The sequence below is a fragment of the Microbacterium panaciterrae genome, assembly GCF_039541635.1.
GTDB classification, from domain to species: domain Bacteria; phylum Actinomycetota; class Actinomycetes; order Actinomycetales; family Microbacteriaceae; genus Microbacterium; species Microbacterium panaciterrae.
On record NZ_BAABGP010000026.1, the window covers coordinates 57,672 to 115,342 of the forward strand.

Here is a 57,671-nt window from a genome sequence, read left to right on the forward strand (position 1 = left end):
GCCGGGGTGACGGGCGCCGTAGTTCTCGGCGTCCATGTGGTTCTCCACGAGGTGGTGCCGCTGCCAGTGGTCGCGGTACGGGCCGCCCGCCTTCGCGTTCGTGAAGGGGTGGCCGGTGACGTCGGTCGCGCAATGCGAGAGCCACCCCACGGCGAACGCGATGCGCGCCTGCGCGTCCTGGCGTTCGTCGTCCGTGGTCGCCGCGGCCAGGGCGTCCTGCGCCTGCTGGAACAGCACGTACGGGAACTGGTAGGTGCGCCGGTAGTGGAAGATGTCGGACCAGTAGAAGGCGTCGTCGCCGTATCCCTGCGGAACGCCAGAGGTGAGCACTCCGAACCAGTCGCCCATCTCGGCGAGCAGTCCCTTGAACGCCGTCATGATCGCCGAGGTGAGCTCGTCGAGCACCTGCGCGAGCTGGGTGGACAGGCCACCGGTCAGCTGCGACGCGAGCTGGGAGTTGTTGGTGGAGATCGGGTCGATCCACTTCTCCCATTTGCCGATGAAGGCGGAATCGACCACCTCCCACACGTCGAGCGCCCACTGCACCACCTGGCGGATCACCTGACCTGTCGTGTTCTTGAAGTCGGGCAGCAGGTAGAAGACGTCGGGGCCGAGGGATCCCAGGGCGAGATAGTTCCGCCACGTGTGGCAGTGCTCGCCGATGACCTGCGCCTGCGCCGCCGACACCGGGAAGCCTCCCGGGACATCGCCGTCGCGGAGCCTCTGGGCGGTGTCGTGCGCCGCCTCCATGTGGACGTACCAACCGGGCATCTTTGCCTCCTTGTTCAGAAATCGGACGGATCAGAAATCGGACTTGATGAAGTTGAACGGGCCGAGGTCGACGTTGTGCGTGCGCACGTACTGCTGGATGTCGTCGAAGAACCCGGCGCCGCCGGCTGCGGTGAGATCGACGATCGCGGTCTGCACGGCGTACATGCCCGCGTAGGGGGCGAACGCCCCGGCGAGGTGAGGCGCCGCGGCGGAGACGAAGCGTCCCGCGGCCTCCGTGCCGAGCTTGCTCGCGACGCCGCTCGCCGTGTTGATCTCCGAGGCGGGCCCGGTGAGGCCGCCGGCGGGCGCGGCGGCACCCGGCGCGCTCGCCGCCGATCCGCCCTGCGCCGGGGTCTGGAACTGCTGCTGCAGATCCTGCTGGAAGCTGGTCTTGGGGGCGACCATGCCGCTCACCGCACCGACCGCGGCGCCGATCACCAGGCCGATCACGGCGCCGACCAGCACCTTCTCCATGATGTCGCCGATGCCCTTGTTCTTGCCGCCCGCGAACCCGGCGGCAAATCCCATCGCGGCGCCGTTGATCGCGCCTGCGACACCGCCGGTGACGGCGCCGCAGAGGATCGTTCCGCTGGTGAGGCCGATTCCGCCCGCGACCGCGACGCCCGCGAAGGCGGCGCCGAACGCGGCCCAGCCGCCCACCGCGCCGCCGACCACGATCCCGAGGAAGACGTCGCCGGCGTCTCCGCCTGCGCGCGCCGCGGCGATCCCGCCGATCACCCCTCCGGCTGCGATCCCGATCATCGTCGCCGCGAACACCGCACCCCAGGTGATGCTGAGCCCGCCGACGGTGAGCGCGGCCGCTCCCGGGGCGGCGATCCCGAATGTGAAGACGCTCACGATCACGGCGACCGCGATGATCGCGATCGTCGCGACGACCGCGGCGAAGATCTTCCAGAAGTTCCGGCCCGAGGGATCCACGAACGACGTCGGGTTGTCGCGGCAGTAGGCGTAGAGGTTCCAAGCGAGCGGATCGTCGACGTCGGCGATCATCGAGTCGGGGGAGAGGAACCGGCCGAGCTGCGGGGCGTACCACCGGGCGCCGAGCAGCACCAGCCCGGGTCCGTCCTCGGTGGCGAGCCCCGTCGCGAACCCCTGCGCGACGGCGCCGCCGCTGCGCGACAGCACGGCGCCGAACGGTCCGTAGGCGACGGATGCCGCGACCGCGCCGGCGGCGTCGGTGGCCAGCACCACCGAGCCCAGATGGTCGGTGTGCAGCCACATCCGCACCCCGGCCTTCTCGGTCGCGACGATCCCCTCGCCGTCGCTGAACTGCAGCACCACGACGCCGTCCTCGACGCGCAGCAGCCGGTCCGGGCTCAGCACCAGGCTCGTCGCGCCCCCCGGGGACGTGCGCCGGCGGACGGCCAGGCGGCCGGCGTGGTCGTAGGTGTAGTCCTCGGTGACGCCGTCGGCGCGCGCGAGGCGGCGCAGCCGGCCCTCGGCATCGGAGGTGTGCACACCCCACGGCGCCGTGGCGAGGTGTCCGCGGTCGTCGTAGCCGTAGGCGTCGGCCCCCACCGAGGTGAGCAGCGTCGCCGCCGCACCCGCGCCGCCGTATCCGTAGGCGCCTCCGCCGGCACCGTCGGAGGCGAGGTTCCCCGCCGCGTCGTAGGCGTACGCGTAGGTGTGCCCGGATCCGGTCGCGCCGGTGAGCCGGTGCAGTCCGTCGTAGGCGTACGTCCACGCGAGAGCCGGATCGGGGGAGGCGATCTGGAGCAGGTCGCCGGCCGGGTCGTGCGTGTACGCGACGTCGCGCAGGGTCCCGCCTGGTGCGTGCACGGCGGACGCGGAGAGCCATCCGGTGTGCGGATCGAACGCGTCCTCGGTGGTGACGCCGTTCGCGTAGGACGTGCGGATCCGGCGGCCGCTGTCGTCGTAGTCGATCGCGGTGATCACGCCGTCGATCGCGGCGAGCCGGCCCGCGACGTCGTAGTGGTAGCCGATCGTCGTGCCGTCCGGATAGGCGATCGAGGTGACGAGGTCGTCCGAGCGGTAGGCGAGCTGGAGCGTGAGCGGCGCGCCCCCGGCGGGGGTGACGGTCTTGCGGGCCAGGTTTCCGCGCAGGTCGTAGTCGAAGACGGTCGTGCCGGTCTCGTCGTCGACGCGCACGAGCCTCCCGCCGTCGGTGTGGGAACCCGCATCCGCGGGCGTCGCCCCATTGTCGTGGTAGACGTACTGCACCACGGGTGCGTCGACGGCGGTGTCGTGGCGCACGGCGACCGTGCGCCCGCCGAGGTCGAATGTGCGGAAGACGCGATGCGCCCCGCTGCGCGACTCGACCGGATTGTTCGCCGCATCCAGGACGGCGATCTGCTCGGATTCGGGGCGACGGATCCGCACCGTGCGCCCGAGCAGATCCCGGGTGAACTCGGTCCGGTTGCCCACTGGGTCGACCTCGGCGGACACCGCCCCCTTGGCGTCGATTTCGAAGGCCGAGGCGATCCAGTCGGCTCCAAGCAGCTGCTCGATCCGCACCACGTGGCCGGCCGGGTCGAGATGGCGGCGGGTCCGGGCGCCGGACGCGTCGGTGTCCTCGACCATCCCGGGGCTGTACGCGACGGTGGCGGTCGAGCCGTCCGGCCGCACCGTGCGGATCGCCCGGCCCAGCGCGTCGTACTGCACCGCGGTGTGCGGCTCGCCGGAGGCGGGTGCCACCCAAGGCCCGGTCACCCGCCGCGGCAGGAACGTGCGCACAGGCAGCCCCCGTGCGCCGAACTGCGTGGCGGCATCGGCCACCTCGCCCTGCGCGTCGGTGCGCCGCCGTTCGACGATGCGTCCGTCGCCGTCGAGGAACTGCCGCTCCACGCTCGGCGCGTCGCCGGCACCGGCCGCCCGATGCGCGGTGACGACGAGCGGGATCGAGGCCGTGCTGTAGTCGAACGCCACGGTCGGAGCGGCCGCGCTGTCGCCTTCCTCGATCGTCGCGACGGTGCGCGCGAGCGCGTCGTACACGGCGGCGCTGCGGGCGCCGGACGGGTGCCGGACCGCCGTCGGACGGTACGTGCGCAGGTCGAACTCGGCGGTCACCACATTGCCGAGCGCATCGACGCTGCGGACGGGGTAGCACCCGCTGGGATCGAACGCGATCGTCGCGACCCCGCCGAGCGGCCCGGTGACGGTGCCCTGCACGACGCCCCCCGCGTCCGTCCGTGCGTACGCGGCGAGCCGCACCCACCAGCCGGAGTCCCCGCTCACCTGGTGATATCCGAGCGCCGCGAAGTCGGGCATCTCCGCGCCGTACACGTCGGCCGCGGTGGCGGCGGTGAACGCGAGCGCCATCCGCTCGGTGACCAGGCCCTGCGCGCCGATCTGCCCCGCAGGCAGCCCGTCGTACCGGATCCGCAGGTCGGAGAGGACCGTGCCGGATCCGTCCTGCTGCAGGATCCGGGAGACCCGCTGGCGATATCTGCCGGTCGGGTCCACCGCGTACTCGGTCTGGGTGTGCAGCTCCCCGGTCTGCGCGGCACCGGCGAACGAGCGCTCCCGCGCCTCGATGACGTTGCCGTCGGCGTCGAAGGCGAGCTGTGCGGTCTGGATCGTCGAGACCGGATCGGCGGCACCCTCGAACACGCTCTTGACGGAGCCGGCCAGCCGGGGCACCACCGTGCCGTCGGGGCCGTCGACGACCTGCCAGGACTGCTCGAACCGGTCGAAGAGGATGCCTGTGGGTGCCGGATCGAGGCCGCGCCGGTCGATCCGGCGGATGCGCCCGCGGATCGCGCGGGCGCGGATCCGCTCGGCGCGGGTCACCGGCTCGGCCCCCGCGTCGGTCAGGCCGACGTGGAAGCGGTGCTCGGTCACCAGGGTCGCGACGTCCGCGTCGCCCCGCTCGGTCGTCGTCACGCGGCCGAACCCGCACACCTCGCGCAGCACGCCGTCGTAGCGCCCGTCGTGGTACGCGTACTGCGTCTGCGCGACCGGTCCGCTCACGGCATCCGTCACCGTCGTTCCGGTGACCACCGGCAGCACCAGCGGAAGCCGGGTGCTCCAGGGCGTGCCGGCGGAACGGTCCCGCTCCGCCTCCAGGGCGGAGGTGGTCCACCGGATCTCGGTGCGGCGCCCCACGCCGTTGTCGATCGACGCCAGGAGCCCGGGATGCACCCCGCCGCAGGGATCGACGGCGAACCAGCGAGCCCGACCCGAAGGCAGGGTCGCCGTCCAGGCGACGGCGGGCGCACCGGTGCCGAGCACATCGGCGATCCGCACGTCGCTCATCCCGCCCGTGGGCAGGTGCGCGATGGTCCGCGGCGGCGCGAAGCCGTCGCCCGCGCGGTTCGGCCACCAGGTGAGGACCCCCGCCGCGAGGTGCAGCACGTCGGCGCAGCCGTCGCCGTCGAGATCGACGACGAGCACGTCGGCGGGGTTCGTGTCGAACGGCAGCACGGGCGCATCGGCCATCGTGACGGCGGGCGCGAACACCCCGTAGCCCAGGTAGGGCCAGTAGCGCACGCCCGCGCCGTCGACGCGCACCAGATCCGGCGTGCCGTCTCCGGTCATGTCAGCGCAGAACACGCGCGGGTCGGCGAGGTCGGTGGGCGGCCCGTCCGGAGTCGAGGGCACGACCAGCGGCTTCTCGCTCCAGCCCGTCTCGGTGCGCGAGGCGATCAGCAGCGCGGTGCCCGTGCTCCACAGCAGATCCGGCAGGCCGTCGCCGTCGAGATCGCCCAGGCGGACGGAGGCCGCCCCCAGCGCGACCGTCGGCGCCTGCGACCACGAGCGCGGAACGCCGAACCCGTCCGCGGTGCGCGGCTGATAGCCCGCGAGCGGCAGATCGGAGCGCACCACATCCGCGAGGCCGTCGCCGTCGATGTCCACGAGCGCGGCCCGAGCGTCCGGTGCCGACAGCGCCGGCACCGTGCCGACCCCGACCGGGCGCCCCCAGCTGCCGCCGCGATTGGGCCACACGCGGGCGGTGCCGCCGGTCCCGAACTCGATGATGTCCGCCAGCCCGTCGCCGGTCCAGTCCACGAGCTCCACGCGGCCGCCGCCCAGCGCGGGAGGCGTGGCACCCGCATCGATCGCCGGCACCGCCTGCAGCCGGGGCGCAGTGGGCGTCGTGTACCCGAAGGTCAGCGGCGGAGCATCCAGTGAGGATCCGTCGGCGGCGAATCCGCTCATCGTCACGGACGCGAGCTGCGACGCCCCGTTCGGCTCACCCTGCCGATAGCCGAGCGTCCAGCGCCGCACGAGCGGGTGCGCGTCGCCGGGCAGGCGCAGCTCGATCCCGGCGCAGCGCTCCGCTGTCTCCAGCAGGAATCCGCCGCGTCCCCAGCGCAGCCGGTCGGGCCGTGGTTCGTACGCGAACGCGACCGTGAACGGGCCGTAGGCGACCGTGTCGAGGTAGCGCTGCGCCCTGTCGGCACGCCAGCCGAACACGCTCGCCTCTCCCACGTTGTCCTCGATGCGCTCCAGCAGCCACGCCCACGGCGCACCTCCTGCCCCCGGGATCCTCGCCTCAGGGGCGGTGCCGAGGGTGAACCGGGTCCCGGCCCGGTCGGTCGCGACGAACCCGTCGCCCGCGACGGTGAGCGTCCAGTCCCCGGTGGCCACCTGCGGGGTGAGCGTGCCATCGGCGCGGCGGACCAGCGGGCCGGATCCTTCCAGCACCAGGGTGTCGCTGTCGTCGTAATGCGGCCGGCCGATCATCGTCGAGCGCACGATGCGCGGCAGGGCCAGCGTCCATCCCGCGCCGAACGGACCGTTGGCGCTGGCCGAGTCGTATCGCAGGGTGAGCTTGGGTCCGCAGTCGTTCGGACCGTTCGGCACCTCGAGGGGCACGGTGAGGGTGCCGGTTCCGGTGCTCAGATCCGGCGAGAACGTCTCGCCCAGGCCGGCGGCGGATCCCCCTCCCGGCAGCGACGGCGTCTGGCTGGCGAACCCGATGTCCACGCTCATGGCGACTCCTCGTTCCGCTCGTGCCCGCTCACGCCCGCGGCGTGAACGAGTAGCTCAGGATCAGGGCGATGTTGTCGATGTCGTCGAGGGCGAGCGCGCCGTTGTGCACGCGTCCCGGGTTGTCGGCCGCGGCGAGTGCGATCCGATAGCCGCCGAACGCGCTCTGTCCGGTGACGGCGGCGGCCAGCGCCGTCGCGTCGACGGATCCGTCGGCCGCGGTGGTGACCTTCACGGGTGCCGCTCCCGGTGCGGTGACGGTCAGCACGAGGCCGCCCGCCCCGGTCGCCGGGGTGGCGCTCGCGACCAGGCTCAGCCCGGTGAGGACCGGGAGCGTCTCCGTCGCGGAGAAGTCGATGCGGTCGAGCGAGACGTCGAGCACCCCGGTGCCGTAGAAGGCGAAGAACGCGTCGGCGAACACCCAGCGCAACGGGAAGGGACGCGTGCGGTCGTTCGCGCCGGGACGGGAGGCGAGCTCCTGCAGCACCGTCGCCTTCAGGTCGGGATCGAACCGCGCCGTGTAGGTGAAGGTCAGCCGCACGTCGATCAGGCTCGCGAACTGCAGTTCGTTGGCGTCCTTCGGGAACTCCAGGGTCCAGGAGGATGCCACACCCGCGCCTTCGAACACCCGCATCCGGCGGGCGTCCGGGTGATCCACCAGGGCGTCGCGCCGGACGTCGAAGTCCGAGAGCACGAGCGTCTCGCCCGTCTGCACCCGGTGCTTGACGCCGGACCCGGCGCTGGCCGGCACCCGGTACTGCGAGATGCCCGCGTTCGTGAGCGTGCCGCTGAGACCCCGGGACGGGACGATCCCGTCGACGGCCACCTCGACCGCCTCGATGCGTCCGGCGTACGTGCCCGGGTAGCGCAGATCGAAGTCGTCGAGGCCGGTCTGGAACTGGATCCGTCCGGTGCGGCGCAGCTGCGTCTCGAACAGGAACGGATACCGCTCGGCGAGCGAGATCGTCTGAGCGATCGGCTGCGGCTTCGGCGCGGTGGAGGTCACGAGGTCGTACGTGAACGACTGGATGTCGGCCATCAGGCTGTCGCTGGCGAGCAGTCCGTGCACCTCGTCCGCCGAGTAGTCGGGCCGGATGACGGTCATCACGACATCGTTCTCGAAGTCGTACGCCCGCTGCATGCGCTTGGCGACGTCGAGCGCCATGGTGAGGTAGCGCCCCGAGATCTGGTTCATCCGGTCACCGAGCGCGTTCCACACATCCGGCGTGAACCGCTGGTCGTCGAACGCGGCGAGCAGCTGCTGGGCATTGGCGACGCGGACGGCGGCGGCGTTCGCCTGGGCCTGCGTGGCGAGGGCCCGGGCCTGCGCGGCCGCGACCTCCTTGTCGGCCTGGGCGGCGGCGGCATCCAGCTCTCCCGCCTGCCGGTTCATGGTGTCGATCTCGTAGTCGCGCTGCTGCCGCGCCGAGGTGAGCCCCTCGGCCGCCGCGAGCGTGCCGCGATCCCCGTCGATCGAGTAGCCGCCCTGCATCATGCGGTCGGCGAGCGCGTTCAGCTGGCCGGCGTCGCCGTCCTCGCCGCCCGAGAGCTGCTGCGACAGTGCCTGGTGCATCGTCCAGTCCCAGGACTTCGACGTGTACTCGGCGGCGTTCGCGCGCGCATCTTGCGCCCGCAGAGAAGCCACTGACTTCGCCGCCTGGTAGGCGCCTACCTCGGCGTTCGCCGCGTCCACGGCGCGCTGGGCCGCCTGCCGCTCCGCCGCGGACTGGCTGACGTTCTGGGTCAGCTGCGTGCGGGTGAGGGTGCCGGAGTCGGCCTTCTCCCAGAACGACATCGAGTCGCGTTCGGCGCCGATCGCGAGCTGGCAGAAGTTCACCGCCACGGACTGCAGGTAGTCGAACGTCCAGATCGGCACCTGCTGCGCCCAGTGGCCCCAGAAGTCGAGTCCGCCGGCGATCTTGGCGAGGCGGGACTGGATGTCGAAGAGCACCGCGGTGATCGCCGGGCTCGCCGTGATCGCGGACGGGTTCGACAGCTGCGAGATCGCCTGGCGCGCCTGATCGGCGGCGGGGGTGAGCGGGGCCAGCGTGTACAGCTGACCGGCGGGAGCCGTGCCGTCGACCGTGAGCACGTTCTCGTAGACGGGCAGGGCGGAGGCGGGATCGTCGGCCCGGAACAGCGAGTCGCCCCAGTCGAGGTACAGCGTCGCGAGGCGGGCCCACACGTAGGGCGCTTCGACGGCGGCGTTCAGGTAGGCGTAGGAGGCGGCCTTCAGATACCACGACTCCGCGGTCGCCCACTGGCCGATCGCGTGATAGCACTCGGCCAGGCCCAGGGTGGTCTCGTAGTACCAGGAGTGCGCGAGGCCCGCGGCCACGTCGGCCGCCTTCTCCGGGGCGATGAGCACATCGGGGAGCACGGCGAGGCCGACGCGCGACGCGTACAGGCCGTCGATGAGCTTCGCGGGATCCGGCGCGGATCCCTCCGACCAGACGATCGACTGTGCGACATCTCCGACGGGGAACGCGTAGGTGCGCTGGGCGACGGTCAGAGCGGGCGGGATGGCGACCGCTACCGGGTCGGCCGGCATGCGCAGGCCGGCGTCGAGCAGGCCGGTCGCGAAGCTGCGGGCGGACAGGAGGGGTCCAGCGGCCGAGAGGCCCTCGGCGAGGTTAAGGGCGGGAGCGATCCGGATCCCGGTGTTCAGTGCATCGGCGACGGGCGAGATTCCGCGCCCCGGGATCGGCGCAGGGCCCGCGGGTGCAGGAGCACCCGGGGCGGGCGCCGCGGGCGTCTCGACGCTCTTGATCTGCGCGATCAGGTCGGGTGCTTCAGCGCTCGCCCGCTGCAGGAAGAACGCCGACGACTTGGCGCTGCCGCCCGCCGCGAGGGTCTGGGACAGACGGTAGTCGGCGACGGCCGCGGTCTGCGCAGCACCGGTGGCGGCACTGAGCAGGCCGTAGACCGGTGCGTCGACGACGACGGTCTCGCGGGGGCGCACCCCGTCCAGGCCCTGCTCCACGGGGAGCACGTTGAGCCACTCCGCCGCGTACGAGAAGAGCGGCTTCGACAGGTCGAGCGCGTCCACGATGCTGTTCTTGTACTGGGTCAGCGGGAACAGCTGCCCCCAGATCAGCTGACGCGCCTGCGTGTATTCGTCGATCGACGACGTGTACCTGCGCGCCCGGTAGTCGTCGGCGGCGGACACGAGGAGGTTCTCGATCGCCGCGAGGGTCGCGACGTCCTGATCGCCGGTGCCGCCGGCGATCGCCGCGGTCAGCACCGCGTGCGAGCGTCGGAACGTGTAGGCGAGATCGAGCGCATATGAAGTGGACACTGGAAGCCTCCCGAAAGTGATCGTCACGGGGGAAGAGGCCGCTGCGGTCGCTCAGATACACGAGGACGGGGTGTGATCGTCGAGGAAATCCGATGTATCAGGCGGGCTCTATCGCCCTCTCCTCGATGTGGACACAATTGACCGTATGGCGCTGGGGACCGACATCCCGGTCGAGTTCACGGAGCCCGCGCGCTGGGAGCGCGCGGGCTCCCTCTTCGTGCGCTGGCGCGACGGCGATGCCCGTGCCATGGACGATCTCGTCCGGCTGATGACGCCCTCGCTCTGGCACGTCGTGCGCGCGTACGGGCTGGATGCCGCGCTCGCGCAGGACGTCGTGCAGACGACGTGGCTGACGCTGGTGCGCCGGCACGAATCGATCCTCGACCCTCAGGCGATCTCGGGGTGGCTGATGGTGTGCGCGCGCCGCGAGGCGTGGCGCGTCGGACGGGGGCACCGCCGCGCCGAGGCGACGGATGCGGACGTGCTCGAGGTCCAGCTCGCCCCGCACGAATCGGCCGAGCAGAGCGCGGCGACGCATGACACCTCCCGCCGCCTCTGGCTCGCGGTCGGCAGGCTCGACGAGCGCTGCCAGAGGCTGCTGCGGGTCGTCGCGTTCGAGGAGCGTCCGGACTATGCCCGCATCGCCGAGGACCTCGGGATGCCGATCGGGTCGATCGGCCCGACGCGTCAGCGCTGTCTGGGCAAGCTGCGCGCCCTGCTCGAGGGCGACGGATGGGGAGAATCATGATCCGGGAGAACGAGGGCCGAGATCCGGATGCCGTGCTTTTCGCGCGGCTCCGGGGGCTGTGGCAGGAGAAGGATCCGATGCCGGCCGATCTCGTCGACCGGATGGTCGCGGCGGTCGCCGTCGCCGACCTCTCCCGGGAATACACCCTGCTCACCCTCGTCGAGGCGTCGACGCTCGCCGTCGTCCGCGGCGAGACCGATACCGCGACGCTGCAGTTCAGCGACGGCGAGACCAGCGTGCTGCTGCACATCACCGCGACCGAAGACGGATCCCGGCGGGTCGACGGATGGGTGGACGCCGAGGCGCTGGCCATCCGCATCGGGCAGGAAGGGCGGGAATGGGCGGCCGAGGCAGGCGAGCACGGACGCTTCGAGTTCGCATCGATCCCCCCGGGCATGTCCCGGCTGCGCATCGTGGTCAGGACCGGCGACGGTGAGCAGCACGAATTCCAGACACCCCAGTTCGAAGTGTGAGTGAGGAGCGGCCATGAGCGATCGAGGCGATGAGCGCGGGGGAAAGCCCGACGAGGGCACGCCCGAGGAGTGGAGGACCGTCCCGCGGTTCGCTCTGCTCGACCCCGCGGGCGAGGAACCGGGAACCGTGTTTCCGACCCTGTACGTCGCCGACGAGCTCCTGATCCACCCCGGCGAGGCGCACGCCGACGCGCTCAAGAATCTGCAGGCGCTGGCCGGCAGCGCGGGTTGGTCGGTCGCCTCCGATGACCGCGACCAGCCGGCCGAGAGCCCGCGCGACGCCGAGGGGCGTGCGGGTGCTGGGCGATCCCGAGGGGTGAGCACCTCCGTACGGATCCGCCTCGGCGTGGCGGCCGATCAGGAGCGCATCGCCGCGACACCCGACGCGTGGGCGGTGCTGCGACAGGCGCGCAGGACCGAGTGGGGGCAGCGCGGGATCAGCCTCAACCACGTCCTGACGACCGATCCGTTCACGGCGAACCCGTTCACGGCGAACCCCTTCACCGCGAACCCCTTCACCGCCAACCCGTTCACGGCCAATCCCTTCACCGCGAACCCGTTCACGGCGAACGCGGGGACGGTGGGCATCGCGAGCTACGGGGCGATCGGATCCGGCGGCCGGCAGCCGGTGACCTTCGTGGGGCCGGCTCCGCGTCGCAGCCATCCCGACGAGACCCCTCCGATCGTCGCGATCCTCGACACGGGCTGCGGGCAGCATCCCTGGCTGACCGACGCCGTGATCGAACCCCGGCTGCGCACCGGCGAGCCCATCGGAATCGAACCGTCGTCGCCGACCGATCCGGAGCGCGAACCCTCGCTCGGCGAACCGCTGGACGGTCTCTTCGACGACGCCGCCGGGCATGGCACCTTCATCGCGGGGATCGTCCGCCAGGAGTGCCCCGACGCGATGATCCTGCCCGTGCGGGTCGCCGACGGCCACGGCGTGATCCTGGAGAACGACCTGATCGGGGCGCTGGGGCGGCTCATCGCGTTCATGGACGACGTCGTCCTCGAAAAGGAGCGCGGCGGTTCCCAGGTCCGGGTGCTGAACCTGTCGTTCAGCTTCTATCACGAGGTCCCGGGTGACACGAGCACCCTCTCCGAGCTGCGCGTGCTCCTCGACGAGATCCGGGCGCGCGGCTGCGTCGTCGTCTGCTCGGCCGGCAACGAGGCGACGTCGAGGCCGACCTACCCGGCGGCCATCCCCGCGGACGACCCCGGTCGTCAGGTGTCGGTCGGGGCGCTCAACCCGTCCGATCGCTCGGTCGCGCTGTTCTCGAACATCGGGGAATGGGTCGAGGTGTACGCCCCCGGCGTCTCCGTGGTCTCGACCGTGCCCGTCGTCTTCGACGGCGGCCTCCAGGCTGGCACCAGGGACGATGCGGGCGGGCACTGCCGCCAGACGCTTGACCTCGATGACTTCCGCGGTGGTTTCGGCGTGTGGAGCGGCACCTCCTTCGCCGCTCCCGTCGCCGCCGGCCGGATCGCGGCGCAGCTCGTGGCGGGCGCGGATCCCGATACGGCGAAGGCGACCGTGGTGAGCGATCTTCACGCCGAGGACCTCTCGCGCCGGGAGTGAGGAGCGGCCATCCTGGTGGCATGACCCTTTCCGCCGCCGAGCTGCACCGTCGTGGTCGCGCCTACCTGAACGCGGGACAGAATGCGGCGGCACGGCGGGTGCTGTCGCTCGCCGCCGAGCGCACCGACGATCCGGATCTGCGCGCCCGCATCGCGGGATCGCTCGCGGCGCTGACGACCCGGCAGGGGGATCCGGAGGCTGCCGAGGGGCTGTGTCGGCAGGCTCTCGCGCTTCCCGGCGTGTCCGAGGGCACGGCCGCGATCGTCTACGGACAGCTCGGGCTGCTCGCGCTGGAGCGGGGAGCGCTCGAGGAGGCCGTCTCGCTGCTGGACCGGGGGATCGCCGGAATCGGGGACGACGCCGAGCACCGGGCCCCGATGCTGGTCAATCGGAGCGTCGCGCACAGCCAGGCCGGGAGGCTCGCCGCGTCGCGGGCCGACGTCGAGCAGGCGGCCCGCGACTATGAGACCGTCGGGGGCGAGGTGGAGCGTGCGATGGCCATGCACAACGCCGGCTACATCGCGCTGCTCGAGGGCGATCTCATCGCCGCGCTCGAGACCATGGGCCAGGCGCGGGGAGCGCTCGCCGCCGCATCCGCGGTGAACGCCGCCATCTGCGACCTCGATCGCGCGGAGGTGCTCCGGGACGCCGGACTCGCGCGGGAGGCGGAGCAGAGCCTGGAGCAGGTGATCGCCGTCTTCGCCGCGAACCGGATGCGCCAGGCGAAAGGCCAGGCGCAGTTCCACCTGGCGCGGTCGCTGCTCACGCACACCCCGTCGCAGGCGGTGGTGGTGGCGACCGCCGCCGCGCGCACCTTCCGTGCGGCCGGCAGCGACGGGTGGGCGCTGCGCGCCGACGCCCTGCGGCTGCGGGCGCGGTTCACGCCGGAGGACGAGTCCGGTGCGCGGCCACGGATCCCTCCCGGGGTGATGTCGGAGGCGGACGCGGTCATCGCGGCGCTGCACGTGAGCGGCCCGCGCGCCGACGCGGCGGCGCTGCGGCTGACGCGGGAGCTCTGGGCTGCGGGCCAGCCGGATCCACCGGTACCGGCCACGGTCATCCGGACGGCACCGGATGCGCCGCTTCCGGTGCGTCTGCTCGCACACGAGGTCCGTTCGGCCCGCGCCGAAGCGCGTGGTGACGAGTACGAGGCGAGGCACCACGCCGCCACCGGGCTGGACGCGCTCGCCGAATGGCAGCGGTCCTTCGGCAGCCTCGATCTCGCGACCTCGCTCGCGATGCACGGAAGCGGGCTGATCTTCGAGGGACTCCGGTCCGCCGTGCGTTCGCGGCGTCCCGATGTCATGTTCGAGTGGTCGGAGCGCTCTCGGCACCTCAGCCAGCAGGCGATTCCCGTGCGCCCTCCGCGGGATGAGGCGCTGGCGGCGGATCTCGCCGAACTGCGGACGCTGCGCGCCGAGGCCGGCAACGGCGACTGGCTCTCGTCGCCGCGGGCGGCGGAGCTGAGCGAGCGTGTCCGTCGCAGGCAGTGGTCATCGACGGCCGCAGCCGGGATGCGCGACCGCCTCTCGCTGGAACAGCTCCGCGCGACCCTCGGATCCGGCACCGCGCTGGTCTCCTACGTGTTCGACGGGGCGGGTCTCACTGCGCTCGCCGTGACCCAGGATCGCGCGCGTGTCGTCGAGATCGGGCCCTGGGCGAGCGTCGGTCCCGTGTACGCCGGGCTGCGGGCCGACCTCGACGTCAGCGCATCGGTCCGGTCGGGGCCGCTGCTGGCGTCGGTGCGGGAGTCGCTCGAGCAGCGACTCGCGGCGCTGGGCGCGGCGCTTGTAGGCCCCGTCCTCGATACGATCGGCGACCGGCGCGCCGCGATCACGGTGCCCGGCATCCTGGGCGGGATCCCGTGGGGCATGCTGCCGGGCATGCGCCACCGGCCGTTCACGATCGCGCTGTCGGCGAGCCAGTGGGCCGCGGATCGGGTCGGGGAGCCCGCGCCCGGCGTCGGCTTCGTCGTAGGCCCTCGGGTCTCGCGCGGCGCGGAGGAGGTGGCGCGGGCGGCGTCGGCGTGGACCGCGGCGACGATCCTGGATCCTGAGGCGGCGACCGTGGACGAGGTCGAGAACCTCGCCGCGCGGGTCGGCACCCTGCACATCGCCGCGCACGGCAGGCATGCGGCCGAGAACCCGCTGTTCTCCGGCCTCGAACTCGCCGACGGTGCGTTGTTCGGCCACGACATCGACCTCATCCCGACGGTCCCGGACACGGTGGTGCTGTCGTCCTGCGAACTCGGCCGCTCGTCGATCCGCTGGGGTCACGAGGCCATCGGGATGACCCGGGCCTGGCTGCACGCAGGAACCCGGTGCGTGATCGCCTCCCCGGTCGTGGTCGCTGACGAGGTCGCCTGCGACCTGCTGGCCGTCATGCACGAGCGACTCGCCGCCGACGTATCCCCGGCGGAAGCGCTCGCCCGAGCCGGCGAGGACACCGGGATCATCGCCCCCTTCCAAGCCCACGGGGCAGGGTTCTGACCGTCCTGCCCGCTCATGCCGGATCGGCTGCACGGGATGCTGCCCAGCGCACGGGTTGTTCGCGCGAACAGACCGTGCACTCGGCGGGATCCCGTGCAGCCGGGCGGTCGGGGGAACGGGGGTCGGCGGTCGGGGGAGCGGGGGTCGGGTGCGCCGGGCCGCTCCGGGAAGACAATGGGGGCGTCGGCCTTCGCCGACGCCCCCACGATGTCACTTGCGGCCGAGGCCGGTCTGCACCTTCACCGTCGTGGGCGCACCCGACACGAAGTGCGCGAGCGTGACCGTGTCGACGTTCGGACCGTATGCTGTGGCGTTACCCAGTGTCAGCGCGCCTGCGTCCGTGGTCAGCGTGAGGGGCACGGTCTTGTCCCAGAAGCTGTTCCACGAGTAGTTGTGCCGGAACGCCGCCCTCGTGCTGGCGCCGCCGGTCTCCGCGACGTCCAGGAAGCGGCTGATCACCTGCGGGTTGTAGTTGATCGCCGCGGACTTGTCGGCGTTGGCGGCGGCGATCACGAGCTGGTAGTCGCCGGCGGCGAAACCGGTGGGACGCGGGATGGTGAGGGTGTTGGCCGCACCGTTGCCGATGTACCCGACGTCACGCACCACGCCCTGCGCGTCGGCCGAGCCGTTGGAGTTCGCCGGCTCGGTCTGGACCACCGCGGCGCCCGACCGGGGCAGCGTCTCGGCCTCGCTGTGGAACACCGCGGCCGGGTCGGAGTCGGCCGCCTTCTGCACGGCGCCGCGGAGGGTGGAGATTCCGCCGATGAGGGCGGTGCCCGCCGAGGCGCGCACCGCGAGCTCGTTCACGCCCTGGGGGAGGAACACCCGCACGGTCGAGTCGAACGTACCCGGTCCGCTCGTGGCGGGCAGGGCGATCGTGCGGCCGTTCACCCCGAGGGAGAGGGTCGCGCCCGTGCCCGTCGTCGCAGAGTGCACGGTGACGTCGTAGTAGCCGGTCTCCGCCGTGGTCGCGAAGAACGTCGCGGAGGCGTTGCCGGTGATCGTCGCGTACCCGCGTGCGGCCGGACTCTGCCAGGACAACGCCGCGTCTCCGGTCAGCCGGGCCTCCGCCGCCGGGTAGACGGCCTGCTCACCCGCGGTGATGTCGTAGAGGTCGAAGCGGTCCAGCGTGATGTCGGCTCCGGGGAGCAGGGTGCTGCCGTCCTTGCTGGCGCGCACGGAGAGCGCATGCGTGCCGGCGGTCAGGTGGAGCGTGACGTCGGTGGTGCCGCGGTACCCCCAGCCGAGGTCAGCCGAGTACTTCACAAGCTGATCGAAGGCCCCATCGACGAACAGCGCATGCATCCCGGGTGCCTGGTTGGCGCCGCCGAGGACGGAGAGCCGATAGTCGCCCGTGGTGGGCGCCGTCACGTTCCAGGTCGCCGATGATGCGGCCTTGTTGAAGGACCCCACATCCTTGCCGCCGGAGGCCATGAACGACCACTCCCGCGACGGGTCCTGGTTGTAGACGGTCGCGCCCGCGATCGTCGCGTTCTCGGCTTCCGTGCTGTTCACCAGTGCCGTGGACACCGGCTGCGGATCGGTCGTCTCGGGCGTGATCTGCAGCTGGTAGGCCGCGTAGCGGTCGCTGTTCGGAACCGTGAGCTGGAGCTCGCCGTTGCGGATCTTCGCTGTGGTCGAGAGGACGACGGGAGGCTGGAGCGAAGCACCCTCCGCGCCGTTCAGCCGGTCCGCGCGCACCTGCACCTGCACGGTCTCGCCGAACGTCGAGACGTCCAGTCCCTTCACGCTCAGCGCGACATCGGCCGAGCCTCCGCCGAACAGCACGGTGGCCTTGCGGTTCGCATCGTCGATCGTTGCGAGCCCCTGGAGCGTGTCCGGCGTGTTCAGGTGCGGCGGCGTGACGGCGGCGGTCTGCGCACCGGCGAGATCGCCGTACCAGTTGAACATCCACCAGCCGCCGTTGGCGCCGTTGTTCCGTGACGAGTTGTCGGAGAGGTTGCCGGCGTAGTTCCAGTACGCGGTCTGGGCGTCGACCTTCTCGTCCTCGAACATCGAGATCCACTGCACGAGCTGGCCCGGCGTGCCCATGTCGCGCAGCATGCCGTACTCCGTGATGTTGACCGGGATCGGATCGATCCCGAGCTGCTTCAGCAGCGCGGTGTACGCGTCGTGGTGGCCGCGGAAGGTCGCCAGGTTGTTCGTGCCGAGCTCATGCCAGATGAAGACGTCGGGCAGCTGGGCGTGCTGCTTCGCATAGCCGAGGAAGTCGGCGCTGCGATCGGCGTGCCAGGTCGAGTCGCCGGGGCCGCCCACGCGCGCGTGCCCGAGACCGTGCTCGGCGTAGACGCTCTGAATGGTGTCGTAGGCGGCTGACCAGTCGGCGAGGAACTGGTCCTTCTGGGTGGACCAGTTGGGGTACCAGTTGCCCGCGTCCGCCTCGTTGAACGGGATGAACACGTACTTCGACGGATCCTGAGATTTCGTCGCGACGTCCTCCACGACCTGCTTGAGGATCGGGAGGTAGTCCCAGACGCCGTCGCCGTTCGCGTCGCCGGGGCGCTTGCCGCCGTTGTAGGCCCAGTCGGGATACATGTCCTGGGCGTACACGTAGAGGTCCTTGCCGCCTCCGGCGAAGAAGCTCTTCTCGACCTGGAGGGCGTCGCCGTTCGGGTGCTGCGCACCCTGCGGCGGTTTCTGCGAGGTGTTGGTGATGCGTGCGCCGTCGAGCACCGCCTGGCTGGGCACGCCGTCGTCGCCGAGACCGTAGAGCGTCCCCGTCGCACCGCCGCGGAACGCTCCGGTGGTCTGCGAGAAGTCGACGGCGAGAGGATCGGCGGGGGCGGCCGAGGCGGAGACCCCGGACAGGCAGGTCGCCGAGAGGGCGATGCCGACGGAGACGGCCATTGCTGGCAGGAGACCACGGCGGCGAGGGCGCCGGGCGGGGGGAATGGTCAAGACGGTACTCCTTCGTACGGGATGGGTGCGCGGCCATGGTCGCAGCGACACGTCATCGAGAGGGCGTCATTGCAATCTGAAACCGCTATCAGGATAGCGATTTCATGAGATCGCGCAAGAGGGGGATGACTCCGTGTATCTTCGGTCCTGATACCGCTATCAGATTCTTCTTGCATATCTTTCTGATACCGGTATCATGAGTCCAGCGCCACCGTGCTGCACCGCATCCGCGAAGAAGAGGAAACCGATGACCGACCGTCTCAGCTGGGGCAACGGAACGCTGACCATCGAACTGGAATGGTCAGCCGATTCCGCTCCGCGCATCGCGGCGGTCCGCTCCGAGGGCACGTCCCTGACGATGCCGGCCGGGCTCCCTCTGGTCGATGTGCTGGCGGTGAGCCACGGGCACTCCCTCGCGAGCGACCGCCTGGTGCACACGGTCATCGGTCACGAGTCCCGCTATGCGGGACACGACCAGCGATCGACGGCCACAGGTGTCGAGCTCCGGATCCGGCTTGCCCACGAGGACACCGGGCTCGAGATCGAACTGCTGCTCCAGCTTCTGCACGGTCTGTCCGTCTTGCGCTCCTCGGCGTCGGTGGTGAACCGTGGTGACGGCGCCGTGGTGCTCCGGTCCGTCCCCGCGCTCGCGCTCTACCTCGGGGGAGACAACGAGAGCAGCATCCGCGACTGGGAGCTCCACCACGCCCTCAGCGACTGGCTGGGCGAGGGCAGATGGCTCGCGGAGCCGTTCGACGGAGTCCGCTTCCCGCGCCTCGAGCAGCACCTGACGAACCACAACCCTCGAGGCGAGTTCCGGGTGATCTCGACAGGGACCTGGTCGACGGGCAAGCACCTTCCCGTCGCCGCTGTGGGTTCGCGCAGGCTCGGCGCGGCGTGGGCCTGGCAGGTCGAGCACAACGGGGCCTGGCGCTGGGAGATCGGCGAGGACACGGCCGGTGGATACGTCGCCCTGTCCGGCCCGACGGACACCGACCACCAATGGACGCAGACGCTGCACCCCGGCGCGTCGTTCTCCACAGTGCCGGTCGCCATCGCCCTGGCCGACGACGTCACGGCAGCGATCGCGCAGCTGACCGCCTATCGACGGAGCACCCGTCGCCCCCACCCCGACAACGCCGCGATGCCCGTGGTCTTCAACGACTACATGAACACCCTCAACGGCGATCCGACGACCGAGAAGCTCCTTCCGCTCGTCGATGCGGCCGCTGCGGTCGGCGCCGAGATCTTCTGCATCGACGCCGGCTGGTACGACGACAGCGGCGACTGGTGGGACACCGTCGGCGAATGGATCCCCAGCACCACCCGGTTCCCGGGCGGGCTGGGCGAGATCATCGACCGCATCCGGCAGGGGGGCATGGTGCCCGGTCTCTGGCTGGAGCCGGAGGTCATCGGCGTCAACAGCCCGATGGCGCAGCGACTGCCCGACGATGCCTTCCTGCAGCGGCACGGAGAGCGCATCGTCGAACACCACCGCTATCACCTCGATCTCCGGCATCCGGCCGCACGAGCCCATCTCGATGACGTGATCGACCGGCTCGTCCGCGACTTCGGGATCGGGTTCTTCAAGCTCGACTACAACATCGACCCTGGTCCCGGCACCGACCGCGACGCCGACAGCGTCGGGGCCGGCCTGCTCGCCCACAACCGCGCCCACCTCGAGTGGCTGGACGGCGTGCTCGATCGCCATCCGACGCTCGTGCTCGAGAACTGCGGATCCGGGGCGATGCGTGCCGACCAGGCGATGCTCTCGCGCCTGCAGATGCAGTCGACGTCCGACCAGCAGGACTTCCTGAAGTATCCGCCGATCGCCGCCGCAGCGCCGGCCTCCATGCTGCCGGAGCAGGCGGCGAGCTGGGCGTACCCGCAGCCCGAGATGACGGAGGAAGAGGTCGCGTTCTGCCTGGCGACAGGATTGCTCGGGCGCTTCTATGTGTCCGGTCACCTGGCGCGCATGGACGCGCGCAGGCGGGAGCTCGTCGCGGAGGCCGTCGCGGTGGCGAAGTCGCTGCGCGGCGAGCTGACCGCCTCGACGCCGTTCTGGCCCCTCGGCATCCCGGCGTGGGATGCCCCGTGGACGGCGCTCGGACTCGCCGTCGACGGCGGCGCGCTCCTCACCCTCTGGAGTCGCGACCCGGGAGCCGGGCTGGTCGAGCTCGACCTCAGCCGGTTCGCCGGCGCCGACCTCACAGTCACCACGATCTTTCCGCGTTCGCTACCCGAGTGGGATACCCACTGGAACGCGGAAACCGGACGACTGCGCGTCGCCCACCACGCCCCTGAGGCGGGCGCGCGCGTTCTCCGTCTCCAGGCCGCCGTGCCCCCGACCGGGGCGGTATCAGCGACGGCAGCACATTCCGCCAGTCAAACCCCGTGGCGTTAACCTCGCTACGACAATCAAGGAGAGCAGTTCGATGAAGATCGCTTGGAAGGGAGCCGCGTCCTTCGCGGCCGTCGCCGCCGTATCGGCGTTGGTTCTCACAGGATGCAGCGACCCGGGTTCAGGAGGGTCGGGGTCGGGTGCGTCCACCTGGCCGTCGCAGAGCACGAAGCTCGACGGCGTGACCCTGACGATCTGGGCCGCGCAGAACTCGAACAAGACCGCCGACAGCGTCATCTCCGGCTTCGAGAAGCTCACCGGCGCGAAGGTCAAGGTCGTCACCATCCCAGACCCGTACGAGCAGGGCATCCAGACGAAGGTCGCGACGGGCGACAAGCCCGATCTGGCGTTCTGGCAGCCGACGGCCTCCGAGCTCACCGCACTCAACGCGAAGCAGAATCTGCAGTCGCTCGATGGAGCACCGTGGGTGCAGAACTACACGGGGAGCCTCGGCGACATGACCGGTCTCCTGGACGGCACCCGCTACGCGGCCCTGGTGACCACGCCCGCCGTCATCGGCGTCTACTACAACAAGGAGGTCCTCTCGGCCAACGGCATCACGTCGACGCCGAAGAACTGGGATGAGCTCATCCAGGATGCGCAGGCCTTGAAGGCCAAGGGCGTCGACCCGTTCTACGAGATGGGCGGCGACAAGTGGGCCACCCAGTGGTGGGTGCAGGCGCAGCTGGCCGATGCCGCCAAGGGTGGGCTGTGGGACAAGGTGAACAAGAACGAGGAGAAGTTCACCGACCCCACGATCCAGACCGCGATCGACAACTACCAGAAGCTGATCCAGGAGGGTCTGTTCAACTCCGACATCAAGACCGCGACCTTCGTCGATCAGGGCAAGGCTCTGCTCGACGGGAAGGCGGCCATGGCCATGCAGGTCAACTCGTTCTTCGGCGAGCTGCAGGCGACCTCGAACACCGATGAGCTGAACAAGAAGATCGGGTTCTTCCCGATCTCGCCGAAGGGCAACGTCGGGACCTTCATCCCCGACCAGTCCAACGCCCTGGTCGCCTTCAAGACCGGCGACAGCAAGCGCGAGTCCGCGGCGCGGCAGTTCCTCAGCTACTGGCTCGGCGACGGATACAAGGACTTCGTGAAGGCGCAGTCGACCGTCTCGCTCATCAAGGGCGTCGACACCCCGAGCGACGTGCCGACCGCGCTGCAGGACGTCGCACGGTCGCTGGACACGTCGGTTGGTTCGATGCAGGCTCTTGCCGTGGCCAACCCCGACCTGTATCTCAACCTCGCCGACATGATCCAGGGCACGAAGACGCCGGTCCAGGTCGCGCAGACCACCCAGGACCAGTTCGCCCAGCTCGCGAAGGCACAGGGAGTGAAGGGCTTCTAGTCCTCCTCTCCCGGTTGCGCCGGGGCGGCGACACCCGCCGCCGCCCCGGCGTCCCGAACCACACAGACACGAAAGGCCGATGACCCTCATGACGGCTCAGCTCACCCGACCGGCGACGGCCGCGACGGCCAGGAAGCCCCCGGCGTCGCGACGTGCCAGGGGAAGGCGGCAGGATCATCCCGCATGGTTCCTCGTGCCCGCACTGATCGTGCTCGTGGTCTTCTTCTTCGTGCCGACGATCTTCAACTTCGTCTACGCGTTCACCAACTGGTCGAGCTTCCACAGCGACATCAGCTTCGTCGGACTCGAGAACTTCACCTCGCTGTTCAGCAACGGCAGTCTGCTCAAAGACCTCAGGATCACGCTGATCTACGCGATCCTGGTGGCGATCTTCCAGAACCTCTTCGGACTCGTCCTCGCACTCGTGCTGGAGCGGGACACCCGGGTCAACAGGTTCGCCCGGGTCGCGTTCTTCGTGCCCGTCGTCATGTCGGCGCTCGCCGTCGGCTACATCTTCCAGGCGCTGCTGAAGCCGGAGGGCGGACTCAATCAGATCCTGTCGTTCTTCACCGGTCAGCACATCACGATCGCCTGGCTGGGCAGCACGACCTGGACCCTGGTCGTGGTCGCGCTCATCCACGCGTGGAAATGGATGGGCCTCTCGATGCTCATCTACCTGGCCGGGCTCAAGACGATCAACGAAGACATCCTGGAGGCCGCCCGCCTCGACGGCGCGAGCTGGTGGACCACCCTTCGCACCATCCGCTTCCCGCTGCTGGCGCCGGCCGTGACGTTCAACGTGGCCACCGCGCTGCTCGGCTCGATGAACGGCTTCGACATCGTGCAGGCCACGACCGGGGGAGGTCCGGGCGGCACGACGGAGCTGCTCAACATCTTCATCTTCCGCACCTTCGGGCAGGGGCTGTTCGCTCAGGCCACCACCATGAGCCTCAGCCTGTTCCTGATGGTGACGATCCTCGCCTTCCCCGTCATCTACTTCCTGCGCAGAAGGGAGAGCGTGCTGTGAGCGCCCTCATCACCACGCGGCGCCGGACGCGCCCGTCTTTCCGAGCATCCCGCCTCATCCAGCCGATCGTCGCGATCCTGCTCGTCGTGGTCCTGCTCGGCGTGCCGTTCTGGCTCGTCGTCGTCACGGCCGGCAAGGACCAGGCCGAGGCCCTCAACCCGAGCCTCGCACTCCCGTCGACCTGGCAGCTGTTCCAGAACTTCGCCACCGTGTTCGATCAGGGCCGGATGATCCCCGCCTTCCTCGGCAGCCTCCTGATCATGGTTCCGTCCGTGTTCGGCGTGCTGCTGCTGGGAGCGATGGCCTCCTGGATCCTCGGCCGCCGCCGTAGCAGGGGGATCGCGTTCGTGTACGCGCTCGGGATCAGCGGCATCGTGCTGCCGCCTGCGGTGGTGACCATCGTCCTGCTGCTGCGTCAGCTCGGTCTTGCCGGCACCGCTGTCGGAATGATCGGCGTCTACATGGGGATGTACCTGTCGACCGTCATCTTCTTCGTCACCGGATTCGTGCGCACGATCCCGGTCGAGCTCGAGGAGGCGGCGCGCGTGGATGGGGCCGGCCCGGTGAAGGTCTTCTTCCGGATCATCCTCCCGCTGCTCGGGCCGACGCTCGCGACGGCCACGATCCTGATCTGCCTCTACATCTGGAACGACGTGTTCTACGCGCTGTTCGTGGTCGGCGGTCGCCTCGACACCCTGCCGCTGAATCTTTACCAGGTCGCCAGCTCGGGCCTGTATCTGCAGAACTGGCATCTGATCTTCGCGTACATCATCCTGATGAGCCTGCCGCTGCTGATCACGTTCGCGGTCATGCAGCGGCGGATCATCTCGGGCATCACCAGCGGCGCCGTCAAGTGATCCGTCCGGTGGAGCGCCCGCGAGCGCGGCCGAGCGGGTGCCGTCGAGGTGCGTCGCTATGCTGAGGGCGATGCCGAACAACACGCCGAAACCACCCGTGATCAGCGATGTCGCGCGGCGGGCCGGGGTGTCGGTGCCCACCGTCTCTCGTGTGCTCAACGGCGCCGCGTACGTGTCGGAGGAGAAGCGCTCGAAGGTCATGAAGGCGATCGAGGAGCTCGATTTCCGGCCGTCGGCGGCGGCACGCGCCCTCGTCGCCCGGCAACCGAAGCTCATCGCCGTGATCGCCGGCAACACCTCGCGCTACGGCTATGCCGAGACGATCCGCGGCATCGAGGAAAGCGCGCGCGGGGCGGGATACACCGTGTCGATCACGGTCGTCGAATCAGCGGAGGACGAGATCGTCGCCCGGGCGGTGTCCCTCGTCCTGGACCAGCCTCTCGCCGGCGTCGTCGTGCTCAAGTTCGATCCGCCCGGAGTCGCCGCCCTGCACCGCATCCCGAAGTCCATCCCCACGGTCTCGATCTCGGGGGTGAGAGAGGTGGGCGTGCCGCAGGCGGTGCTGGCGGAGGCCGACGCCGCCGCGGAGGTCGTCGACTACCTGCTCGGACTCGGGCACGAGACGGTGCAGCACGTGCGCGTGCCGCCCTCGCGCAAGGAGGACGGCCGCACGACCGGCTGGAGGCGCGCCCTCGTCGCGCACGGCGCGCGCGTCCCGGTTCCTGTGGATGCCGGCTGGGAACCCGAATCCGGCCGGGAGATCGGGCGTGCGCTCGCCGCGGATCCGGCCGTGACCGCCGTGTTCTGCGGAAACGATGAGATCGCGATGGGCGTCATCCGCGGGCTGACCGAGGCGGGCAAGTCGGTGCCGGGCGACGTCAGCGTGGTCGGGTTCGACGACCATCCGCTCGCCCGCATGTGGACCCCGCCGCTCACGACCGTGGACCAGGACTTCGCCGGCCTCGGCTCCCGTGCCTACGGTCTGCTCGAGACGCTCATCGCCGGCGGCAAGCCGAAGAAGTTCTCCTCCGAGCGGCCGACGGTGATCATCCGCGAGAGCACGGCGCCGCCGCCGGCGTGATCGCGAGCGCTTCGGTGAGGAAGTGCCGCACGTCATCCATCTCCGAGGCGTCGATGCTGTGGCCGAGCTGCGGGTAGACGCGCTCCACGAGCGTCGCGTGCGCGGGGAGCCAGCCGCGCGTCCGGTGCACCGCCTCGGCGGTGATCATCCGGTCCTCGGCGCCGCGCCCCCAGAACACGGGAGGTCGGCTGGTCGCCAGCATCTCGTCGCCGGGTTGCGCGGACGCCTGGACGAAGCCGGCGAGCACGACCGCGGCGGCGACCTGAGCCGGACGGGTCCGCAGCAGCTGGGTGGCCATCAGACCACCCTGGGAGAACCCGATCGGGACGACGGGGGCACCGGATCCGAGGTGCTCATCGACCCAGGACCAGATCGCGTCGGTGCCGATCGCCACGGGCTCCACGTCCGGGTTTCCCGGCGTGGTGATGGGGAACCAGGCGCTTCCGCCCTGCGGCAGCGCGATCGGCGCCCTCAGCGACGCCCACGGGATGCCCGCGGGCAGCCAGCGTGCGAGCGACGCCAGATCCTGCTCATGGGATCCATAGCCGTGCAGGAACAGCGCGGTCGGCCCGTCGCCGCGGACGAGCCCGTCGTCCGCGGTGAGCGCGTGCAGCCCGTTCATGCGAGCACGTCGCCGACGGTCGCACCGGAGACGGCGACGGTCACCTGCGTGCCCCACGGGTCATCGATGCGCACGGCGCGCCCGTCGTCCGCGAACGGCACGGAGTGCCCCTTCAGCCGCTCGGCGAGGGCGTCGAGGTCTTCGCGCGCAGGGACCGCGACCGACACATCGCCCAATCCCAGGCTCGCGGCCCGGGGGCCGGCGCCGGCCGAATGCCAGACGTTCATCGCGATGTGGTGGTGATAGCCGCCGGCCGAGGCGAAGAGCGCGCCAGGGTATCCGGTCGCGGTGGACTCGAACCCGAGGGCGTCGACATAGAACGCGCGGGCGACCTCGACGTCACCCACCTGGAGGTGCACGTGACCGACGCGGCCTGAGAGAAGCGGCCCGGCATCCAGCACGTCCTGCGTGAGGTGCCGCTGCAGGTACGCGTTCGGGTCGAGGTAGTTCGTCGCCATCTGGATCTCGCCGTGCGAATACGCCCACTGCGAGCGGGGACGGTCCGTGTACAGCTCGATGCCGTTGCCCTCGGGGTCGGTGAAATAGAACGCCTCGCTGACGAGGTGATCGCTCGAACCGACGAAGCGGCTGCGCGCGTTCTGCGCGGCCCGATAGACGGTCGACGCGAGGCTGGGCGCATCGTCGAACAGGAACGCCGTGTGGTACAGCCCGGCCTGCCGAGGATCGACCCCCGGCAGATCCGGCGTGTGCACCAGGCGCACCATCGGGGTGGTGCCGCGCCCGAGCACGCGATGCACCTCGCGGCCGCGGACCCGCTCTTCGAGGGGCGCGAGCGCGAGGGCATCGGCGTAGTAGGACGACATGCCCTCGAGGTCGCCGACCCGGAGGGTCACCGCGTCCATGGACGTGTCGGGATTGAGCGATTCCATCAGAACCTCCGGGTCTGCAAGAAGGGTGGTCAGAGGGTGACGGCGAAGCCGCCGGTCCAGCTGAACTTCTCCGCGGCGGCGAGTGTCAGCTGTAGGAATCCGAGCGCTTCGAGCTCGTGGGCGCGGGACAGGGATCCGGCGTCGATGGCAGAGACTCCGCCGGCCTTGACGGCGTTGGCGAGCAGCTCCTTGGCGGCTGCGTCATCGCCGGCGATCAGCACGGTCGTCGCGGCGTCGCCGATCTTCTTGCTGACGAGGGTTCCGGCGAAGGTCGTGTTGAACGCCTTCAGGACACGGGCACCCGGCAGCCGGGACTGGATCTCGGCGGCGGCCGAGCTGCCGGCGGGAACCGGGAGCGAGTCGAAGGTCTCGAAGTTCAGCGGGTTGGTGATGTCGACGATGATCTTGCCGTCGAGCTGGTCGCCGTAGGCGGCGATGATGCTGTCCACTGCCGGGTACGGAACAGCGAGCACGACGATCTCGCCTTCCAGCGGCGCAGCGCCGGTGTTGGCCTTGGGGATGTAGGAGACGCTGCTGCCACCGTCGGCGAACACTCCGCCGATCGCGTTTGCCATGTTGCCGGTGCCGATGATGCTGACCTGAGTCATGAGATTCTCCTTTTTGTTGTACCTACAACTGAGACTGTACACCAGATTTACTTGTAGATACAAACAACGACTATGATGAGTTTCATGAGCTCTCCGGTATTGCGGTACGACCAGCGCGTGGCGGTCGCGCGCCTGCACGCCCTGCTCGAGCTGCTGCCGACGGCGCTGGACAAAGAGCTCGCCCCTGCGGGCATCACCTCGTTCGAGTTCACGCTGCTGGAAGCACTGCACGAGGCGGACGGTCATCGGCTGCGCCTGAGCGCCCTCGCCTCCCGCACGAACGCGACCCTCGCCCGTCTGTCGCGCGTCGTGACCAGCCTCGAGCGCAAGGATCTGGTCATGCGCGCCCCGTGCGAGGAGGACGGCCGCGCCACGAATGCGATCCTCACCGACGCGGGGGAGACGGTCTTCGCCGAGAGCGCCGGTCTGTACGCGGATGCCGTCCGGCGGATGATCCTCGACGGTCTCGACGATGACGGTGTCGACCAGCTCGCCACCCTCTCTTACGCGATCCTGAGCAAGCTCGACCCGGAGCGTCGGCTCGCGGTCACGGCCACCGGTGCGGACTCAGCCGTGTGCGCCGCGGATCCGAGCGCGACCAGCGAGTCGGATCCGGAGTGCGCCGCGGATCCGGAGCGAACGCAGTAGCGAGGCGCCCGATTCTGTCGACCTCGTCCGTCAGTACAGGACAAGAGTGTCGTGGCGGGATCGTCTCTGATCATCCGCGAGACCACGGCGCCGCCGCCGGCGTGATCACGGACGCAGCATGCGCAACGGGTCGGGCGCTTCCGTCTCCTCGTACGCGAGCGCGAGTCGATCGCGAGCTGCGCGAAGATGCACCGTGATCAGCTGAGCGAGCGCCTCGGGATCGTCGGCGCGGATCGCGGCGATCATGAGCCGATGCTCGTCGTCGGCTGTCTGCCGACCTCCGAGCTGCTCGATGTTCTCCTGAGAATAGGGCTGGACGGCGCTCAGCAGACCATCGAGGATCGCTTCCGTGCGTGGACGCCCGATCATCCCGTACATGTGCCGGTGGAACTCGAAGTTGGCGCGCATCCATGCATCGGTGCCGGCGGCGCTGGACATGATCCCTTCGAGCTTCTCCAATGACGCGAGGTCACGCGGCCGGGACTCTGCGACGACAGACCGTGCGATCAGCGGCTCAAGGGCGAGGCGGAGATCGTAGATCTCCTCCAGATCGGCCCGCGACAGTGCGCGCACCGTCGCTCCTTCTCCCGGCTGCATGAGGACCAGTCCCTCGCTGGACAGGATGCGCAGCGCCTCGCGCACCGGGCTCCGGCTGACGCCGAACCGCTGCGCGAGATCCTCCTGAATCAGAGGCGTCCCTGGCGCGAAGACCTTCTCGCGTACTGCTCTGCGGATCAGTTCCGCGATCGCTTCCGGCGACATGGGACTCCTTTCGGTGCCGGGGTCCTCACTGTCGACGATTCCTGATTTGCGACGATCTGCAGTTCCGACTTGACGAGATCCTACCCCTTGGATGTACTGTATCCAATGTCGACGACGTATCCAATACCGTCGCAAGGCACCGATGCCAGATCTGACAGGAGAAGCAATGAAGTCTCACCTGAGTTCGTCCTCGGCGTTCCGGCGTCGAATCATGCCGATCGCCGCGGTCGCCCTGAGCGCCATCGCCCTGTCCGCCTGCTCCGGCGGGAGCGGGCAGACGGACCCCGCCGCGTCCGCCTCGGCGACACCCGCCTCGGGCGGGACGCTGACCGTGGCAGTGTCCGCGCTTCCCGCGATCATCGACCCCTACGCGACGACGCTTCAGGCGAACTGGATCATCGCCCGCAACGTATGCGAGCCGTTGTTCGACGTCGACACCGCCTTCAAGGTGAAGCCGGTGCTCGCGGAGAGCTCGACCTACGACTCGAAGCAGACGTACGTCATCAAACTGCGCAGCGGCGTGAGCTTCCAAGACGGGCAGCCGATGACGTCGAAAGACGTGATCGCGAGCCTGACCCGCTACGAGGAGACGCCCGGCAATGGGTCGATCCTCAAGGGCCTGCTGTCGGGCATCGACGAAACCGATGACACGACGGTGACTCTGCGCCTGAACTCGTCCAGTCTGCTGATTCCCACACTGCTGACGACGGCGTACATCATGCCCGCATCCGTCGTCGCCGGCCGTCCCGCGACTCAGGCTCTGGACAAGCTCGATTGCACGGGGCCGTACACCCTCGATTCGAACGTCGCGGGTCAGGAGATCACACTGAAGAAGTGGTCTGGATATCGCTCGCCCGATGGCGCATCCAGCGGCGGCACCGGTGCGAAGCACGCCTACCTGGACGAGATCATGTTCAAGCCGATGCCGACGAGTTCGACGCGCATGCAGGCCGTGACCACGGGCCTGGTCGATGTGGCCATGGGGACCCTCGACGACTACGCCACCGTCTCGACCAGCTCCACGGTGGCCGCGGGGCTGCTCGCCAAGCAGTCGAGCCCGACGATCGTGTTCAACAAGATCAGCGGCGTGATGGCGAATGTGAAGATGAGGCAGGCGTTTCTCGCTGCGCTCAACATGAGCGACATCATGTCTGCCGGCTTCGGCGATCCCGCCAATTTCGATGTCGACGGCAGCATCTTCACGAAAGACAACACGACCTGGCACACCGACGCTGGAACGAAGGGGCATTACAACGCGCCCGACCCGCAAAAGGTCAAGAAGCTGCTGAGTGAAGCGGGCTACAGCAACGAGAAGATCACCTGGTACACCACGCAGGACGACCCCACCTGGTACGGGCCGGCCGTTCCCGCCCAGCAGGAGCTGAAGAAGCTCGGCTTCAACATCGACCTCCAGGTCGTGGATCAGGCGACGATCATCGCGAAGCGCACCGACCCGACGAAGTACGACATCTTCTCCTCAGCGATTCCGACATACGCGGATCCGTTGCTGCTCCCCTATCTGCAGGACACCTTCCCAGGAGGGTGGTCGAGCGCCGAGAAGAGCGCCTTGTTGAAGACACTGTCGGTTTCTGCCAGTGAGTCAGAGCGCAAGGCGACATGGGACAAGCTGCAGGCCCTGATCTACACCGATGTGCCATTCCTCAAGTTCGGTACCGTGTCCGGCGGCACCGTCGTGTTCGCCAAAGATGTGCACTCCACAGACGGCGTCAAGAACGGCGGCAATCAGCTCTACTTCAACTACTGGAAGTCCGCCAAGTAAGGCCGGAAGGCGAGAAGGGAGCGAATCGAGATGTCGACGAGCACAGTTCCGGTGTCGGCCGCAGGCGCAACGGCAACGAAGGCACCGCCACGCGGTCTCTGGGCGCGGCTGATCCGACGCAGAGGAGCAGCCGCCGCCATCGTGATCCTCGCGGCGCTCGTGGTCGCGGCGGCCCTCGGTCCGCTCCTGGTCTCGGATCCCAACGCGTTCTCGGGAGCGGCTCGACTTAAGCCGCCTTCCGGCGAGCATTGGTTCGGGACGGACAACTATGGCCGCGATGTGTTCGCTCGCGTGGTCGTCGGCGCTCGGTCGTCGCTGGCGGTGGGCGTGATCAGCGGTCTTGGCGCCACCATCCTCGGCACAGTGATCGCCGTGCTGGCGAGCACGTATCGCTGGTTCGATCTTGTCGTGATGCGCGTCGTCGACGGCGTGATGTCGTTCCCCGTTCTCGTGCTCGCACTGGCGATGGTGGCGATCCTGGGTCCGGGCCTCATCACGGTGAACATCTGCCTGGTCATCGTGCTGTTCCCCGGCGTCACCCGGGTGGTGCGCAGCACGTCCCTCGTCGTCGCGGAACTGCCGATGATGGACGCGGCCCGCGCCGCAGGCGCAGGTCGAGGGAGGATCCTCTGGCGGTACGTGCTGCCGGCCTGCCTGACCCCGATCCTCGTGCAGGGCGCGATCGCCTTCACCGTCGCGATCCTGGTCGAATCCGCGCTGAGCTTCATCGGCGCGGGGCTGCCGCCGGACGTTCCGAGCTGGGGCGCCAGCCTGGCCGCGTCGCGCAGCTACCTGAGCACGGCGTGGTGGATGTGGGTGTTTCCCGGTGCGGCCCTCATCGGGACAGTGCTCGCGACCAATGTGCTGATCGATGACATCCGCGACCTCCTTGACCCCCGCATGACGGAGCGCTGAACCATGATCACCTATCTCGTGCAGCGTCTGCTGGCGCTCCTTCCCACCGTCCTGGTGCCGCTGATCCTCGTGTTCCTGCTGATCCGTCTGGCGCCGGGCGACCCCGCCGCGATCATCCTCGGAGATCAGGCGACCCCTGCGCAGGTCGCGGCACTGCGGCACCAGATGGGCCTCGATCAGGCACCGCTCGTGCAATTCGGCCGATTTCTGGGCGACATGGCCACCCTGCAGCTCGGCAAGAGCACCTTCCTGCAGCAGCCCGTCGCCCAGGTCATTCCGGGCTATGCAGCGGTGACCATCGAGATCAGCGTGCTCGCCCTGATCTGGGGACTCGTTCTCGGGATCGTTCTCGGCGCCGTGGCTGCGTTCGGTCGCCGTCGCCCCGAGGGGCGCGCGGCGAAGGCGCTCGGCATCCTCGGGATCTCGGTTCCGAACTACTTCCTCGCGCTGCTGCTGATCATCGTCTTCGCGGTCGGCCTGCGCTGGTTCGCGGTCGGAGGATACATCCCGCCGTCAGCCGGTTTCGTCCCGCATCTGCAATCCCTCATCCTGCCGTCGCTCGCTCTCGGGCTCGGAGAGGTCGGCTTCGTCAGCCGCATCACCCGGGGTTCACTTCTGGACGTGATCGGTGAGCCTTTCGTGGTCACCGCGCGATCGCTCGGCCTGGGAAGCTCGCGCATCGCACGCACGCACATCTCGCGGCTCGCTGCGCTCCCGCTGCTCACGGTCATCGGCCTGCTCGCAGCGAGTCTCATTTCCGGAAGCGTGGTGATCGAGAACATCTTCGGCATCCCTGGCATCGGGCAGCTCATGTTCAATGCGGTGTCCAACCGCGACTACAACCTCATCCAGGGGATCGTCCTGTTCAGCGGCACGGCCATCATCATCGTCAACCTGGTGATCGACGTGCTCTATGCGGTCGTCGATCCTCGAGTTCAGTATGGAGCGCAGTCACGATGACCGTCACAGACACCCCCGCGTTGCAGGTGCAGGACCTTTCCGTGTCCGCTCGCCGTCGTGGTCGGGCCTACCCTGCAGTTCGTCGCGTCGACTTCACCTTGGAGCGCTCGTCGAAGCTCGCCCTCGTCGGCGAGTCCGGGAGCGGGAAGTCGCTGACAGCTCTCGCGATCGCCGGCCTGCTCGCCGACAACCTGACCTGCTCCGGATCCGCGCGCTTCCATGGCGAGGAGCTCATCGGGATGGCACCCGGCCGGCGCCGTGAGCTCGCGGGAGACCGAATCGGCTTCGTGTTCCAGGAGCCGATGTCCGCACTGCACCCGGTGCTGCCGATCGGCGTGCAGCTGACGGAGGGACTGCGTGCGCACACGTCGCTCAGTCGTGCCGAGCGACGGGAGCGTGCCGTCGAGCTTCTCGATCTCGTCGGTCTGTCGAAGGCGCGCGACATCCTCGGCAATCGAATCGGCCAGCTCTCCGGAGGCATGCGGCAGCGGGTGATGATCGCGATGGCGATTTCCTGCGAGCCGGATCTGCTCATCGCGGACGAGCCGACAACCGCCTTGGATGTGACGCTGCAGCGCCAGGTCATCGAACTGCTGCGCGGGCTTCAGGAGCGGCTCGGGCTCTCGCTGCTGATGATCACCCATGACCTCGGGGTGGTATCGGAGACCTGCGAAGAAGTCGCCGTGATGTATGCGGGCGAGATCGTCGAACGCGGCCGCACGGCTCAGATCATGCGGACGCCCGGTCACGCCTACACCCGTGCGCTGCTCGATGCCTCGCCGCGTCTCGGTGACGTCAGGCGTCGGCTGCCGTCCATCGCGACCTCCGCGCCATGGCTCAAGGATACGCGTGAGCTGGACGCAGCAGGCACGCCGACCGACTTGCGCGAGGTGTCGCCAGGGCACTGGGTGCGAGACCTGCCCGAGGGAGTGGCCGCATGACCGCACTGCTTGAGATCGAGGGACTCGTCAAGGACTTCCGTGTCGGCCCGCCGTTGCGCAAGAGCACGTTCCATGCCGTCAAAGGCGTGTCCTTCCGGATCGAGGCGGGGTCGAGCTACGGCCTTGTGGGGGAGTCCGGATCCGGTAAGACGACGGTCGCGCGGATGGTCGCGCAGCTGAATTCTCCGACGACGGGAGCGATCCGATTCGACGGCCAGGACGTGACCCGGCTGAACGGTCGGGCTCTGCGGGCGTACCGACGCGACGTGCAGATGGTGTTCCAGGATCCGTATGGGGCACTCAATCCCCGCATGTCGGTGCTCGAGCTCATCAGCGAACCGTGGGAGATCCACGGCCTGCACAGCAGGGCCGACCGCCTTCGTCGTGCCGCGACCCTTCTCGACCAGGTCGGTCTCGCGCCGTCCGCTCTCGAGCGCAAACCCATCGAGTTCTCCGGCGGTCAGCGTCAGCGCATCATGATCGCTCGTGCTCTCGCGTTGGAACCCCGGCTCATCGTCGCCGATGAACCGGTCTCTGCCCTCGACGTCTCCGTGCAAGCGCAGGTGCTCAACCTCATGAAGGATCTGCAGGACGAACTGGGATTGACGTATCTGTTCATCTCGCATGACCTCTCGGTCGTCGAGTTCCTGTGCGACCGTGTCGGGGTGATGCTGCGCGGCGATCTCGTCGAGGAAGGGGACTGCGACTCGATCTACCGATCGCCCCGCACCGAGTACACGAAGGACCTGCTCCGCGCGATCCCGCCGTTGCCGGACGTCGTGCAACGCGACCTCGAGGAGGATCGGGCATGAGCACGCGCCTGATCGCGACGACGGACGGCCCGGTCCTTGGCCGTTCGCTGGGGCGGACCACCGCCTATCTCGGACTGCCGTTCAGCGCCCCGCCCCTGGGCGATCTGCGATTCGCTGCGCCCCGGCCCCATCTGGGCTGGGCGGAGCCTCTCGCCGCCGACGCGTTCGGCGCATCACCGGTGCAACCCGAGACTCCCCTCGTCGACGGCCTGCCTCTGTCCGAGGACTGCCTCACGCTCAACGTCTGGGTGCCGGAGGGCGCGGCAGACGCGGACGTGCTGTTCTGGGTGTACGGAGGCGGGTTCGAGGGCGGGTCGTCGGCCCTGCCGATCTTCGACGGCGCACGCCTCGCGGCGGAACAGAGAATGATCGTGGTGTCCGCGAACCACAGGACGGGGGCGCTGGGCTTCGCGACGCTCATCGATCATGGGCTGCCCGAGGCTTCGAATCTTGGACTGAGGGATGTGATCGCGGCGCTCCGGTGGGTGCGGCGGAACGCGGCCGCGTTCGGAGGGGATCCTGACCGTGTCACGGTCATGGGCCAGAGCTCCGGAGCATTCCTCGCTGCGGCGCTGCTCGCCGCTCCCGCCGCAGCGGGGCTTTTCCAGGGTCTTGTCCTCATCTCGGGCGGGGCCTCGAGGATCGTGCCGCTCATGCAGGCACGCCGTCACGCAGCGCAGTTCGTCGCGGCAGCCGGGATCCCGGAAGACGACGCCCTGGTCCGGTTGCACGAGCTCTCTGGAGCGGAGATCCTCGCAGCTCAGCGCGTGGTCGGATCGCGCGAGATCGGCAGGCGGAACGCTCCTGTGCCGGATTCGTTCGGGGTCGTTCTCGACGTCGACGCCCCTCATCCCGTGCTCACCGCGCATCCGCTACAGGCGATCGCCGACGGGCAGGCGCGGGATATCCCGCTGCTGTTCGTCGTGGCAGGTGCCGAAGTCGCGAGCCTGCGCGGAGCGGATGAGGAGTTCTCCCCGAAGGATGTCGCGCAGATCGTCGCCGAACTCGGTGCGTGGGGCGTGCCGGATCCTGCCGAGGTGGTGGCGGCTTACGCGACCGCGGATCTCGCGGTGACCCGGGAGAGAATCCTCACCGACTACATCTACCGGCTTCCCGCAGCGCGCGCGGCCATCGGCCAGAACGCCGCGGGCGGGAGATCCTGGGTCGCGCAGGTGGATCGGCCCGACGACAGTCCGGCCGACCACAACCTGCCTGCACGGCTGCTTTTCGGCAACGTGCCCGACGGCAGCCCAGAGGCGGGACTGAGTGGGCGTCTGCGCCAGATGATCGGTGCGTTCATCCGTGAGGGATCGCTGCCCTGGGCTCGATTCGAGGGCCCGCGTTCCGAGGTGATGCACCTCGGCGGCTCATGCCGAACCGTCTCCGCGTCGTTCTCAGGGATCCTCGATCACTGGAAAGGAACTCCCCGGCCATGATCATCTCAGAGCAGCGTCGTCCGGCCCCGCCGGTGGGATCCGGCATGTTCCGCATCGGCGTCGGGGCGGGGTTCGCCGGAGATCGGGTGCAGCCTGCCGATGATCTGGCCCGGTACGGCGGACTGGACGCCATGGCGTTCGAGTGCCTCGCGGAACGCACCATCGGTGTGGCGCAGCAGTCGCACAAGGAGGGCACGGGATCGGGCTTCGATTCCCGGATCCTGCGGCGATTCGCAGGCACATTCCCGCATCTGCTGCCGGTCGGTGCCGTTGTGACGACCAACGCCGGTGCCGCTGATCCGATCGGCGCCGCCGAGGCGACGCGCGCACTCTGCGACGACATCGGCCTGGACCCCGTCATCGCCGCGGTCACCGGAGACGACGTGCTGGCGGCACTCGATCTGCGGGGAGCTCGGATCCTGGGCACGGATGACACGCTGTGGGACATCCGCGATCGCGTGGTCTCCGCGAACGCCTATATCGGGGCCGAGCCGTTGGTGGAGGCGCTCGATGCGGGAGCGCAGGTGGTCATCGCCGGGCGCTGTTCGGACGCGGCCCTGTTCGTCGCTCCGCTGGTGCACCGTTTCGGCTGGGCGTTCGACGACCTGGGCGCGATCGCGCGGGCGAGCCTCGTCGGGCATCTCCTCGAGTGCGCCGGACAGCTCACCGGAGGATACTTCGCCGACGCCGGCCGCAAGCGAGTGGACAGGCTCTGGGATCTGGGCTTTCCGATGGCCGATGTGCGATCAGACGGGTCCGCGACGTACTCCAAGCTGCCGGACACCGGTGGGATGATCGATCGGAGAACCGTGTTGGAGCAGCTGCTCTATGAGATCGACGACCCGGCGTCCTACAAGACCCCCGACGTCACGATCGACTTCAGTCACGTCCGCATTCGCTCCGAAGCTGATTCGGCAGTCACCGTCGAAGGCGCCCGCCACGCGGGCAAGCCGGAACAGCTGAAGGTCAGCGTCGGCGTCCGCGACGGCCACCTCGCGGTCGCGGAGATCTCGTACTCCGGTGCGGGCTGCGTGGCCAGGGCCGAGATGGCGGCCGAGATTGTGCACGAGCGCTGGAGTCACATTCACGGCCTCGATCCGGATCTGCTGTCGGTCGGCTACATCGGAGTCGACGCGACGCGGCCGTGGTGGCCGTATGCGGACAGGACGCCGTCCGAAGTGCGTCTGCGGATCTCCGCGCGTACGTTCGACCGCACTGTTGCGACCGTCTTGTGCGACGAGGTCGAAGCTCTCTACACGAACGGGCCGTATGGCGGGGGAGGCGTGACCACCTCGATCCGAGAGACGCTCGGGATCGTGTCGACGATGATCGATCGCGCAGCCGTGACCACGAAGGTGACGATGAGATGAGCAGGCGCACGCTTCACGACATCGCCCATGCGCGCGCGGGGGACAAAGGCGACAGTTCGATTCTGTTCGTGGCGCCGTTCGATGAGAGTGACTTCGGCTTGCTGCGAGGTGTCGTCACGAGTGGCGCGCTGGCCGCACACTTCCAGATCCGTGACGTCGAGGGCATCACCGTCCGCTCCCTGGACGCTTTGAGCGCGCTGTCGATCGTCATCCCGCATCGACTGGACGGCGGCGTGACGCGATCGGCGACCGCGGATCCCCATGGCAAGACTCTCTCCGGTCATCTTCTCGCGTTGCCGCTCCGCAGCACCTGAACTCCGCGCGGCGCGGTGCTCGCCTCAGTTGTAGGTGATGACGACTTTGTCCGCAGCCCCGGGAGTCGACGCAAGCCGGATGGCGTCCTCGGCATGATCGAAGGGCACGACGTCGCTCACGATGTGCTGGTATTTCTCCCAGTCGGTGATGATCGAGTCGGTGACTTCGAAGATCTCCGTGGGATATCCCATGGACATCCGGATGTCGACCTCGGTCGTGAGGATCTCCTGGAGGTCCAGCTCGACGGGGTTCTTGTGCACGGCGACGATCGTGAGCACGCCGCGGTGGCGGATCGCGGCCAGCGCGGTCGCGATGACGCTCGGGATCCCTGCCGCGTCGATGTAGACGTCGGTCGCCGGGCGCGCCGGTCCACGCATGAAACCGGGTGCTTCTCCGTGGAGCTGGATGAGGCGCTCGATCACGTTCTCCTCCGCGGAGTGGATCACGGCGTCGGCCCCGACTAGGAGCGTCTTCTCCAGCCGGCGCGGAAGGATGTCGATGACCACGACGTGGGCGGCGCCCTTCGATTTCAGGGCGATGGCCGCGCCGAGCCCGATGGGGCCGGCACCGAAGACGACCGCTCGAGTGCCCTCGCGGGCACCGGAGCGGTTGACCCCGTGATAGGCGACCGCCATCGGCTCGTTCAACGCGGCGACATGCCACGGCACCTCGGCGGGGATCACGCGGAAGTGCACGCCGGCCCGAGCCTCCCTGAGCACGATGTATTCCGAGAGGGCGCCCTGCGCACCGCCGTTGCCGATGATTCCATCAGAAGAGGACATGGGGTTGATGACGACGTGGTCACCGATCGCGACATCCGTGACGTCGGCGCCGATCTCGACCACCTCGCCCGCCGGCTCGTGACCGAGCGGCGTGTGGGACTGGCGCGGGGGGATGCCGCCGATGTGCACGTAGAAGACATCGGAGCCGCAGATTCCGCAGGCGCGGATGCGCACGAGGACGTCGGGTTCGACGAGATCACCGTGACCGAGCTCGCCACGGAGATGGGCATCTCACGCGCCACGTTCTTCCGCTACTTCATTGCCAAGGAGGACATCGTCCTCTTCTCACTCGCGCGCCTCGATGTCGACTTCGAGCCGCCTTCTGACGCGTCGGAACGCCACTCCGTCGACGACGTCTGGCTCCTCGTGCGACGCATGTTCGAGCCTGTCATCGAGCTGGCCGAGGAGTCGCCCCATTCGCTGCGACTCAGATTCGAGGTCGTGGCGCGAACGCCCGCGGTGCAGTCGCGACTCGCCAGCGTGCGTCTGAGGCGCGTGGACGAGCTCGCAGCGATCCTCACGGACGTGCTCGACGACGAATTCACGGCGAGAATCTTCGCCGTATCCGCCGTCGCGGTCTTCGGCGAGTGTCTGCAGACTTCCCGAGCGATTCGGATCGAAACCGGAGGGACGGGATCGACGAACTTGGTCTGCTTCGACGCCCTCGCCCTGGTGCGCGCCTCGGCCTGAGTCCTGAGGCCGGAAGAAGAAAGTTCTCCACATTCAGCAGATCCTGTTCCCATGCATAGGGGTTTCACGGTAAAGGTTGTACTTGTGCGCCTGACCGGTGCACGACATCCGCACCGCCGCGGGAACCCTCGCGGCGATGCCTGGAGGGAGAAGCAATGTCTGAACACACTGCTCGCACACGGAGGAAAGCCGTCGCGACGGCGTCCGCCTTCGTGATCGCGGCCGCCGGAGTGGCGACGTTCGGGGCGGTGCCCGCGTCCGCGGCGCCTGCGCCTGCCGCACCGCCGAGCGCGGCGTCATCAACCGCGGCGAACACCGCGGCATCGACCGGCGCCGCGGCGAAGACCGGCATCGACGACCACTACATCAACTACGTGGCGCCCCGGGCCGAGGCGTTCACCGACGCGTCCGACGACACCGCCGTCGCTGACGTGAACGGGAACGCCCGGCGCTCGATCAGCAGTGCGGCGTTCGAGCGCGCCAAGCAGAACGACCAGAAGCACGCGCAGGGCAACCCCCAGGCGGCGCACCAGCTCGCGGTCACCGAGGCGAAGGCGGTCAAGACCGGCAAGAGCCCGAAGAACCTGAAGAAGTCCAAGACCACGCAGCAGGCGAAGCTGCTCACGATCCTGGTCGAGTTCGACGGCACCGAGGACTTCTCGAACCTGCAGGTCCCCACCGCGTTCGGCGCGACGGACTGCAAGCCGGGCGACGTGCAGGGTCCGACGCTGCACAACGGGATCCCGGATCCTGCCACCGCCGCCCACAAGGACAACAACACGATGTGGGTGCCCGACTTCTCCAGCGACTTCTACAACAAGATGCTGTTCTCCGACAAGGGCATCACGGATCGGGTGCGCACCGATCTGACGGGTCTGGACGGCAAGCCGGGCTTCGACATCTCCGGCAACACCATGAAGAACATGTACGAGGAGATGTCCCGCGGCGCGTACACCCTCACCGGCGCGGCGACGGCGTGGGTCACCGTGCCGCACTCCGAGGCCTACTACGGCGCCACGGTCTGCCACCTCAACTCCGAGACGGGCCAGTACGAGGCGGGCCCCATGCAGGACATGCAGGGCCACCCGGACAACCCGCTCGGCCCTGGTCAGCTCCCGATCGACGCGGTCGCGTCGCTCGCGCAGCAGAACCCCGACTTCCCGTGGGCCGACTACGACATCGAAGACCAGGGCGACCGCGACGGCGACGGCAACGTGAACGAGCCCGACGGCATCATCGACCACGTCGTGCTGGTGCACGCCGGTGAGGACAAGTCGGGCGGCGGCGGCAAGGAGGGCACCTACGCGATCTGGGCGCACTCGTCCGACGTCGCGGGCGGCGCCGCCATCCCCGGCACCGACTTCAAGGTCCAGAACTACATCGTGCAGCCGGAGAACTCGGGCGTCGGTGTGTTCGCGCACGAGTACGGGCACGACCTCGGCCTGCCGGATCTGTACGACACGTCGAATGCGGGCAATTCCGACATCGACTTCTGGGATCTGATGAGCTCGGGATCGCACTCCGGCCCGATCTTCCAGTCGCAGCCGACGCACATGGGCATCTGGGACAAGTGGGTGCTCGGCTGGGTCGACCCGCAGGTGGTGAACCCCGGCGACGGCACCCAGATGATCAAGGTCGGCCAGAGCTCCCGGCCCAAGAAGGGCACGCAGGACGGCATCAAGGTCAACCTGCCGGACAAGACGATCGTGCTCGCCCAGCCGCACAGCGGATCCGAGATGTGGTATTCGAACGCCGACCAGAATTGGGCGGATGCGCGGCTGACCCGCTCGATCGACAACGTCCCGGCCTCGGCGACCTTCTCGATGTGGGACAACTACGTGATCGAGCAGGACTGGGACTTCGGCTTCGTCGAGGTGTCCACCGACGGCGGATCCACCTGGGCCGAGCAGAAGGTCTACGACGACTCCGGTGCGCTGGTGTCGACCGATGACGGCTACAGCGATCCGAACGGCCGGATGAAGGACTTCGGCGGCAAGAAGTACGGCCTGACCGGGTCGACCGACGGCTGGCGTCACGATCACGTCGACCTGTCGGCCTACGCCGGACAGAACATCCAGATCCGCCTGCGTCAGGCGACCGATGCGGCGTTCGAGGAGCGCGGCTGGTTCTCCGACGACTTCGCGCTCACCAGTGGCGGAACCGACGTCTGGACCGACGACGTCGAGTCCGGCGACAACGGCTGGACCGCCACGGACTCGACGTTCACCGACACCACGGGCGCCGGCTGGACCCGTGACACGGGCACGCAGATCAAGGCGCAGTACTACCTGGTCGAGTGGCGCAACTTCGACGGCTTCGACAACGGCCTCAAGTACGGCTACAACAGCGTGTACAGCGACGGCGGCTGGAAGGTCGAGAAGGTCGCCTACAACGCGCCGGGCGCACTCGTCTGGTACCGCGACACCACGTACGGCAACTCGAACCAGGTCACCACGAACCTGACGAGCCTGCCCAGCTACGGGGCGAAGGGCGGCCTGCTCCTGGTGGACAGCCACTTCGACCCGCTGCGCCGCACCGGCGCCGCGGCCGAGGCGGATCCGTCGCTGCTGAAGAACCTGCCCGGGCGTGCGCAGTCGTCCAACGCGGCGTTCGGCCTGCAGGCGACGTACCCGTTCACCGAGTGCATCGCCGACGCGGCCTTCACCGAGTACTGCACCGACATCCCCGCACTGGCGCCGGTGAGCACGTTCACCGACGATCAGGGCTGGGTGGCCGGACTCGAGGTCCGCAACGGGCAGCTGTACAACCGGCTGCGCGATGCCTCGACGGTCGTGCCCTCGGTCGGCGACGCGCCGTACAGCACGCGCGTGGTCAACCCGGACGGCACTCCGGCGACCGACCTGTACGGCCTCGACCTCGGGTTCACGATCCTCGGCACAGGCAACCCCGCCGACGCCGGGGTGGGCTACGGCACCGTGATCACCGTGAAGAAGTCGATGCAGGACAACACGGCCGCGCTCATCTCCGTGACGGCTCCGCGCAAGGGCTGATCGGATCCCGCAACGCCGGTCCTCGACGCAGGTCGGGGGCCGGTGTTGCGGCGTCCTCAGGGCGTGAGGATCCTGCGAGGCCGCGCCGACACGCCCCGTGAGGATTCCGTGAGGAGCGCCCGATCTCGCGCGTTCCGGGCCCTAGGCTTCGGGTGTGAACAGCCTCGCGGCCGTCGTGCCGACCACCGGACGCAGCCCCCTCAGGCTGGCCCTCATCATCGGCGCCCTCGGCGTCGTCTTCGGCGATATCGGCACGAGTCCGATCTACACGCTGCAGACGGTGTTCGACCCGAACGATCCGCATCCGGTGCCGCTCACGACCGAGAACCTGTACGGGGTCGTCTCGCTCATCGTGTGGTCGGTCATCCTGATCGTCACGATCACCTACGTGCTGCTCGCGATGCGGATGGACAACGACGGCGAGGGCGGCATCATGGCGCTGCTGACCCTGCTGCGCCGCTGGGCGCCGAAGGGGCGCACCCGGACGGTGGCCCTGCTCTCGGGCCTCGCCGTGCTGGGCGCGGCGCTCTTCCTCGGCGACAGCATGATCACCCCGGCGATCTCGGTGCTCTCCGCGGTCGAGGGCCTCAAGGTGATCAATCCGGATCTGGCCGAATGGGTGGTGCCGATCACCGCCACGATCCTGCTGATCCTCTTCCTCATCCAGAAGCTGGGCAGCTCCGTCGTCGGACGCCTGTTCGGTCCGATCATGGTGATCTGGTTCGTGGTGGTCGGCGTGCTCGGCATCGGCGGGATCCTGCACGACCCGCAGATCCTGCTGGCGCTGCTGCCCACGTACGCGATCGGCTTCATGGTCGGCCACTTCAACATCGCGTTCTTCGCGCTCGCCGCGGTCGTGCTGTCGGTCACCGGCGCCGAGGCGCTGTACGCCGACATGGGGCACTTCGGTCGCCGGCCGATCTCGCTCGCGTGGCTCTTCATCGTCTTCCCCGCCTGCGCCCTCACCTACCTCGGTCAGGGCGCGCTGCTGCTGCAGGACAAGGCCAACATGTCGGCGCCGTTCTTCCTGCTGGCGCCGGAATGGGGGCGGATCGGGCTGGTCGTGCTGGCCACGGCGGCGACGGTGATCGCGTCGCAGGCGGTCATCTCCGGCGCGTTCTCCGTGGCGGCGCAGGCGGCAGGCCTCGGCTACCTGCCGCGGCTGCGGGTGACGCACACGTCGTCCGAGTCGCACGGGCAGGTCTACGTGCCGTGGATCAACTGGCTGCTGATGGTGTCCGTGATCACCCTCGTGTTCGCGTTCCGCAGTTCGGCCTCGCTCGCTTTCGCGTACGGCATGGCGGTCACCGGAACCATCACGATCACCACGATCCTGTTCTTCTACCTCGCCCGGCGGCGCTGGAAGACCCCCGGCTGGATCCTCGGGATCGGCGCCGCGGTGCTGCTCACCGTGGATCTGCTCTTCCTCGCGGTGAACCTGACCAAGTTCGTGCACGGCGCGTGGCTGCCCCTCGCGATCGGGCTGGCGGCGTTCATCGTCATGACGACCTGGCAGCGCGGGCGACAGCTCATCACCGCGCGCCGCAGCGAGGCGGAGGGGTCGCTCGCGGACTTCGTGCGCACGCTGCGGACGAACCCGAAGCTCGTGGACCGGGTGCCGGGCACCGCGATCTTCCTGAACCCCGGCGGAACCACGACGCCGCTCGCGCTGCGCGCCAACGTCGAGCACAACCATGTGCGTCACGCGCGCGTGATCATCCTGTCGGTCGACATCCAGAACATCCCGCGCTTCCCGGCGGCCAGGCGCTGCACGGTCGACGACCTGGGGGATCCGACTGACGGGATCCTGTACATCTCGGCGCGCTTCGGCTACGCGGAGAAGCCGGATCTGCCGCGCGCGCTGCGCACCATCCCGCCGGAGAAGACACAGGGCTTCATCGATCTGGACAAGGCCACGTACTTCCTATCGAAGATCGAGCTGCGCGAGGGACGCAGAGGCGGCATGGCGCTCTGGCGCAAGCGCCTGTTCCTCGCCGCCTCGCACATCACGACCGACGCGAGCGACCACTTCGGCCTCCCGCGCGACCGCGTGATCGTGATGGGGTCGCAGATCGAGCTCTGAGCGGCGGGCGAGTCAGACGCCGCCGAGGGCGGACAGGTGTGCGCGGATCCCGTGGAAATGCTCGATGAGGCGCTCCGCGGCGAGGCGCTTGTCTCGGCTGCGGACGGCATCCAGGATCAGCCGGTGGGTGTGCGCGTTCTCATCGAGGCTGTGCTGCTCGAATCCTGCTCCCTCGTGGATCTGCCGGTAGACGTTCCAGAACACCTCGAGGAGGTTGGAGAGCAGATCGTTGTGCAGCGGCACGTAGAGCAGCCGGTGGAAGTCCTGGTCCTCGTCGATGAAATGCTTGCCCTGAGCCGCGAGCACCTCCATGGCGACCACTTGGCGTTCCAAGACCTGCAGGTCGTCTTCGGTCACGGCATCGATCGCCAGCCCGATCAGGCCCGACTCGAGTGCCTGGCGGACATCGACGAGTTCGAGCGCCTCCGCGCCGCCGTGCCGCAGCGACAGGCGCCCGCGGAAAGCGAGGCTCGCGCCGAGCGAGGTGAAGCTGGTCGCGGCGACGAACGTGCCGAATCCGTGGCGGATCTCGACGACGCCGAGCGCCTGCAGCACCTTGAGCGCTTCGCGTACGGTGTTGCGCCCGACGCCGAGCGCCGCGCACAGCTCGTTCTCGGTGGGCATGGGATCGCCCACGTCGAGGTCGCGTTCGAGGATCAGATCCATGATGTCGTTCTGCAGGGTGCGCAGGCGCTCCTGTGCACCGAACCGGGCCGCCTTCGGCGCGATCACGTCATTGCTCACTCTTCGCCCCCGTGCTCTCTTCGCCCAATGTAATGGGTCTCCCGTCGCGAACCGCGGCATAGCACGCCTCGGTGACGGCAAGACTCGCCCGCGCGTCGCGCAGCGTGTACCGCGGAGCTCGCCCGTTCGCGAGTGCGCCGATCAGCTCGTCGAGGTACCGCTCGACCGCGATGACCGAGCTCGGGCCGTCGACCGGGCGCTCGGCCTGCAGTCCGTCGGTGCGGAACACCGAGATCGCCGGCTTGTCGTCGTCGGCGATCGCGTGGCCGTGCGAGCCCAGCAGCCGGATCGAGGAGGAGACCGGGCCGTGCCCCGGCGCGGCCGCAGCGCGGGCCAAGGTCACCGTCGCCGTGACGCCGTTCTCGAGCAGCAGCGACACCACCGCGGAATCCTCGACGCCCGCATCGCGATGCGGTTGCTGGAACAGGGTCGCTGCCTCGGCGTAGACCTCGACGACTTCGAGTCCGGTGAGATAGCGGATGTAGTCGACCGGGTAGAGCAGGAAGTTCAGCAGCTCGCCACCGCCGGACAGTGCAGGATCCGTGACCAGCTCGGGCCGTTCCACCGACGTCGCGAAGTGCGCGCCGGAGGCGAACCACTCCACGTCGACGTGCAGCGGCAGGCCGAGGTGACCGGCGTCGACCCAGCCGCGCAACCGCTCGACCGCGGGGGAGCGCAGCCGGTTCACCACGCAGACGGTGGCTCCCGATCTCTCCTGCGCGGCGAGGATCCGATCCGCTTCCGCCACGCTCACGGCGACCGGCTTGTCCACCAGTACGGCGATGCCGGCGTCCAGCGCGGCGATCGCGAGTTCGGCGTGCCGGGTCGGCTCGCTGCAGACCACCACCAGATCGCACATGCCCGGCGCGAGCAGCGCTGCGGGGGAGAGCAGGGGCAGATCGTGCTGCTCCGCGAACCGCCTCGAGTCGGCGACGATCCACTCCGCAGCGTCGTCGGCCTCGGCGACGCCGACGAGGCTGGTACGCGGATCGGCAAGGAACGTGGGCAGATACGACTCCGCATGTCGCACCGCGGAGAGGAACCCGACTCGGATCATGCGATCTCCTCCTCGCGCAGGTCGATGGGTCGCCCGGTGTCCAGCGATCGCTGAGCGGCGAGGGCGGCGGCGAGGGCGGCGCGCACCTGGCCGGTGCGGACGACGGGCTCAGCCCGCCCCTGAACGAGGTCGATCCAGTGCGCGAGCTGACGGCCCATCGCGCCCTCCACCGAAGGCAGCGGCGTGGCGGCTCCGGCAGCGTGCAGCACGGGGTCGTCGTCCGTCGAATGCGTGACCGTCCCCTCGGTGCCGGCGACGACGATCCGCCGGAACATGTCCCGCGGCTGGGCCAGTGAATACGAGATCTCCAGCGTCGCCAGTGAGTCGTCGTCGAAACGCACGATGAGCTGAAACGAGTCGTGCACGGGCATCCCGGCCGCGAAGCTCGGGAAGGAGCGCGCGAACACCCGCGCGGGGCGCCGTCCGAGCAGCCACACCGCGACATCGAGCAGGTGCGTGCCGTTGTGCACGGGATGCCCGCCGGAGCGCGTCCGGTCCAGCTGCCAGCCGCGCCAGCCGCCGGGCCACACGTACCCGGTGTACCAGCTCACGTGGGCGAGGCGGGGCTGTCCCACCGCGCCGTCCGCGATCGCGGCGGCGAGGGCCGCGACGGCGGGCTGGAAGCGCACAGTCTGCCCGACCATGAGCGTTGTGCCCGCCCCCTCGGTCGCCGCGACCATGCGGTCGAAGTCGGCGAGCGTCAGCGCGGCGGGCTTCTCCACGTGCACATGTTTGCCGGCTGCGCCTGCAGCGATCGTGAACGGCGCATGCGCAGGCGTGGCATTGCAGACGTCCACCGCGACGACCGTGGGATCGGCGAGGATCCGCGTGAAGTCGACCGTGGCGACCGCGCCCGGCGCGAGGGCGGCGAGGCGCTCGGCCCGGCCGAGGTCGGATCCGTGCACGTACGCGATCTCGACCCCGGGGAGGGCGGCGAGCGCACGCACATGGTCGCCCGCGATCACGCCGGACCCGGCGATCGCCACGCGGGTCATCGCCGATCCTCGGCGGCGGATGCGTTCGAGCGGAGCGCCGTGAGTGCGGCGCTCGCCGGGAGCTCGGTGAGCGTGGTGGAGGTCCCCCGGACGGCAGCGGCGATCTCGTCGAGCTCGCACGTGACCGCGGTGCGCATCCACAGCGGTCCCGGGCCGCCGGTGTTGTACGCCTGCGCGGCGCGCGCCGCCTCTCGCAGCGAGTCGTTCGAGGCTTCGTCGTCGAATACGCCCGTCACCTCGGTGGCCGCACCGTCGACGAACCGGGTCACCGTTCCCTGGCGGAAGTCGGCCTCGACACTCGCGGTGGTGCCCGAGATGCGGAACCACCATTCGGCCCGGTGTGCCGAGGTGGAGACGCTGTGCCGTCCCAGAGCGCCGGAGGGGGTGCGCAGCACCGTCTCCGTGACGCTGTCGACGACGTGCTCGCCGTGTGCGAGCGGTGCGCCGGAGACGCCGGTGACATCGATCGGTTCTCCGAGCGCCCAGACCACCAGGTCCAGCTCGTGGATCTCGTGCAGCAGCTCCCCGCCGCTGCGGCGGCGATCCAGCTTCCACCAATCGCCGGGGTCGGCCGGGACGTGCACGAGCCGGCGGCGGGCGCCGGCGGCCTCGAGCACGGTGCCGAGCTCTCCGCCGCGCGCCTGGGCGACCATGCGCCGCACGCCGGGGAAGGCACGCATCACGTGCCCCACGACGAGCCGGCCGGACGCATCGCGGGCCGCGGCCAGGATCGCGGAGATCGATGACGCGTCGATGCCCAGCGGCTTCTCCACGAACACGTGCTTGCCGGCACGCAGACCCGCGATCGCGGGCTCGGCGTGCAGATGGTTCGGGGTGGCGACGACGACGAGATCCACGTCGTCGTCCGCCGCCAGTGCAGCCGCGTCGGCGTGCACCCGGGCACCGAGCGGCTCGGCGAGGCGCTGGGCGGCGTCGGGCAGGGCGTCGGCCACCGCGGTCACCGCGAACGCGTCGTGCGCGGCGCAGGCGCCCGCGATCATCGTCCCGAAGAAGCCGGCGCCCACGACGCCGACGCGGATGGCCTCGGTCATGCGGCGCCTCCGCTCGCGACCGTGCGCACGAGCTCCAGCGGGTGGTAGCAGCGCGCCGTGTGCAGCGGCAGCTCGCCGAACCGGGTCACCGGCGGCATCTCGGTGGCGCACTGATCGGTCGCCTTCCAGCAGCGGGTGCGGAAAGGGCAGCCGGATGGCGGATGCACCGCCGAGGGGACAGGGCCCTCCAGCGTGATCGGCTCGATCTCGTCCACCAGGCTCGGCGTCGCCGACAGCAGCGCCTCCGTGTAGGGGTGGCGCACGTCGGCTGGCACAGCGGCAGCCGGCGTCTCCTCGACGATGCGACCCAGGTACATCGTGACGATCCGGTCGCTCATCCGGCGTACGGTCTGGATGTCGTGCGAGATGAACACCATGGCGAGGTCGAACTCGGCCTTCAGCTCCAGCAGCAGGTTCAGGATCTGGGCTCGCACCGACACGTCGAGCGCGCTGGTGGGCTCATCGGCGATGAGCACGGAGGGGCGCAGTGCCAGGGCGCGGGCGATCGCCACGCGTTGGCGCTGGCCGCCGGACAGCTGCGCCGGCAGCGCGTCGGCGGCGCTGGCCGGCAGCCCGACCAGATCCATCAGCTCCGCGACCCGGGTGGTGCGCTCCTTCGCGTCACCGACGCCGTGCACTGTGAGCGGATCGCGGAGGATGTTGCGCACCGGCATCCGGCGGTTCAGGGCGGTGGACGGATCCTGGAACACCATGCCGACGTTGCGTCCGAACTGCGTGCGTCGCTCGGAGCCCGTCATCGTCCACAGCGATTGCCCGTGGAACAGCACCTCGCCCTCCGTGGGGCGCTGCAGGCCGACGATCGTCTTGGCGAGGGTCGACTTTCCGCAGCCCGACTCGCCGACGACGCCGACGGTCTCGCCCGCGTTCAGGACCAGGTCTGCGCCGGTGAGCGCGTGCACCGTGTCCTTGGCGAACAGCTTCTCGCCGGTGATCCGATGCCGCACGTGCACATCGCGCAGCTCGAGAATGGGCTCGGTCATGCCGGCACCTCCGTTCGTTGCCGCTCGACGTCGCGGGCGGGATGATGGCAGGCGACCTCGTGCAGGAGCGGGGTGCCGAGCAGCACCGGATCCTCTCGACGGCAGATCGCGGTGACGGCGGGGCAGCGGTCGGAGAACCGGCAGCCGATCGGGAACGAGGCGGGCGATGGCACGACGCCCTTGATCTGGGTGAGCTCGGCGTCGCCCGACTCCAGGGACAGCACGGCCGACAGCAGTCCCCGGGTGTAGTGGTGCGCAGGCTGCCCGACGACGTCGGCGATGTCGCCCGTCTCGGCGACCTCGCCGCCGTACATCACGACGACCCGGTCGACGATGTCGGACACGAGTGCCAGATCGTGCGAGACCAGGATCAGGGCGAAGCCGAGTTCCTGCTTCAGCCGCATCAGGAGCTGCATCACCTGCGCCTGCACCGTGACGTCCAGGGCAGTGGTCGGCTCGTCGGCGACGATGAGCTTCGGATCGCGGCTCAGCGCCATCGCGATGAGCACGCGCTGGCGCTGCCCGCCGGAAAGCTCATGCGGGTAGGCCTTCAGTGTGCGCGCCGGATCCAGGTTGACCAGTTCCAGCAGCTCCGTCGGGGTGCGGTGCCCGCCGCGCCGGGTCAGCTGCGTGAGCTGCTGCTTGACCGTCATGGCGGGGTTCAGCGAACTCAGCGCGTCCTGGTAGATCATCGACATCCCGCGGCCCATCAGCGCCCGGCGATCCTTCGCCCGCATGCCGATGAGCTCGGCGCCGTCGAACACGATGCTGCCGCCGATCTGTGCGCCGCGCGGCTCCAGGCCCATCACGGCGAGGCTGGTGAGCGACTTACCGCAACCGGACTCGCCGATCAGGCCGAGCACCTCGCCGGGGCGGACCTCGAACGAGACCCCGTTGACGACGTTCACGCCGTTGTGCCGGTCGGGGAACGAGATGGTCAGCTCGTCCACCGCGAGCACGGGAGCGACGTCAGGGATCGCGCGGACCCGACGACGGATGCGAGCGCCGGCTTCACGCAGCCCGACGATGTCGGAGATGGCGTCGCCGCCGCGATCGACGTCCTCGGCCTCGGCGGTCACGGCCTGCGCGGCGGCCTGGGAGGCCTTCGCTGACGGGGCCGCGATCGCGTCGGTGAGGCCCTCGGCGAGGACATTGAGGCAGAGCACCGTGGCGAAGATGACCAGACCCGGGAACAGTGTCGCCCACCAGCCGCCGGTGAGCAGCAGATTCTTGCCGTCGGAGATCACACTTCCCCAGGACGGGTTCGGGGGCTGCACGCCAGCGCCGATGAACGACAGTGACGCCTCGAACACGATCGCGTCGGCGACCATCACGGTGCAGAACACCAGGATCGGTGCGGCGATGTTGACCGCGACGTGGCGGGTCACGATGAAGAACCGTTTCGCGCCGATGATGTGCTCGGCCGCGATGTAGTCCTCGCCGTACTGCGCCTGCACGTTGGCGCGCACGATCCGGGCGATCGACGGCATGTAGAGGAAGCCGATCGCGAGGATCAGCACGACGACGTCGCGGCCGAACACCGCCACCAGCACGGCGGCGAGTGCGATGCCGGGGAACGCCATGATGATGTCCAGGAGCCGCATGATCGTCTCGTCGACGAGACGGCGGCTGGTGGCCGAGAACGCGCCGACGATCGCGCCGGCGACCAGAGCCAGGGCGGTGGCGCCGAGTCCGATCGCGAGCGACCAACGACCGCCGTAGAGCAGCCGGCTGAGGATGTCGCGACCCTGACTGTCCAGGCCGAGCAGGTGGGCGGCACTCGGGGCCTTGTCGGGTGCCACGGTCTGCATGTTCGGCGCATACGGGGTCAGCAGCGGCGCGAAGATCACGGCGAGGACGATGATCGCCAGCACGACGACCGCGATCCAGGCGCCGAGTGTGAGCCGGCCGAAGCGGAGACCCGGCCGGGAGAGCTTCTGGGTGAGGTTCTTGCGCATCAGTGGCTCGTTCGCAGTCTCGGGTTGGCCAGCAGGGACAGGATGTCGACGATCAGGTTGATCACGACGAAGCCGAGGGCGATGGTCAGCACGACGCCCTGCACGATGGCCGGTTCGTTGTTCTTGACCGCCTCGATCATGAGCTGCCCCATACCGGGCAGGTTGAACATCTGCTCGATGACGACGGCGCCGCCGAGCAGGTAGCCGATCCGCAGTCCGAGCACGTTCAGCGGGTTGATGAGAGCGTTGCGCATCACGTTGCGGCCCACGACCACGAACGGGGGAAGCCCGCCGCCGCGCGCGGTGCGCACGTAGTCGCGGTCGAGCTCCTCGACCATCGATGTGCGTACGATCCGGGTCAACTGCGCCGACAACGGCAGCGCGAGTGCGAGGGAGGGGAGCGTCATCGTCATCAGCCAGCCGTAGATGGAGTCTGCGGGGTTGACGTAGCGCGACGACGGGAAGATCGGGAAGGTGATCGAGAACCACTGCACGAGCAGCAGAGCGACCCAGAAGGACGGTGCGGCGACGCCACCCAGCGTGAGGATGCGGATCGTCTGGTCGGGCCAGCGGTCGCGGAACACGGCGGAGACCGTGCCGAGAGTGAAAGCGATCACCACGGCGATGAGCAGGCCGAGCATGGTCAGCTGGAGTGTCAGCGGCAGCGCGGTCGAGATCAGCGTCGTGACGTCCTGTCCGGTGGCCAGGCTCTTGCCCATGTGGCCGGTGAGGATCTGGCCCAGGAACGCGAAGTACTTGACGATGAACGGCTGGTTCAGCCCATGCGCTTCGCGGAACTGCGCGAGCTGGTCGGGGCTGACCGGGGCGTCCGCGAAGACGGCGACGGCCGGATCCGTGGAGGAGAACTGCATCACGGTGAAGACGAAGAGCACGATCCCCAGCAGCAAGGGGATCAGGGTCAGCAGTCGCCTGCCGATCATTCTGAGGACGACGGTCACGAGGTGTTCCTCTCAGGTCGTGTCGGTCGGGGCGCCCGCGGGGACGCCCCGACCGGCGTTGCTCAGCCCTTGAGCTGCGCGTCCATCATGTAGACGCCGGGGATGTTGAGCGCCTTGACGCCGTTCAGCTTCTTGCCGTCCCAGGCGGTGAACAGCTGCATGTGCATGACAGGGTAGATGACACCTTCATCCGCGATGGTGTTCAGTGCCTTCTTCATATCGGTATCGGTCGTCTTGGGGGAGTCGGACTGCTCGGCCGCGGTGAGCTGGGCGTCCAGCGCCGCGTACTCGGGTGACTGACCCCACTTGTTCCACTTCATGAACGTGTTGGTGTTGGAGTAGAACCACCGGACGTTGAGGTCCGCGTCGGTGCCGAACTGGTTCGGGTTACCGGAGAACGTCAGCACATCGGCGGGGTCGCCCTGCGCCACCTTCGTGTTGAAGGTCGCGGTCTCGACCACGTCGAGGTTGGTGGTCACGCCAATGGCCTCCCAGTCCTGCTTGATCGCGTTGACGGCGGTCGCAGTCCAGGAGATGTTCGTGGACAGCAGCGTCAGGTTGAGGTTGGAGACGCCAGCCTCCTGCAGCAGCTTCTTGGCCTGGGTCGGGTTGTAGTCGTACTGCGTGCCGGCCTTGGAGTAGTACGGGCTCGACTCCTGCAGGAAGCTCGTCGCGGGAGTTCCCTTGCCGGCGATCGACACGTCGATCAGCTTCTTGGTGTCGATGGCCATGCGCAGCGCCTGACGGACGCGCTTGTCGTTGAACGGCGCCTTGCTGGTGTTGAAGGCGAGGCCCAGCATGTTCATGCTGTCTGCGCCCTCGACGCTGAGGCCCTTGCCCTTGAGCGTGTCGACGGTGTCCTGCGGAATGTTGTCGGCGATCTGCACTCCGGAGACCCCCGAGGTGAGCAGGCTCGTGCGCGCGGCCGCGTCGACAGACACGTTCCACTGCATCGAGTCGATCTTCGGGTGCAGCGGCCCGTTGTAGTCCTTGTTCAGGATGAACGAGGTGAACGAGGTCGGTTCGGTGGCCTTGATCTCGAACGGGCCGGAGCCGACCTGGTTCTTGGCATCGGCGTAGTAGTCGTCGGCCTTGCCGTCGAAGACATGCTTCGGCATGATCTTCAGGATCGAGAACCGGTCCAGCGCGTAGGGGAACGCGCTCTTGAGGTCGATCTTGACCGTGCTGTTGTCGACCTTGACCGCGTCCTTGAGCCAGCTGGAGAAGAACGCCGTGGTGATCACCGGCTTCTGCGTGTTGAGCACCCTGTTCACCGAGAACACGACATCATCGGCGGTGACCGGCTTCCCGTCGCTCCACTTCGCGCCGGAGCGCAGCTTGACGGTCCAGGTGAGTGCCTTGGTGTCCTTCGGCAGCTCCGCGGCCAGCGCGGCGTACGGCTTGCGGTCGACGGGGGAGGAGTCCCAGAGCGCCTCGTAGATGTGGTTCTCTGCCGACATCGCGAACGCGGAACCGGTGTTCACCGGGTCCCAGGAGCTGTTGTTGTTGTAGCCGATCGCGACTTCGACGTGACCCTTGGCCGCGGTCTGGCCGACGGACGTGCTGGATTGCGGGCCGGAGCAGGCCGTCACCAGCCCTACCGTGACGACGGCGGCGACAAGGCCGGTCAGGCGGGTGAGCGTGCGAGCTCGGGAACTCAGCAACTTCGTTGTTTCCACTGCTGTTCCTTTCGGAGGATGCCGGTCGGGTTGGTGCAGGAGGGAGGGAGTGGATGCCCCACATAGGACGTCCCACCTCTTGGTTTCAAGAACATAAGACACGATGGGCGCATCCGTCAATAGGTACTTTCGGGCGGCGAGGAGACGTTCACACTTGCCCATTGACGGGCGTCGCCGCTTTTGTCATACTCTCAAAACAGCAAGACATCCCACGTCCTATCACCACCGAAGGAACATCGTGACGAACACCGGCTTCGACCACTACCAGGGCATCATCCCGCCCGTGCTCACCCCGCGGACGGCGGACGGGCAGGTCGACGTCGAGTCTCTGCGCCACGTCACCGCCCACCTCGTCGACGGCGGCGTCGACGGTCTCTTCGTGCTCGGCTCCTCGGGCGAGGTCCCCTACCTCACCACCGCCGAGCGCGACCTCGTGGTCGGCACCGTCATCGACGAGGCCGCCGGCAGGGTACCGGTGCTCGCCGGCGCCAACGATCAGACCACGGCCCGTGTCGTGGCGGAGGCCGAGCGCCTGCACGCGCTCGGGATCGACGCACTCGTGGTGACCACCCCCTATTACGCGCTTTCGAACCAGTCCGAGGTCGCCGAGCACTTCCGCACCGTCCGCGCCCGCGTGGACCTGCCGCTGTTCGCCTACGACGTGCCGGTGCGCACGCACGTGAAGCTCAGTGCCACGGTGATCCGCGAGCTCGCGGAGGAGGGCGTGATCGCCGGTCTCAAGGACTCCTCCGGAGATGACGTCGCATTCAGGCTGATCACGCTCGCAACAGAGGATCTCCCGCAGTTCCGGGTGTTCACCGGACACGAGGTCGTCGTCGACGGGGCGCTGCTCGGCGGCGCGCACGGCGCCGTTCCGGGGCTCGCGAACGTCGACCCGGCCGGCTACGCCCGGCTGTTCGCGGCTGCGAAGGCCGGCGACTGGATGGCTGCCCGGCGGGAGCAGGATCGCCTGGCGCGCCTGTTCCGGATCGTCGAGGTCATCGACCCTCAGGTCTCGCCCGGTGCGGCCGGCCTCGGCGCCTTCAAGACCGCACTGCAGCTGCTCGGCGTGATCGAGAGCAATCGGATGAGCGAGCCCATGCGCGCCCTCGGCGCGGCCGACACCGACCGGATCCGCGGCATCCTCGACGAGGCCGGTCTGTGACAGCAGAGTCCATCGGCTACGGCATCGTCGGCGCCGGCTATCTCGGCAAGGCCCTCGCCCGCGGCCTCGCGGTGCGGCCCGGCGCCCGGATCGTCGCGATCTTCGATCCCGGCGACGCGCAGACCGTCGCCACGGAGTTCGGTGCCAGGGTCGAGCCCACCCTCGCGGGGCTGCTCGTCGCCGCGGACGTCGACGCCGTCGTGGTCGCATCGCCCAACGCGGCGCACTACGATCAGGTGGTCGCGGCGGCCCGTGCCGGCAAGCACGTGTTCTGCGAGAAGCCGGTCGCGCTGTCCTATCGGGACGCCGATGACATGATTCGCGCCTGCGAGGCAGCGGGCACGATCTTCTTCGCGGGCCACGTCACCACCTACATGGCCGGGGTACGCCGCGCGAAGGAAATGATCGCGGCCGGGCTGCTCGGCGAGATCACCTTCGTGCGCGCGGTCCGCACGACGTGGGAGGGGCACGGCGGAGGGCACAGCTGGAAGAAGCAGACCGCGCTCTCCGGCGGGCACCTGTACCACCACATCCACGAGCTGGACCTCGTGCAGTCGCTGCTCGGTCCCGCGACCCGCGCCACGATGGTGGGCGGCAACGTCGCGCACCATCACGCGGATGACGGCGACGAGGCCGACCTGCTCGCCATGCTGCTGGAGTTCGACGGCGCGCGGTTCGCCTCTCTCGAATACGGATCCGCCTTCCATTGGCCAGAGCATCACGTGCTGATCCAGGGCACCGAGGGGGCGATCCGCCTGGGATTCCAGGGCGAGGGGTGCACCCTGCGGATACCCGGTCGCGTCGAGCACTTCCCGCTGCACCGCACCCCGGCTGAGGAAGAGAGCCGCGCGGCCTTCTACCGAGCGGGCGAGGAGGACGCGTCCGGCCTGTTCGGCACCCCCGACACTGATGTGCCACTGTGGCTCGCCGGAATCCTCGACGAGGAGACCGAGAGCTTCCACCGCCTGATCACGACCGGAATACTCGAGCAGGAGTTCGCTCCGCTCGCCGACGGCAGCGCTGCGCGCTCTGCCCTCGCCACGGCGGACGCCCTCACGCTGTCTCTGCAGGAGCGCCGGACCGTCGATGTCGCCGAGGTGACGAGCGGCCATGCCCGCCGCTGACAGGCTCGCGGTCGGCGTCGACATCGGCGGCACGAAGACCGCGGCCGGGCTCGTGAGCGAGTCCGGCGGGGTGCTCGCCCGTCGGGAGGCGCCTACCCCTGCCGCGGGCGGCCCTGACGCCGTGCTGGCGACAGCGATCCGCCTCGCCGCCGAGATCATCGCGGCCTCTGCGGATCCGGTCTCTGCTGTCGGCATCGGCGCAGCCGGAGTCATCGATCCGCGCCACCGCGCCGTGCTGTCCGCGACCGACACCCTTCCCGGCTGGGCCGGGACCCGGATCGGGGAACGCGTCGAGGCGGTGCTCGGGCTGCCCGTCGCGGTCGACAACGATGTGCGCGCGCATGCGGTCGGCGAGACGCGTTTCGGGGCGGGCCGCGGCCGATCCTCGGCGCTCGTGATCGCCGCGGGCACCGGCGTCGGCGGTGCGCTGATCCTCGACGGCCACCCGCAGCAGGGCGCCACGGGCATCGCCGGGCACTTCGGCCACATCCCCAGCGCCGACGCGCAGGGTCTGCTCTGCACGTGCGGCCGCTCCGGGCACCTCGAGATGATCGCCGCCGGACCCGCCGTGCTCGCCGCGTACCACCGAGCCGGGGGAGCGGGCGAGGCCGACGACACCCGTGCCGTGTTCGCCCTCGCCGCAGACGGCGATCCGGTCGCCGAAGCCGCGATCCGCACCGCGGGTCGTGCCCTCGGGCGCGCGATCGGCGGCCTCGTGAACGCGCTGGACCCGGAGATCGTCATCGTCGCCGGGGGGCTCGCGCACACCTCCGCACTTTGGTGGGATCCGGTGCGGGAGGGCTTCGCCGAGGAGGCCATCGACCTCGTCCGCGCCTGTCCGGTCGTGCCCGCCGCCCTCAGCGGCGACGCGGCGATCATCGGTGCCGCAGCCCTCGCCTTCGATCTCGTCGGCGCGGCGCCGGTGGCCGCGATCGCCGGTGCTGGTTCCGTTCCCGTCCCGCCAGGAGATTCCGCATGACACTCCCCGCTCCGCTCGCCGCCCTCGCCGGAGGGCTCGTCGTCTCCTGCCAGGCGTACCCGGGCGAGCCGATGCGCAGCCCCGAGACGATGGCGCAGGTCGCGCAGTCCGCGCTGATCGGCGGCGCCGTCGGGATCCGCGCGCAGGGCCTCGGCGACATCGCCCTCATCCGGGAGCGGGTCGACCTGCCTCTCATCGGGCTCTGGAAGGCCGGGGACGCGGACGTCTTCATCACCCCGACCCTGTCGCACGCGATCGGCGTGCACGCCGCGGGCGCCGACATCGTCGCGCTCGATGGCACCCGCCGGGAGCGTCCGGACGGGCTGAGCCTCGCCGAGACCATCCGCCGGCTGAAGGATCGGACCGGTGCGCTCGTCATGGCCGACACCGGATCCCTGGACGACGCGCTCGCCGCGGTCGAAGCGGGCGCGGACTGCGTGGGCACCACGCTCGCCGGCTACACCTCCGACCGCCCGAAGCTGGCCGGGCCCGACATCGAGCTGATCGGGCTGATCTCCGCCGCGGTCGGGGTGCCGGTGCTCGCCGAGGGCCGGATCCACACCCCCGCGCAGGCCGCGGAGGCGATCGCCGCCGGAGCCTTCTCGGTCGTCGTCGGCACGGCCATCACGCATCCCGCGTCGATCACGAGCTGGTTCGCCACCGCGGTCCACGGATGAGCGTGCTCGTCGGCGCCTACGCGGCCTCGCCTGCGCACGCGCGCTGGGATCCCCGGGCGGAGGCGGAGTTCTTCGACGGCCTGGACGGCCTGGACGACGTGGGCGGGCTCGAGCTTCCCTGGCTCGGATCCCTGCATCCGCACGACGACGCCTGGCTGCTGGCGCATTTCCCGCGTCGGTTCGACGCCGTGCTGACGAGCATTCCGGGAACGATGGTGCGGCTGCGCGACGAGCCCCGGTTCGGGCTCGCCTCCACGGACGAGGAAGGGCGCGCCGCCGCCGTGCGCGAGGCGCTCGCGATCCGCGACGGCGCCCGGCGGATCGACGACGCGACCGGACGGGCCACGGTTCGCGCGATCGCGCTGCACAGCGCTCCGACCCGCACGGGCGATGCGCGCGGCTCCGCGGAGGCCCTGCGGATGTCGCTCCTCGAGCTGCTCGACGCCGGTGGCTGGGACGAGACGGCGCTCGTGATCGAGCACTGCGACGCGGCCGTGCCCGGGCATCCGGCGGAGAAGGGCTTCCTGGCCGTCGACGACGAGCTCGCAGCGCTGGAGGACTTCCCCGATGCGGTCGGGATGTCGGTGAACTGGGGCCGGTCGGCGATCGAGCTCCGGGATCCCGATCTCGTCTCCGGTCAGATCGCGCGGATCGCCGGCGCGGGCCGTCTGCATGGCCTGATGCTGTCCGGCGCGTCCGCACAATCCACGCCGTTCGGCGGATCCTGGGCGGATGCGCATCAC

General features: G+C 69.3%; 43 protein-coding genes (2 of these 43 cut by a window edge). 26 read left to right on the forward strand and 17 right to left on the reverse strand.

The annotated features are described in order from the left end of the window. The 3 genes in view from ABD882_RS18055 to ABD882_RS18065 are tightly spaced (at most 30 nt apart) and all read right to left on the reverse strand, a layout consistent with a single transcriptional unit that may run on beyond the window. Positions 1-771 carry the start of a zinc dependent phospholipase C family protein gene (locus tag ABD882_RS18055; RefSeq protein WP_345188858.1) on the reverse strand. It extends 1,656 nt beyond the left edge of the window, so only the first 771 of its 2,427 coding nucleotides appear in the window; the start codon lies at positions 769-771; its stop codon lies beyond the left edge, outside the window. A gap of 30 nt (positions 772-801) precedes the next feature. Continuing rightward, positions 802-6,687: a toxin TcdB middle/N-terminal domain-containing protein gene (locus ABD882_RS18060; RefSeq protein WP_345188859.1), complete on the reverse strand. Its 5,886-nt coding sequence runs from the start codon at positions 6,685-6,687 to the stop codon at positions 802-804. Positions 6,688-6,715: 28 nt separating this feature from the next. Then, positions 6,716-9,982, reverse strand: coding sequence for a Tc toxin subunit A-related protein (locus ABD882_RS18065; RefSeq protein WP_345188860.1), 3,267 nt, complete (start codon positions 9,980-9,982; stop codon positions 6,716-6,718). Between the two features lie 145 nt (positions 9,983-10,127). Between ABD882_RS18065 and ABD882_RS18070 the strand changes: the two genes are divergently transcribed. The 4 genes from ABD882_RS18070 to ABD882_RS18085 are packed head-to-tail and all read left to right on the forward strand — an operon-like array spanning position 10,128 to position 15,271. Beyond that, positions 10,128-10,730: an RNA polymerase sigma factor gene (locus ABD882_RS18070; RefSeq protein WP_345188861.1), complete on the forward strand. Its 603-nt coding sequence runs from the start codon at positions 10,128-10,130 to the stop codon at positions 10,728-10,730. Beyond that, a complete protein-coding gene (locus ABD882_RS18075; RefSeq protein WP_345188862.1) occupies positions 10,727-11,203 on the forward strand; it encodes a hypothetical protein in 477 nt (158 codons plus the stop codon). The genes ABD882_RS18070 and ABD882_RS18075 overlap by 4 nt, the downstream gene beginning before the upstream one ends. Positions 11,204-11,216: 13 nt before the next feature. After that, complete coding sequence (locus ABD882_RS18080) at positions 11,217-12,782, forward strand: S8 family peptidase (protein ID WP_345188863.1); 1,566 nt, start codon at positions 11,217-11,219, stop codon at positions 12,780-12,782. Between the two features lie 20 nt (positions 12,783-12,802). Beyond that, the gene (locus ABD882_RS18085; RefSeq protein WP_345188864.1) at positions 12,803-15,271 is read left to right on the forward strand and encodes a CHAT domain-containing protein; all 2,469 of its coding nucleotides are present in this window, start codon (positions 12,803-12,805) and stop codon (positions 15,269-15,271) included. A gap of 210 nt (positions 15,272-15,481) precedes the next feature. On the opposite strand, the gene ABD882_RS18090 is transcribed toward ABD882_RS18085, so the two are convergent. Continuing rightward, positions 15,482-18,139, reverse strand: coding sequence for a CBM35 domain-containing protein (locus ABD882_RS18090; protein ID WP_345188865.1), 2,658 nt, complete (start codon positions 18,137-18,139; stop codon positions 15,482-15,484). 298 nt (positions 18,140-18,437) lie between these two features. Between ABD882_RS18090 and ABD882_RS18095 the strand changes: the two genes are divergently transcribed. The 5 genes from ABD882_RS18095 to ABD882_RS18115 all read left to right on the forward strand — a co-directional run bounded on the left by ABD882_RS18095 (position 18,438) and on the right by ABD882_RS18115 (position 24,913). Next, complete coding sequence (locus ABD882_RS18095) at positions 18,438-20,594, forward strand: glycoside hydrolase family 36 protein (protein ID WP_345188867.1); 2,157 nt, start codon at positions 18,438-18,440, stop codon at positions 20,592-20,594. Positions 20,595-20,625: 31 nt separating this feature from the next. Then, complete coding sequence (locus ABD882_RS18100; protein ID WP_345188868.1) at positions 20,626-21,948, forward strand: ABC transporter substrate-binding protein; 1,323 nt, start codon at positions 20,626-20,628, stop codon at positions 21,946-21,948. Between the two features lie 79 nt (positions 21,949-22,027). Continuing rightward, positions 22,028-22,975, forward strand: a complete 948-nt coding sequence (locus ABD882_RS18105; protein ID WP_345188869.1) for a carbohydrate ABC transporter permease — start codon at positions 22,028-22,030, stop codon at positions 22,973-22,975. After that, a complete protein-coding gene (locus ABD882_RS18110) occupies positions 22,972-23,832 on the forward strand; it encodes a carbohydrate ABC transporter permease (protein WP_345188870.1) in 861 nt (286 codons plus the stop codon). The genes ABD882_RS18105 and ABD882_RS18110 overlap by 4 nt, the downstream gene beginning before the upstream one ends. A gap of 70 nt (positions 23,833-23,902) precedes the next feature. Beyond that, positions 23,903-24,913 carry a LacI family DNA-binding transcriptional regulator gene (locus ABD882_RS18115; protein ID WP_345188871.1) on the forward strand — a complete coding sequence of 337 codons (1,011 nt, stop codon included), beginning with the start codon at positions 23,903-23,905 and terminating at the stop codon, positions 24,911-24,913. Here the strand turns inward: ABD882_RS18115 and ABD882_RS18120 are convergent. The 3 genes from ABD882_RS18120 to ABD882_RS18130 are packed head-to-tail and all read right to left on the reverse strand — an operon-like array spanning position 24,879 to position 27,033. Then, positions 24,879-25,535, reverse strand: coding sequence for an alpha/beta hydrolase (locus ABD882_RS18120; RefSeq protein ID WP_345188872.1), 657 nt, complete (start codon positions 25,533-25,535; stop codon positions 24,879-24,881). The two genes, ABD882_RS18115 and ABD882_RS18120, sit on opposite strands and share 35 nt — an antisense overlap. After that, on the reverse strand, positions 25,532-26,425 hold the full coding sequence (locus ABD882_RS18125) for a VOC family protein (RefSeq protein WP_345188873.1): 894 nt from the start codon (positions 26,423-26,425) through the stop codon (positions 25,532-25,534). Before ABD882_RS18125 ends, ABD882_RS18120 begins: the two co-directional genes overlap by 4 nt. A gap of 29 nt (positions 26,426-26,454) precedes the next feature. Next, positions 26,455-27,033, reverse strand: coding sequence for an NADPH-dependent F420 reductase (locus ABD882_RS18130; protein ID WP_345188875.1), 579 nt, complete (start codon positions 27,031-27,033; stop codon positions 26,455-26,457). 84 nt (positions 27,034-27,117) lie between these two features. Between ABD882_RS18130 and ABD882_RS18135 the strand changes: the two genes are divergently transcribed. Then, entirely contained in the window at positions 27,118-27,681 is a 564-nt protein-coding gene (locus ABD882_RS18135; protein ID WP_345188876.1) for a MarR family winged helix-turn-helix transcriptional regulator, read from the forward strand. Between the two features lie 105 nt (positions 27,682-27,786). On the opposite strand, the gene ABD882_RS18140 is transcribed toward ABD882_RS18135, so the two are convergent. After that, positions 27,787-28,443 carry a GntR family transcriptional regulator gene (locus ABD882_RS18140; RefSeq protein WP_345188877.1) on the reverse strand — a complete coding sequence of 219 codons (657 nt, stop codon included), beginning with the start codon at positions 28,441-28,443 and terminating at the stop codon, positions 27,787-27,789. Positions 28,444-28,609: 166 nt separating this feature from the next. Here ABD882_RS18140 and ABD882_RS18145 point away from each other — a divergent pair, with 166 nt between their 5' ends. Genes ABD882_RS18145 through ABD882_RS18180 form a run of 8 tightly spaced genes read left to right on the forward strand, consistent with a single transcriptional unit; the run spans position 28,610 to position 36,971 of the window. Next, positions 28,610-30,223: an ABC transporter substrate-binding protein gene (locus ABD882_RS18145; RefSeq protein WP_345188878.1), complete on the forward strand. Its 1,614-nt coding sequence runs from the start codon at positions 28,610-28,612 to the stop codon at positions 30,221-30,223. A 30-nt stretch (positions 30,224-30,253) separates the two neighbouring features. Next, a complete protein-coding gene (locus ABD882_RS18150; protein WP_345188880.1) occupies positions 30,254-31,138 on the forward strand; it encodes an ABC transporter permease in 885 nt (294 codons plus the stop codon). 3 nt (positions 31,139-31,141) lie between these two features. Further along, positions 31,142-32,098: an ABC transporter permease gene (locus ABD882_RS18155; RefSeq protein WP_345188881.1), complete on the forward strand. Its 957-nt coding sequence runs from the start codon at positions 31,142-31,144 to the stop codon at positions 32,096-32,098. Beyond that, entirely contained in the window at positions 32,095-33,039 is a 945-nt protein-coding gene (locus ABD882_RS18160) for an ABC transporter ATP-binding protein (protein WP_345188882.1), read from the forward strand. Before ABD882_RS18155 ends, ABD882_RS18160 begins: the two co-directional genes overlap by 4 nt. Continuing rightward, positions 33,036-33,851, forward strand: a complete 816-nt coding sequence (locus tag ABD882_RS18165) for an ATP-binding cassette domain-containing protein (RefSeq protein WP_345188883.1) — start codon at positions 33,036-33,038, stop codon at positions 33,849-33,851. Before ABD882_RS18160 ends, ABD882_RS18165 begins: the two co-directional genes overlap by 4 nt. Further along, positions 33,848-35,287, forward strand: coding sequence for a carboxylesterase family protein (locus tag ABD882_RS18170; protein ID WP_345188884.1), 1,440 nt, complete (start codon positions 33,848-33,850; stop codon positions 35,285-35,287). The genes ABD882_RS18165 and ABD882_RS18170 overlap by 4 nt, the downstream gene beginning before the upstream one ends. Next, positions 35,284-36,657 carry an acyclic terpene utilization AtuA family protein gene (locus ABD882_RS18175; RefSeq protein WP_345188885.1) on the forward strand — a complete coding sequence of 458 codons (1,374 nt, stop codon included), beginning with the start codon at positions 35,284-35,286 and terminating at the stop codon, positions 36,655-36,657. Before ABD882_RS18170 ends, ABD882_RS18175 begins: the two co-directional genes overlap by 4 nt. Beyond that, positions 36,654-36,971, forward strand: a complete 318-nt coding sequence (locus ABD882_RS18180) for an AtuA-related protein (protein WP_345188886.1) — start codon at positions 36,654-36,656, stop codon at positions 36,969-36,971. Before ABD882_RS18175 ends, ABD882_RS18180 begins: the two co-directional genes overlap by 4 nt. A 24-nt stretch (positions 36,972-36,995) precedes the next feature. On the opposite strand, the gene ABD882_RS18185 is transcribed toward ABD882_RS18180, so the two are convergent. Then, positions 36,996-37,883 carry a zinc-dependent alcohol dehydrogenase gene (locus ABD882_RS18185; protein WP_345188887.1) on the reverse strand — a complete coding sequence of 296 codons (888 nt, stop codon included), beginning with the start codon at positions 37,881-37,883 and terminating at the stop codon, positions 36,996-36,998. Here ABD882_RS18185 and ABD882_RS18190 point away from each other — a divergent pair. The 3 genes from ABD882_RS18190 (at position 37,770) to ABD882_RS18200 (ending at position 43,538) form a co-directional block, all read left to right on the forward strand. After that, positions 37,770-38,444: a TetR/AcrR family transcriptional regulator gene (locus ABD882_RS18190; protein ID WP_345188888.1), complete on the forward strand. Its 675-nt coding sequence runs from the start codon at positions 37,770-37,772 to the stop codon at positions 38,442-38,444. The two genes, ABD882_RS18185 and ABD882_RS18190, sit on opposite strands and share 114 nt — an antisense overlap. A 155-nt stretch (positions 38,445-38,599) precedes the next feature. Continuing rightward, on the forward strand, positions 38,600-41,455 hold the full coding sequence (locus ABD882_RS18195) for an immune inhibitor A domain-containing protein (RefSeq protein WP_345188889.1): 2,856 nt from the start codon (positions 38,600-38,602) through the stop codon (positions 41,453-41,455). A 154-nt stretch (positions 41,456-41,609) separates the two neighbouring features. Beyond that, a complete protein-coding gene (locus ABD882_RS18200) occupies positions 41,610-43,538 on the forward strand; it encodes a potassium transporter Kup (protein WP_345188890.1) in 1,929 nt (642 codons plus the stop codon). A gap of 12 nt (positions 43,539-43,550) precedes the next feature. Here the strand turns inward: ABD882_RS18200 and ABD882_RS18205 are convergent, their stop codons facing one another. The 8 genes from ABD882_RS18205 to ABD882_RS18240 all read right to left on the reverse strand — a co-directional run bounded on the left by ABD882_RS18205 (position 43,551) and on the right by ABD882_RS18240 (position 52,983). Continuing rightward, positions 43,551-44,282, reverse strand: a complete 732-nt coding sequence (locus ABD882_RS18205; RefSeq protein WP_345188891.1) for a FadR/GntR family transcriptional regulator — start codon at positions 44,280-44,282, stop codon at positions 43,551-43,553. Next, positions 44,272-45,339, reverse strand: a complete 1,068-nt coding sequence (locus tag ABD882_RS18210) for a Gfo/Idh/MocA family protein (protein WP_345188892.1) — start codon at positions 45,337-45,339, stop codon at positions 44,272-44,274. The genes ABD882_RS18205 and ABD882_RS18210 overlap by 11 nt, the downstream gene beginning before the upstream one ends. Further along, the gene (locus ABD882_RS18215) at positions 45,336-46,334 is read right to left on the reverse strand and encodes a Gfo/Idh/MocA family protein (protein WP_345188893.1); all 999 of its coding nucleotides are present in this window, start codon (positions 46,332-46,334) and stop codon (positions 45,336-45,338) included. Before ABD882_RS18215 ends, ABD882_RS18210 begins: the two co-directional genes overlap by 4 nt. Then, positions 46,331-47,386 carry a Gfo/Idh/MocA family protein gene (locus tag ABD882_RS18220; RefSeq protein WP_345188894.1) on the reverse strand — a complete coding sequence of 352 codons (1,056 nt, stop codon included), beginning with the start codon at positions 47,384-47,386 and terminating at the stop codon, positions 46,331-46,333. The genes ABD882_RS18215 and ABD882_RS18220 overlap by 4 nt, the downstream gene beginning before the upstream one ends. Further along, positions 47,383-48,387, reverse strand: coding sequence for an ABC transporter ATP-binding protein (locus ABD882_RS18225; protein ID WP_345188895.1), 1,005 nt, complete (start codon positions 48,385-48,387; stop codon positions 47,383-47,385). The genes ABD882_RS18220 and ABD882_RS18225 overlap by 4 nt, the downstream gene beginning before the upstream one ends. Further along, positions 48,384-50,345, reverse strand: coding sequence for a dipeptide/oligopeptide/nickel ABC transporter permease/ATP-binding protein (locus tag ABD882_RS18230; protein WP_345188896.1), 1,962 nt, complete (start codon positions 50,343-50,345; stop codon positions 48,384-48,386). The genes ABD882_RS18225 and ABD882_RS18230 overlap by 4 nt, the downstream gene beginning before the upstream one ends. Next, a complete protein-coding gene (locus ABD882_RS18235) occupies positions 50,345-51,304 on the reverse strand; it encodes an ABC transporter permease (RefSeq protein WP_345188897.1) in 960 nt (319 codons plus the stop codon). The genes ABD882_RS18230 and ABD882_RS18235 overlap by 1 nt, the downstream gene beginning before the upstream one ends. Positions 51,305-51,366: 62 nt before the next feature. Further along, the gene (locus ABD882_RS18240) at positions 51,367-52,983 is read right to left on the reverse strand and encodes an ABC transporter substrate-binding protein (protein ID WP_345188898.1); all 1,617 of its coding nucleotides are present in this window, start codon (positions 52,981-52,983) and stop codon (positions 51,367-51,369) included. Positions 52,984-53,221: 238 nt separating this feature from the next. Between ABD882_RS18240 and ABD882_RS18245 the strand changes: the two genes are divergently transcribed. The 5 genes in view from ABD882_RS18245 to ABD882_RS18265 are tightly spaced (each overlapping or abutting the next) and all read left to right on the forward strand, a layout consistent with a single transcriptional unit that may run on beyond the window. Continuing rightward, positions 53,222-54,148, forward strand: coding sequence for a dihydrodipicolinate synthase family protein (locus ABD882_RS18245; RefSeq protein ID WP_345188900.1), 927 nt, complete (start codon positions 53,222-53,224; stop codon positions 54,146-54,148). Continuing rightward, positions 54,145-55,272 carry a Gfo/Idh/MocA family protein gene (locus ABD882_RS18250; protein WP_345188901.1) on the forward strand — a complete coding sequence of 376 codons (1,128 nt, stop codon included), beginning with the start codon at positions 54,145-54,147 and terminating at the stop codon, positions 55,270-55,272. Before ABD882_RS18245 ends, ABD882_RS18250 begins: the two co-directional genes overlap by 4 nt. Beyond that, a complete protein-coding gene (locus ABD882_RS18255) occupies positions 55,259-56,251 on the forward strand; it encodes an ROK family protein (protein ID WP_345188903.1) in 993 nt (330 codons plus the stop codon). Before ABD882_RS18250 ends, ABD882_RS18255 begins: the two co-directional genes overlap by 14 nt. After that, positions 56,248-56,928 carry an N-acetylmannosamine-6-phosphate 2-epimerase gene (locus tag ABD882_RS18260; RefSeq protein ID WP_345188904.1) on the forward strand — a complete coding sequence of 227 codons (681 nt, stop codon included), beginning with the start codon at positions 56,248-56,250 and terminating at the stop codon, positions 56,926-56,928. The genes ABD882_RS18255 and ABD882_RS18260 overlap by 4 nt, the downstream gene beginning before the upstream one ends. Continuing rightward, positions 56,925-57,671: the 5' portion of a DUF4862 family protein gene (locus tag ABD882_RS18265; RefSeq protein WP_345188905.1), read on the forward strand. The gene runs 204 nt beyond the window's last position; only the first 747 of its 951 coding nucleotides appear in the window; it begins with the start codon at positions 56,925-56,927; its stop codon lies off the right edge, out of view. Before ABD882_RS18260 ends, ABD882_RS18265 begins: the two co-directional genes overlap by 4 nt.

Bases quoted from the DNA above. Each gene is read 5' to 3' on its own strand.
- ABD882_RS18140 (WP_345188877.1), bottom strand. From the start codon at position 28,443: ATGTCGCCGGAAGCGATCGCGGAACTGATCCGCAGAGCAGTACGCGAG.
- ABD882_RS18120 (WP_345188872.1), bottom strand. From the start codon at position 25,535: ATGAACGGGCTGCACGCGCTCACCGCGGACGACGGGCTCGTCCGCGGC.
- ABD882_RS18230 (WP_345188896.1), bottom strand. From the start codon at position 50,345: ATGCGCAAGAACCTCACCCAGAAGCTCTCCCGGCCGGGTCTCCGCTTC.
- ABD882_RS18135 (WP_345188876.1), top strand. From the start codon at position 27,118: ATGAGCTCTCCGGTATTGCGGTACGACCAGCGCGTGGCGGTCGCGCGC.
- ABD882_RS18115 (WP_345188871.1), top strand. From the start codon at position 23,903: ATGCCGAACAACACGCCGAAACCACCCGTGATCAGCGATGTCGCGCGG.
- ABD882_RS18085 (WP_345188864.1), top strand. From the start codon at position 12,803: ATGACCCTTTCCGCCGCCGAGCTGCACCGTCGTGGTCGCGCCTACCTG.
- ABD882_RS18105 (WP_345188869.1), top strand. From the start codon at position 22,028: ATGACCCTCATGACGGCTCAGCTCACCCGACCGGCGACGGCCGCGACG.
- ABD882_RS18180 (WP_345188886.1), top strand. From the start codon at position 36,654: ATGAGCAGGCGCACGCTTCACGACATCGCCCATGCGCGCGCGGGGGAC.
- ABD882_RS18150 (WP_345188880.1), top strand. From the start codon at position 30,254: ATGTCGACGAGCACAGTTCCGGTGTCGGCCGCAGGCGCAACGGCAACG.
- ABD882_RS18195 (WP_345188889.1), top strand. From the start codon at position 38,600: ATGTCTGAACACACTGCTCGCACACGGAGGAAAGCCGTCGCGACGGCG.
- ABD882_RS18175 (WP_345188885.1), top strand. From the start codon at position 35,284: ATGATCATCTCAGAGCAGCGTCGTCCGGCCCCGCCGGTGGGATCCGGC.
- ABD882_RS18210 (WP_345188892.1), bottom strand. From the start codon at position 45,339: ATGATCCGAGTCGGGTTCCTCTCCGCGGTGCGACATGCGGAGTCGTAT.
- ABD882_RS18090 (WP_345188865.1), bottom strand. From the start codon at position 18,139: ATGGCCGTCTCCGTCGGCATCGCCCTCTCGGCGACCTGCCTGTCCGGG.
- ABD882_RS18260 (WP_345188904.1), top strand. From the start codon at position 56,248: ATGACACTCCCCGCTCCGCTCGCCGCCCTCGCCGGAGGGCTCGTCGTC.
- ABD882_RS18075 (WP_345188862.1), top strand. From the start codon at position 10,727: ATGATCCGGGAGAACGAGGGCCGAGATCCGGATGCCGTGCTTTTCGCG.
- ABD882_RS18160 (WP_345188882.1), top strand. From the start codon at position 32,095: ATGACCGTCACAGACACCCCCGCGTTGCAGGTGCAGGACCTTTCCGTG.
- ABD882_RS18125 (WP_345188873.1), bottom strand. From the start codon at position 26,425: ATGGAATCGCTCAATCCCGACACGTCCATGGACGCGGTGACCCTCCGG.
- ABD882_RS18225 (WP_345188895.1), bottom strand. From the start codon at position 48,387: ATGACCGAGCCCATTCTCGAGCTGCGCGATGTGCACGTGCGGCATCGG.
- ABD882_RS18080 (WP_345188863.1), top strand. From the start codon at position 11,217: ATGAGCGATCGAGGCGATGAGCGCGGGGGAAAGCCCGACGAGGGCACG.
- ABD882_RS18095 (WP_345188867.1), top strand. From the start codon at position 18,438: ATGACCGACCGTCTCAGCTGGGGCAACGGAACGCTGACCATCGAACTG.
- ABD882_RS18165 (WP_345188883.1), top strand. From the start codon at position 33,036: ATGACCGCACTGCTTGAGATCGAGGGACTCGTCAAGGACTTCCGTGTC.
- ABD882_RS18255 (WP_345188903.1), top strand. From the start codon at position 55,259: ATGCCCGCCGCTGACAGGCTCGCGGTCGGCGTCGACATCGGCGGCACG.
- ABD882_RS18070 (WP_345188861.1), top strand. From the start codon at position 10,128: ATGGCGCTGGGGACCGACATCCCGGTCGAGTTCACGGAGCCCGCGCGC.
- ABD882_RS18155 (WP_345188881.1), top strand. From the start codon at position 31,142: ATGATCACCTATCTCGTGCAGCGTCTGCTGGCGCTCCTTCCCACCGTC.
- ABD882_RS18220 (WP_345188894.1), bottom strand. From the start codon at position 47,386: ATGACCGAGGCCATCCGCGTCGGCGTCGTGGGCGCCGGCTTCTTCGGG.
- ABD882_RS18170 (WP_345188884.1), top strand. From the start codon at position 33,848: ATGAGCACGCGCCTGATCGCGACGACGGACGGCCCGGTCCTTGGCCGT.
- ABD882_RS18130 (WP_345188875.1), bottom strand. From the start codon at position 27,033: ATGACTCAGGTCAGCATCATCGGCACCGGCAACATGGCAAACGCGATC.
- ABD882_RS18060 (WP_345188859.1), bottom strand. From the start codon at position 6,687: ATGAGCGTGGACATCGGGTTCGCCAGCCAGACGCCGTCGCTGCCGGGA.
- ABD882_RS18145 (WP_345188878.1), top strand. From the start codon at position 28,610: ATGAAGTCTCACCTGAGTTCGTCCTCGGCGTTCCGGCGTCGAATCATG.
- ABD882_RS18215 (WP_345188893.1), bottom strand. From the start codon at position 46,334: ATGACCCGCGTGGCGATCGCCGGGTCCGGCGTGATCGCGGGCGACCAT.
- ABD882_RS18100 (WP_345188868.1), top strand. From the start codon at position 20,626: ATGAAGATCGCTTGGAAGGGAGCCGCGTCCTTCGCGGCCGTCGCCGCC.